Source organism: Pseudomonas sp. FSL R10-0399, assembly GCF_009600165.1.
GTDB classification, from domain to species: Bacteria; Pseudomonadota; Gammaproteobacteria; order Pseudomonadales; family Pseudomonadaceae; genus Aquipseudomonas; species Aquipseudomonas helleri.
In genome coordinates this window covers 1-57,671 of the sequence record NZ_WIWK01000017.1, presented here as the reverse complement: position 1 = coordinate 57,671, position 57,671 = coordinate 1, and the positions used below count along the sequence as shown (strand labels likewise).

Genomic DNA, 57,671 nt, shown 5'->3' with positions numbered 1-57,671 from the left:
TCGGGCAAGGCCGTGCTGGTGGTCAATACCGCCAGTAAATGCGGCTTCACCCCACAGTACAAAGGGTTGGAAGCGTTGTGGCAGCAATACAAGGATCAGGGTCTGGTGATTCTTGGCTTCCCCTGCAACCAGTTTGGCCAGCAAGAACCGGGGGATGAAGCAGAGATTTCAGAGTTCTGCGAAGTGAACTTTGGTGTGACCTTCCCGCTGTTCAAAAAGGTCGAGGTCAATGGCAACAACGCGCACCCGCTGTTCGTCGAGCTGAAAAAGCGGGCGCCGGGGGTATTGGGTTCGGAAGCGATCAAATGGAACTTCACCAAGTTTTTGATCGGCCCGGACGGCAAAGTCGAGCGCTACGCCCCGGCCACCAAGCCCAGCGCCCTCAAGGCCGATATTGAGAAGCTCCTGAAATAACCTTTGTAGGAGCGAGCTTGTCTCGCGATCTTTTAAAGATCAAGAGATCGCGAGGCAAGCTCGCTCCTACAAATTGAACTGCCCGTAGCAGTTGACGAGCCTTGCGAGGCTACGTCCGGCTTGTAGCCGCTGCCGAGGTACGAAGGCTGCGATGGGTAGCGAAGCTGACCCAACCAAGATCAAGAGATCGCGAGGCAAGCTCGCTCTTATTAAACATAAAATAAGTAATTGATTCCTAAGGCCTTGTAGGAGCGAGCTTGCTCGCGAGCTGTTGATCTTGATCTGGCTTGTGATCTTGATCTAAGAGGCCCCGTTAAACCACGCTGGCCGAACGCAGGTGTTGCGCAGAGGGTAACCCGGCAGGACGCCGGGTTAGCCGCGACACGGCCAGGGATGGCCGATCGCGGCGGGCCCACGGAGCAAGGCCTGTGGTGAGGGCATGCCGAGCCTAAGCGAGGCACCGAGGGGTTGGGGCAAAAAGCGTTTGGCCACTTTGCGCTTTTCAAAGTGGCACGGCGTAAGGCCGGAACCCTAAGTGGCCGTTGCCGCAGCAACGGATATGTACTCAAGTCAAGAGCCCCCTCACCACGCCTCTCCCGAAGGAGAGGGAACCGATTGGGGGATGCTGAAGATATTTGCTGTCCTGTTTGCTGCGCGACAGCGCGGCGTCGAAGGCGGGGCGGCCGCTCCTACAGATCTTTTACAGGCACCCAGCTTTCCAGCAGCGCCGCGAGTTCTTCGCGGCGAAACGGTTTTGCCAGGTAGTCGTTCATCCCCGCCGCACGGCAGCGTTCGCGCTCTTCGGGCATTGCATTGGCGGTGAGCGCCACAATCGGCAGGTCTGGCCAGCGGCCACTCTGGCGAATCCGTCGGCTGGTCTCGTAGCCATCCATCACTGGCATGTTGCAGTCCATCAGCACCAGGTCAAAGTGGCTGTGCTCCAGTTGCCCCAAGGCTTCGCCGCCATGTGCCGCAATCACGACCTCGCATCCCAGTTTGCTCAGCATGCCCTTGGCCACCAATTGGTTGACCGGGTTGTCCTCGACCAGAAGTATCCGCGCGCGGTGCAGCACCGGGTCGCTGCTGACCGGGAGGCTGGGGCTTTCGTCACCTTCTTTTTGCAACAAATGCTGCACCGACTGGTACAGCGCCAGGCGCGACAGGGGGCGGGCTTTTTGTTGCAGCGGGGCGAGGGCGTTGACTTGGTCGCCGGGCATAAAGTTGCCATAGGCGGTGACCAGCAAAATAGGCGCGCTGATGGCCGGGCGCAGTTCGGACAAGCATTCCGAGCAATCGGTGATCAGTAACTCGGTGTCGACGCCCTCCAGGGATTGCCCGAGTGAGTAGCGTTCATACTCCAGCCCCCACAACGGCAGGTAGTTGCTGAGCAGTTCGCTGAGGCCGCTGCTTGACGCGCTCACCGCAATGACCCGCCCGTTGAGCGGTTTGAAGGGGATTGCCGGGGTGTGGCAGGGCAGGGGCAGTTCGGCGCAGAACTGGCTGCCAAAGCCGATCTCGGAACTGATGGTCAACCGCCCCTGCATGGCTTCGCACAGGCTGCGGGTCAGGGCCAGCCCCAAGCCTGTACCGCCAAACTGGCGTGTGATGCCGGCTCCCGCCTGGGTGAACGGGCGAAAAATACGCGCTTGGGCTTCTTGGGCGATACCGATACCGGTGTCGCATACCTCGATATGCACCAGGTCGTCGTGCCGGCTCAAGCGCACATCGACACGGCCAAAGCGGGTGAATTTGAGCGCGTTGGAGAGCAAGTTGCTGACGATTTGCCGCACGCGGGTCGGGTCACCCATGACCAGCACCGGGAAGGCCGGGTCGATCAGGCACGTCAGTTCTACGCTGGGCGCCGCGTTCTGCGAGAGCAGCTTGGCGGTGTCTTCAATCAGCGTGCTGAGGTCGAATGCAATGTGTTCCAGCTCTAATTGGCCGGCGTCGAATTTGGACAGGTCAAGGATGTCATTGAGCAGTTCGACCAGCACTTTGCCCGAGTCGTGGGCAATCGACAGTTGTTGATGCTGCTCGGCGTTCAGCGGGCCGTCCAGGCTCAGGGCGAGCATGCCCAGCAGGCCGTTCAAGGGGGTGCGAATTTCGTGGCTCATGTTGGCCAGAAACGCAGCCCGGGCCTGGGCCATTTCAAGGGCGGTGCTGCGGGCGGCTTCCAGCTCTTCGTTGGAGTGGCTCAGACGGATGTTGCTGGCCTCCAGCTCCTGGGTGCGCGCCGAAACAATATTCTCCAGTTGCGCGAGGTATTCGGTGAGGCGGTTTTCAGCCGCGCGGCGTTGCTCTATTTCACGGGTGACGGCATCAAACTGCTGATTGGTCGCATCGACCAAGACCCCGATCTCGTCATCTTTATGGCCCGGCGGGCATTGCACGCGCGAGGGGTTCGGGTGGCCCGGCTTGGTGTTGCTCAGTTCACCAATGACGCGCACCAGCGGGCGGGTCAGCATGACGTAAAACAGACCGAGCAGAATAAAGGTCAGCAGAAAGCTGCGGGCAAAACCGCTGAGCAAGGTGACTTCGGCGCGTTGCAAAAAGCGCGCACCAAAGGGGTAGGTGTCCACCTCAAGGTGCAACTCACCCACGCTTTGTTCGGGTAAATGATTGAAATACAGCCGGTCGTCGAAGTTTCGGGTGTCACCAAACAAAAAATCGCTCAGGGCACGATAACGCCCGCCATCAGGAGAGTCACGAACCTGCGCGAGGGTGTTTTTGTCGTTATCACTGATCTGCACGCCGGTGATGGCTGGCGAGCGCAGCAGCCCCATGGCCAGCTCTTGGGCGAGTTCTGTGTCCAGGTTGTAGGCAATGCGCGACGCCGGATTGTGACTGATGTCCAGCAGGGATTGGATTTCCCGGTTGATGGCAGCGTTTTCACTGGCATAATCGATACCGATTTGCACCAGGCTCAGCATTGTCCCCAGAGCAAACCCGACCAGCACTGTCAGCCTTGCTTGCTTGAAAGACAGACGATGGGTGAATTTTATGTCCATTGGGTGCTGCACCTGTTCCCATTCCCTTACCGGTCGCAAGAATAGTCGAAGTGTGGGGTAACTTGTTGGTGGGCGTGCGGTTTTTTCAATTACCCGAATCGTCCTACACGTCAAATAAACGTTCAGCGTCTGGCCTATCAATGCGCAATCACTGTGCAGCTGTTTGTGGAGATGAAATGGATCCTAAACTGAGTGCTTTTCTGGAGCGCCGAAGCCGTTCTGGCTCGCCTTGAGCCTTTGTTGCCAGCGACTCGCCAGGCGATTGAATGGGATAACTGCCTGGCTGCACGCTGGCAGCGTGATGGCCGTACGGGGTATTTGCTGGCGTTGGACGTCAGCCTGGAAATGCGCCTGACTGACTTGATCGGCGTCGACAAGCAACTCGATCAACTGGGGCGCAACACCAAACAGTTTCTTGATGGTTTACCGGCTAACCACGCCTTGCTGTGGGGCTCGCGCGGGACCGGCAAGTCCTCACTGATTCGCGCCTTGCTCGCTGAATATGCGGGCGCAGGGTTGCGGCTGATTGAAATCGAGCGTGATCACCTGGCGGACCTGCCGCGAGTGGTCGAGCAGTTACAAGGGTTGGCGCAGCGTTTTGTGCTGTTTTGCGATGACTTGTCTTTTGAATCGGGCGAGAGCGATTACCGAGTGCTGAAAAGCGTCCTCGATGGCTCGCTGGAACAGGCGCCGGACAACGTTCTGCTGTACGCCACTTCGAACCGTCGGCACTTGGTGCCCGAGAAAGAGAGCGACAACGAAAACTGGAAGAACGTCGACGGTGAACTTCACCCCAATGAAGCCGTGGAAGACAAGATTGCCCTGTCTGACCGTTTCGGGCTCTGGCTGTCGTTTTATCCGTTTACTCAAGAACATTACCTGAGCGTGGTTGAACACTGGATCAACGTGCTGGCCAGCAAGGCCGGGCTGCAGTGGCAACGCGATCAGGCGCTGGATATTTTGGCCGTGCGCTGGGCAACCGGGCGCGGCAATCGTAATGGCCGCTGTGCTTATCAGTTCGCGCGCTACTGGGTTGGTTTGAAATTGTTGGAGCAGACGAATGATTGATTTAAACGCCACCGGCGAGGGCCTGGACGGCTACGCACTGCTGAAAGCTCAACTGGAGTCTTTGCTGGCCGATGAGCGGGACTTTATTGCCAACGCTTCACAGTTTTCCGCGTTTTTGTTTAACCAGCTTGAAGACTTGAACTGGGCCGGGTTTTACCTCAACCGCAACGAAGAACTCGTGCTCGGGCCGTTCCAGGGGCAGATCGCCTGCGTGCGCATCCCGTTTGGCCGTGGTGTGTGTGGCACCGCCGCGGCCACCCGGCTGACCCAGCGCGTTGAAGATGTGCACGCATTCGCCGGGCATATCGCCTGTGACAGCGCTTCGAACAGCGAATTGGTCGTGCCGTTGATCAAGGATGGCCGCCTGATCGGTGTGCTGGACCTGGACAGCCCGAGCATTGGCCGCTTCACCGAGCAGGATCAACAGGGCATTGAAGCGCTGGCGGCGATTTTCTTGCGTTTGAGCGACTGCTGATCAACGCAACATCCGTCAGCTGACGCCCGCCTTGAGCAGCAGTTCGTCGACATTGACCGGGTCGATTTGCTGCGGCTCAAGGTAGCGGCGGGCGTACTGCATAAACACTTGCTCGCGCATAAAGAGCTCAAACAAGGGCGGATCTATGTGCCCGTCCAGGCACATGCCCGCCATGATCTTCAATGCCTCACTCAAGGTTTTGCCCCGCTTGTAAGGCCGGTCCGAGGCTGTCAAGGCCTCGAAAATATCCGCAATCGCCATCATCCGCGCCGCCAGGCTCATCTCGTCCCGGTTCAAGCGTTTTGGGTAACCCTTGCCATCCATCCGTTCATGGTGCCCACCGGCAATTTCGGCAATGTCGCCCAGATAGCTGGGGAAGGGCAGACGGCTGAGCATGAGGATGGTTTGCACAATGTGATTGTTAATGATGTAGCGCTCTTCAGCGGTCAGCGTGCCCCGGGTGATGCTCAGGTTGTAAAGCTCGCCGCGATTGAACTTGTGCTGCGGCACCTCCAGCTTGAACCCCCATGGGTTATCGCTGGCAATCAGTTCTGATTCATTGCGCGCAAACACATGCTCAGGCTTGTCGGCCAGCAGCCTTTCAGTCACCGGCAAGCTCTGCTCTTCGCGGGTCGCCTGGCGCTTGTTTTCTTCCCAGGATACGCCCAGCCGGTCATCCAGAGTGCGGGTCCAGGTTTGTCGGGCAATGCTGTCCAAACGCTGTAAATCGGCCTCGGCCATGGCTTCACCGCCGACATTGCTGCGGGCGACAAAAGCAAAATCATCATCCAGCTCGGCCATACGGGCGTCACGCTGTTGCGCCAAAGACGGTTCGTCACCGCCGTTGGCCAGTGCTTGCCAGTAGTGGATCCACGCGTCGCGCTTGAGCACCTCAAATCGGGTACGAATTTCGTGTATGCGGTCGTACAGGGTTTCAAGTTTGGTGGCTTTGTCGACCACGTATTCTGGGGTCGTGACTTTGCCGCAATCGTGCAGCCAGGCGGCAATGTGCAGGGCTTCCCACTCTTCATCGGTAGGGTTGTAGTGGGCAAACTGCGGGCTTTGGTCCTGTTCAGCGGCCTTGGCCAACATAAAGGTCAATTCCGGAACCCGCTGGCAATGGCCGCCGGTGTACGGGCTCTTGGCATCGATGGCCCCGGCCACCAATTGAATAAAGGCATTGAGCAACTGTTTTTGGCGCTCTTGCAGGCGCTGGCTCTCAATCGATACCGCCGCTGCCCCGGACACCGCTTTGATAAAGGCAATGCGTTCTGCGCTGAGCGGTTCCTGTTCGGCATGGGGGTCGCTGTTGTTGAGGATCAAGGCCAGCACCCCCACGGTTTCACGGTGACGGTTATGCAGCCGAATACCGATAACATGGATGTTTTGGCTGTCGAGCTCGCGCATCACCGGTGCCAGTTCGCCCGCGTGTTCGAGGTCGAGGGTGCACACCACGCTGTCTTGACCTTGGCTCAGGGTGCGCAGCCATTGCGGGGCTTGATCGCTTTGCGGGTTGATCACGGCATGGGCCAGGGTGCCGAGATCGTACGGTTGGTCATTGATGATCAGGCCTTTAAGTTCCAGGTCGGCACTGTCGTTTTCAGTCAGGTAGATCAAACCTGCCTGAGCCTGGCCAATCTTGATCATTTCAACCATCACCGATTGCAGGAGTGGCTCAAAGCGGGTGTGCGCCGAGAGGCTGGCAGTGATCTCAAAGAAACTGGCGAGGGTTTCTTTCATGCGCCGCATCGACACGGCCAATTGATGGATCTCCAGCACGGGGGACTGCTGCTGCAGCGGGTAATTGAAATCGAAGCTGCGAATCGCGTTGGCTTCCTGCACCAGGCCTTTCAGCGGTTTGACCAACAAGCGCGAAGTCATCCAGCCCAATGGCAGGCACAGCAGCAACATCGCCAACGCCACCAGCGTGCCTTGCCAGCGCAGCCGATAGGCGTCGGCCAGCAACTCGTCCTCCGGCACCATGAGCGCTAATTGCAACCCGTTGGAACCGCCATCCTGCACCTTGGCCAATGACACGATCCATTGGCGCTGGCCGTCATCAAGGTGGTGATTGACGTCTGCGCCCTGGTTGATCAAACGCTCCAGGGCCGGATTGAGGGACGTGACCTTGGCCAATTGCGTGGGGCTTTCTTCGCTTAACAGCTTGGCGGTGTCCGGGTACGCCACCGCCTGACCGCTCTCATCGAACAGGACGATTTGCGTGCTGGGGGTGATCAAGTGTTTGGCGAGGGTACTGGACAGCTCAGACAGTGTCAGGTCGGCGGCGATCACCGTCTTGGCCGAGCTGCGCTTGGACAGGGTGGTACCGATTTCGCCGGTGGAGAAAAACAAGTACGGGCTGGTGGTGGATTGATCAATGCTGGCATGGCTTGGGATATACCAACTGCGCTTGCGCGGGTCGTAGCTGTCATTAATGGCGGTGCGCTGTGCCAGCAACGTCAACGACTCGTCATAAAAAAGCTTGGTTGATTCGGTACCCAAGGGTTTGCCCGAACGCTGCACGGACCACACCTCATAAGCGGCTTGGGCGGGGGCTTTTTGCCGACTTTTGATCGCCTCTGTGCGCAAAGGGCGGACCTGAAAAAAATTGCCCTGGCTGTCGCCCATGTACAGCGCTGACAACGCCGGGTTGTCATCCAGTGCCTGGACGAAGGTGGGGAGCAGTTCCATTCGCGCGTCGAATTGATCGGTCTGCACCGCCGGGTTGCGCGCCAGCAAGTTCAAGGTGTTGCGCAGCGGCTGATAGGTGTTCAGCAGATCCAGCTGCACGTCTTGCTCGATCTGGTCGAACAGCTTCTGGCTGCTGTCGAGGATGATGCGGGTATTTTGCAGGTAGTTGAAAACACCCAGTGCGACGCCCATCAGGAGCAGCAATAGGGTGAACACCACGCTGATATGAATATGCAGCGGAAACTGCCGCTGATGGGCGGGCACGGTAAAAGGCATGACATGTCTCCGCAGGCATCAGGGCGCTGATGCCTGTAAGCATAGTAAGCCGTGGCCAATCTGCCTGTGGATTGGCCGTTTTGTGCAAACAAATAGTCAGGTGGCTGCGGCGCGCTGGGCCAGCTCGCGCAGCAATGTCAGCTCAAGCGTCCTCATGGCGTGTTGTACGCCCAGACTGCAATCCTGGAGAGTGGCCTGGCTGGCGTGTTCGAGACGTTCACACTGGTTGATCAGTTGCACGGCCCCGACGATACGTGCTGCGCCTTTGATCCGGTGCGCAATGGCGGCAAACGGTTCCAGACCGTCCTCAACAGTCAGTTTGCTCAGGGTGCTGAGGTCCTGCTGGTTGGTGCGCAACAGCTCTTCGAGCAGCAGCTTTATCCGCTTGTCATCCTGGCCGGACAGCGCGTAGAGATTATCAATGTTGAAGACGTCCGTTGCGCAGGTCAGTGGCTCAAGGGCGGTTAATCGCTGGCTCAGCAAGGTCAGGCTGATGGGTTTGAACAGGCAGTCATTCATGCCCGCTTCAAGGCAGCGCAGGCGTTCTTCGGGTTGCGCGTTGGCGGTAAAACCGAGGATGGTGCAAGGCACGTGCTGTGCGGCGTGTTCGTGTCGGCGAATGGCACGTGTGAGGTCGTAGCCGTTCATGACGGGCATGTTGCAGTCGGCAATCACCAGGTCGAAAGCGCCGCCTGTCCACAGTTCCAGCCCGGCTGCGCCATTGTGCGCGGTGGTGAACTGGTGCCCCAGATAATTCAGTTGCTGGCACATCAGTAAGCGATTGGCCGGATGGTCATCCACCACCAGCACATTCAATTGCCGAACGGCGGGTGCAATGGCCGGTTCTTGCACCTCGGTTTTGGCGCAGGGTGCGAGGGTCTTGACGGTGAGCTTGATGTGGATCTGCGTACCGATGTCGGGCTGGCTGTTCAAGTTCAGAGTGCCACCCATCATCTGGCACAGGCTGCGGCAAATCACCAGGCCCAGCCCTGCACCGCTGAGCGCCAGTTGCCCGCAGTTTTCTGCCTGGGCAAAGGGTTCAAACAAGCGGGCCTGATCGAAGGTGCTGATGCCAATCCCGGTGTCGCTGACGTTCAGCAGCAGCTCCACCTCGTCGTCAACGCTGGTCGCCAGCATCTTCAGCTCAAGCGTGACCTGGCCGCGCTCGGTGAACTTGATCGCATTACTGACCAGATTGGTCATTATTTGTTTGAAGCGCAGGGGATCGATCAGCACATCAGGGGCATTGTCTTCGGGGGTAAAGATCAGCACCAGGCTGAGGTTCTTTTGCCGGGCCAGGCCATCAAACACCCGTACCACCGAGTTGGCCAGCTCACGCAGGTTCACCCGCTCCGTGCTCAGGTTGAGCCGCCCGGACTCGATGCGGGCGATGTCGAGGATGTCGCCGATCAACTCCAGCAAGTCTTTGGCCGAGTTGTAGGCCACCTCAATGGAGGGGCGCTCCAGATAGCCTTGGTCAGCACGCTTCAAGGTGAGTTCAAGCATGCCGATGACGGCGTTCATCGGTGTGCGGATTTCATGGCTCATGGTCGCCAGAAAGGTGCTTTTGGCGCGGTTGGCGTCATCTGCCTGTTCTTTGGCAGCGCGCAGTTCATCCATCAATTGGCGTCGGTCGCTGATATCAATCCAGCCGCCGATAATGCCCTGAACTTCGCCCAATGAGTCCCGATACGGCAGGATCCAGTGGTAAATGGTTTGCGTCTTGCCACCGATATGCAGCGGTCGGTCAACGATCATCGGCGTGCCTTCGCGCATCACGCGCTGGTAATCGGCCTCATAGTCATGGGCTTCATGCTGATTGTTAAGCAGGCTTTGGGTCTGCATCACGTTTTTGCCGATCACGTCTTCGCGACGGGCCGAGAAGGCCTGCAAATAGCTGTCGTTGCAGGTTTGCAGAATACCGGCGCGGTCGCGCACATAAATGGGGTGCGGGGTGCCATTGACCAGCGCACTCATGAATTCAAACTGGTCGCTGAGCGCGCGCTCGGCTTTTTTGCGCTGATTGATCTGGCGGCGCATGTAGGCATTCCAGACCAATGACAGCACCAGCAGCAGGCTGGTGCCAATAATGATCTGGTAAATCAGGCGATGGTAATTGCGCCAGTAACTGTCGGACGCCGGCACGTAACCGCGCCAGCGGCTGTTGATCACGCCAAGCTCGCAGGGTCTAGTGGTTTCTAATAATTGTGATCTAGGTCGCCAAAGGTGCGGGGGATGGCATTGGTGAGCATTAGATGCCGCCAAACAGGTGTGAGCTTTGCACTTGTTTGGCGAGAAAAATAATTTTTCTATGCTTTTGGAAGATTTAGTTGGCTGATTGTTTGTTTCTATATTGTCGTCTGCTTAGCTCTCTAAGTCCGCCAGATATTAAGGCTGTGCAAAGTGCAACAAAAGTAGTAAGTAATAAATTTTGTTTGATTTTTCCTGAGTACGGAAGTTCTGTTGTTATAATTTCGGACGGCTGAGTGGTCGAGGATTTAGATGCGGTTTCTACAATGTCCAATAATTTAGAATTCGCAGTGTCTGTAATCTTCAAAAACTCTATATATTTAATGAGGTTTTTTTCTTGTGTTTGATATATTTTTTTTTGGTTAGAAATTATTTCCTCTACTGTTAGTTTTACGTTTTTTATGGATTGTTCACGGTCTTCATTGGTTGATGAAATATTAATTATATCGGTATTTTTTATTGCGGTTATAGTAGCGTTATTTGAATATTTATAGGCTATTTCTTCTGGGCGTTCTAGCAGGGCTACAGTGTTGGAGTTTAGACTTACGCTTTTGCCGATAGTTACGTTTGAAGTGCTCTTGTATAATGTAGGTCTCGTTGTCGAATATGTAATACCTACTACAAAGACTATAAGGAAAACAATTGAAATTAATTTGAGTTGTCGGATAAAAAAAGCATAGACATCAAAAAGAGAGATTTCTTCATTTAAAATTTCATTTGCTCTCATTTTTAATATCCTACAGTTACATGTAAGAGAGCAGCGATGCTTGCTGTTAGAGCCAAGATTAAAAATAATATGAAAATTTTTGCCCCTATAGTATATTTTACCTTATGGTGCTGGGTGCTGGGTGCTGGGTGCTGGGTGCTGGGTGCTGGGTGCTGGGTGCTGGGTGCTGGGTGCTGGGTGCTGGGCATTAGTATATCCTTATTTTAGTAGCTGTTTTGATTTTTAGTCGAAGTCGAAGTCGCTTAATATTCTACATTATTAGGCTTTAAATCGCAATGTAGAAAATCGACGTTGATTATCCTTGCGAGGTTGGCCGTTTCAATATGTAAAAAATGCAAATCTGCTCAGTGTTTTTTGTTTGACTATTTCATGGTGCCTTACGTTGTTGTGTTAATAACAAAATTCCAAATGGTATGGTTGATTAATGAGGAAGTCAATGGCCAGCGACATTATGATAAATAGAGAAAGGAGCATTTCAAAAAGTGTAAAGCTCGTTTGATTTTTTTAGAATTTGCGTCATGATTTTTATTTATGTTGTTATATTTAATATAACCTAAAACAAAAACAATAAAAGAGTGGTTGTAGTGTGGTGTGATAGATAATGGTTCGGAGGTATATCCTTGAACCTATGGCTGCTTAGCTCAACGAAAAGATAGGCGGTATTTTCTACTCTATGGGAGTAGGATATATGTCCGTGAAGGTCATTATTTGGTTTAAAGATACAAGTATGTATCGTGGCAGGACACATAGTGGTTGTAAATTCCTACGGTGTAGGAATGTGTATATCCGCAAAGCGAAAAATAGCTTCACGGGTATAAGTATGTAAAGTGGGGCTTTACATGTATTTATAGTTTAATGTCCAGCTTTTCGATAATGGATTGCTTGTATTCGTCGGCTTCAATGTCTATTTTTATTTTTGCTTCTTTCCACTGTTCTTCATAAAGGTCTTGCCATCGTGCTACTAAGGAATGGATAATCATATCAAGGTTTTGTTGTTTTACACTGTTCCCGCTTCTTGCAAACTCCTTGATTAGAACATCATTGGATATTGATTTGCAGCCTGAAAATGCTGCTATTAGCTTTTTAGCGAGGCTTGAGGTCATTCGTATCTCATGAAGCTCATCCATTTCTATTATTTTTACGAACATAATTAAAAATTTTTGACGCTCACGTCTTTTAAATCCACCAACCATACCGCCTATTTTTCCTGCATATTCCATCCTGTTCATAATTAGAGCTCCTATGTTGTTATAATACCAATACCATAGGGTTTTGATATGTCAATGCTTAGGGGATATATCTCCGAACCTATAACATTACTTCGGGGATATACGTTGTAGGAAATTGGATATTCTGATTTTTAAATTTCTAACGTGACCGATACCCCACCTTTTTGTGTGAAATTCATTTGAGAGCGATTTTTGAGTTTTGGCAGTGTCATTTTTTGATCTGCTTCGTGGCAAAAGTCAACTAAGTGATTTAAGTAGGGTTGAACCCTATTTGATGATTAAGGTTGGATGTTATATTTATTTTCATTTTGCTATTGACAAGGTATTTTGCTGTAAGTAAGCCATAATTCAATGGTTATGAAAAATTAAATATCTAAAAAATTCGATAAAAACGTTAAATTTCACGACAGTTTTTTCAAGAAAATAACTTTTTGAAAAAGTCGATTTTTGGTTACTGCCCCAAATCGCTTTCGGGATATTTAGGCTCATCAGCCCAGTGAGTGATATTCACCCATTTTGATGAATTTTTATGAATTTTGAAAAGTGCGAAATTTTCATCAGGAGAGAAATTTGATATGTATGTATACATACATATAGGTTAGGGGATATATCTCCGAACCTATGGAAGTATTGGGTTGAGTGGTTAACGCTGTTTTGGACTGTTTTTGATATAGACTTTTTACACTAACCATAATGCTGCGAGGTGTAACGCATTTGGCTATTTTAGGAGTGGAGTGGTGTGGCTTGGTGTCGTTGTATCAAAGGAGTGGAAGAAGGCCGATTTTGACCAACTCCGTGTGTTATATCGCTATCGGTGGTGCGGTGTATGTATATGTGGGGGATACGGGGAGGAAAGGGAAGGGGTGGGCGGGGAGGGAGAAGAAACACCCTCACCGGGTGCTATTATCTGATATAGGCTATTTGCACTAATTATAATGCTATGTTCATTGCTTCCAGTAGAACACGGTTCTACGGCTTACATTTAATTTCTTCATGACTTGCTGAATAGACGTCCCTGCTTCAAGTAAAATAATCCCTTGCTCTCTTTTAGTTTTGCCTTTTGCAGTACCGCCTTTCTTACCTCTTATGGCCTGTATTCTGCTTGTGTGGGTTCTGGCGACATAATCATCAAAGGTTCCACGGTTAAAGTTTCTATGCGTCCATTTGGCTACGCTCTTTGCCGTATGTTTAACCTCGGATGTGTCCAAGGGTGTGGAGAAATTGACGTTGTAGCCTGTGGCACGGTCTAGGCAAGCGTTTAGCCATTGGTTGTAGTCGGGCCAGCCTTGGCGGATGGCTTTGTATGCCCACGCCCTTAACTCATCGAAAAGCATACAGTTGCGACCCAAGCCGTAATCCTCTACGGGCTTCTGTTTGGCCTTTTCCGGGGTTAGGTCGATGTAGTCGGCCAAGTCGTCCAATGTGTATGGATCGGCCTGCCATTGGGTCACTATCCAGTGGGAATTGATCGGGTTCTTACAGATCAACCCGGAATAGCCTCTGTCTGCTCCTAAACGGTTACGCAATCCTGCCTCGATAGCCGCAGCGTAGCGTAAAGGGGCGGTTTTGCCGTCCATAGCCGTTCGGACAGGGGTTTGTAGCAGGTAGAGTAGGTGAGCGTGCCCATTGGCTGGATTTCGAGCTATTAGGTTCGGAGTTGGTGCCCCTACGTTGTCCCAGTGCATACCGGCATCGGTTCGGTCTAAGTCAAACACCATCCAATATCTATGCGTAGGCCCATTGGGCTGAACAAGTCGTGCAAGTTTTGCTTTTTCTTTTTTATTGATTTTTAAGCCACTGACTAAATCGTCTGTGTGATAAGGTCTCTTTGGTAAGTAGTCCTCAAATAGTTTTACGCATCCCATTGTTATCCTCTTCTAATAGTTATTTAGAAAAAGAAAACCTTGGGAGATGACTTGACAATAATTTTTATGATGATTAAATGGTTGTGTTGATTGGAGTTTTTAAAATTTTATTGTAGTATCATTCGCCACCTTCCCCAAGGTGGTTTTCTTTTTCTGCTCCTTTCAAGTTGCCACACTTTCGAGCTTTGTCAAACTTGAATACTAAAAAGCCCGTATTGCTGCGGGGTTTTTATTGAATGGGTTTTGTTATTGATAAGGGTCTTGAAATGGGCTTGGGGGCTTAGGTTTTAGAAACCTTCTTTTTCTTGCTTGCTTCGCCTGCTCCGCTTCTTCCTTTTCAAATTCTACTATTTGCTTGCTGGTGAATGTGTCAGATGCCCAAAGTTTTACTTTGTCGGTAAATCCTAATGCGGCTTGCGTATCGTCCAAGCCTTGTTCTTTGAGTTGTTCGGCAACGTTGAATAGATAGTCCTTTCGTTTCTCTTTGCCCAAGCGACTAGCCATTTCATACGTGTTTTCTCTTAATCTCTTATAGTATTGCTCTGGGTTCTCGTCGAGCCTACGGGCTTCAAGTAGTCGATCCACCAAAATATCAAAACGTTTCATCAAAGGCTCAAGCTCTTCCTCGTATGCCTTGATTGCTTTTTCCAAGATGGTTTTTCTGCTGGTGTCCTCTTTAATTTTCTTGCGTAGTTCCTTCAATTCTTTTGTCATTCTGGATTTCATGGTTTTGAAATTAGATGACAGCTCTGCAGTCTTTGTGGTTTTTACCGTTATTTCGTCGTCTAATTTCTGCTTTTGACTATCTAGCTCGGCATTTTCTTTTCTCTGCTCGCTGGCCTGTATTTCTAAGCTCTGTATGGTTGCTTTGTAGTTGCTAGCCGTTCCTTGTAGGTCTTTTATCGTGGTGTTAAGTGTGACGACAGTAGCCCTTTGCTCGATAAGTTTGACCTCCTTACTGGTTAGTTCTTGCTGCAGCTTTTCTAGCTGTCTGGTGTAATAGTTGTGGCTTCGCTCACTTTTCGGTTTTTTGGCTTCCTTTTCAATAGGGCTTAAATATTCGGTGTTTTCCTTTGTTTTAGGTAGGAATTTGGCTTGCAAGCCATATGCAGCGGCTAATCCGTTAAAGTGTTCGTAAAAGGCCGCCTGCATTACTTTTGACTTCCATGATTCGCGTTCTCGGATAAACCTATGGTTTTGCTTTTCTTCGCTACGGTTGGGCAGTTTGAAGTCTTCTAGTGTTGGCGGCTCAGATATTTTTTCAAGGTGAGCTTTATTCCTCGCGTAGTATTGTGATGCGAATTCAAATTCTTGAGCGGAAAAATCATATTTCCCCGTCTTCTCATTTTGAAGGTCAAGAAACGCATGAACGTGGTTTGTTGTTTCGTCCAGATGACTGAATGAGAAAAGCATCTTGTTGTTCGGGAAATTTTTTTGATAAAACTGATGCATGGCTTTCTGCAAAAGGTCTGTGTAAGCCTTAGTTATTGCCAGTTTATTAGGTTCAGGGATTACAAGGATGATTTCTTTAACCCTATTGACCGTCCTTGATACGGCTCGATCTGGTGCGTTTTGTTCGATCTCTCGCTTCTTGGTGGTGTAGTTCTCTAAAAGGTCGATACGTTGGGATATACGGCTGATTTTGTGCTGGTTGAGTAGGGCGGCGTAGTCTCCGACTACCAGCGGCCTTTCTCCTTCTATTACCGATGTGACGTATTCTTTTATCTCAGTCGGTTCGGTTGCGTTGATGAATTTGACCAGCTTCGATTTTAGTTTTCGGAGCTTTTCTTTTTCTGCTGCTATCTCGTCAGTCGCTTCTGTTGCTTTGAGTTTGGTTTGTAGTTGGTCGTTGAAGTCAGCCAGTAATTGCTCTGCCAATTCTCTTGTTAATATCTGTTCAATACCACCTACAATGGCGACATTTGGGTGGTCTGGATTGGGGTTGAATTCAAAGTCGTCATACTCGTTTTGGTCCAGTCTAAGCGAGTGCCTCAACGAACTGTCCAACCCCTTCAGGTTGGAGTAGTTTCGATCTCTTTTAGTCAGTGTGATTGTCTGCAGATTGGTGTCATTCATTTTATCCTCAGTAGTGGGTTGGTCTTTGCTCTTGGCTTTTGCTTCTGTCATGCCGACTAGGCACCTGTGTTAACCGTAACATCTTTTGCGTAGCAAAAGTGGGATGGTTAATATAGCAGGTATGCTCTAAATGGCTTCTTTTGAAAATTGAACCATATATATATTGAACCACATAAAAAATGTATATCAAGCATGATGGTGTAGGTGGTTTTGTATGGGGGTGTTGGTTGGGTGTGTGCGTGCGGTATAGTAATCTATATTATAGTTATCTGGTTTGTATGATATCTATATATAGAAAACTAAAGACGTGTGTGGGTGCGTGCGTATATATGAGGCGTATGCAGGGGAGTGCATTATGCGAGAGGTTTTTTTAAAAATCCTCTTTTGGAGAAAGTAAAAAGCTATTCTGGTAATTTAAAGCATGATACCTTTTGTTTTTGCTCTGGATTTTAACGTGTAACGCCTTGGTGTATTAATGTGTAACCCCTCCAATTTTTGGTTTATTAGAGGGGCTTACGTTTATTTTATGATGTGGGAGAGGTCTGGTATTCCAAATGGCGTTAGTGGAGCTTTTTGTTTGAAAAATTGATGGGTATAAAGATTAAAGTCTTTTTCACCTTTTATACGAATGTCCATGCCGACGAGATTTGTTTCTTTGTCAATTTTAACGTCGAAGGTGATTCCTCTGGTGATGAAAAATGTGTTGAGCTTCAATCGGCCTTCTTCTGTTTCGTATAGGGCTATTATGTCTTCGTAGGTGGTGATTTCGAGCGTTTCCGCTTCGATTGCTAACGTACCTTCAAGGTTTTGGATCTCGTTTTCCAACGCTGTGATACGTGCTTCGCTGTCAGCCACACGCCTGATAAATGTATTTGGAATTATTCCGTCAAACTGAGCTAGCGAAGCCTCTAACATTTCCAATGTGGTTATTTCGGTTGTTAGCTTGGCTTTCTTGGCTCGTATTTCTTCTTTTGGTGCCGATTTATCACGAACGGAAAAGAAGCGGCTAAATGCGTCGTTTACGGTGTCCATTTGCTTGTATTGGTCTTGGCTGAACCAAGTGAAGTCTTTTCGCTTCTTGTCTGTCCGCTCGTCAATGTAACGATTTTCCGATAACTGCCTAACGAAAGCGAGGAATGTGCCGAAAACAAGCTCAAATCTAATTCTGTTACTACATTCGCATACTCGTTCGGCTCTGTTAGAGCAAACAAGGTAGGCGTAGCGTTTTTTCTCGGCTCCTAATATTTGTAGGTTGAAAGTCATTCCGCATTTATGTTCTCCACATTGGATACAGTGCCGGAAAATATTATAGTGATGAGGTGTTCTACGTCCGTATTTTCGCCCGGTTAATCTGGTTTTCATCGCTGCAACGGCTGCACTGAATTCTATTTCATCAATGATTTTTGGAAAATAATTAGGGACATAACGGTCAAACGCTTTAGTGCCGTTCTCGTTTCGTCGTTGCAAACGTAGCACGCCGATTGGGCTTTTACTGTTGATAAGATGTAGAACTGATGTTCTCGTCCAACGTCGTTTTGAATATTTATTTACCTGCTTAACACTCTCCAATACTCCAACGTGTTTGAGTAGTTCGAAAATCTGGCGAATTTCTTGAGCTTCTTCTTCTACGATGATAAAGGATTGGCTTTGTTCATCGAAACGCAGGCCGTAGGGGCATCGTTTACCTATAACGTTGGTTTCTGCTGTGTCTCGCTTCTTTGCCCACACGGATTTCAAGCGTTTGCTCTTGGTGTCGCTTTCCTCGTGTGCTCGTTTGGCAATTACACCTACAAGGATCAGCGTTTCGAGGTCGCGGCTTGGATCGTCGTAGGAATATGTCTTGTTGTCGAAAACGGTGTGTAGTCGGACGCCTTTTTTGAGAATTGACTGGATTAGATCAACGGAGTCGGTGAGTTTCTGGCGGGTTAGTCGGTCGATTGATTCGACAATGATGTAGTCGCCATGCTCAATTTCTCCACTCTCTATCCTGTCCAATAACCCTTTTAACTGGCCGATCCGGGCGTTTGCACCACGGAATGCACTGATCCCCTTGTCGATAACGGTTTCGACCACGGGAACGCCTGTTGCTTCTGTAAATGCTTGGAGTGGGGTGGTCTGGCGGTCATGGCTGTCTCGGCCTTCTTCGCCTTGCGAGGCGGTTGACCATCTGACGTATGCGTATGCCTTGGGCATTGAATCGGCTCCGAGTAGGTTCTAGCTCATTTTATTAGAAAATAGCTTACCGTGGTCGTCAGGGCCAATGCTTAGCAGGGCTTTATTGAGTATGGAGCCGAGTTCGGTGGCATCCCGGGCTGTGGCGAGGGAGAACATGGCCGGTTGAGTGCCCAGGGTTGTGCTGATCTGCAAGCGGTCCTGGAACAGTTGCGAGGCGAGCAGGTAGTTGGCAATGACCAGCGTGTTGACGGCGCCATCAGCTTTGCCTTCGGCCAGTAATTCAGTGGCCTGGTAGATATCGTCGGTCTCGACCAGGGTGATCTGTGGGTACTCGGCAAGCAGGTAGTCGGTCAACGGGTTGCCGTGGGTCAAGGCCAGGCGCTTGCCGGCCAGTTGGTCGAGGCTGGTGGGTTGCTCCGCACCTTTGCGGCTGAGCAACACAAATGAATTCTCAAGATAGGGACGGCTGAAGGCCAGTGCGCTTTCTCGCGAAGCGGAGGGGCTGATGGCCGAAATGATGTCGGTGTCGTGTTGCTGAACCATGCGCATCATGGTGCTGAGGCTGCGCTCGCGCTGGATTTCGAAGCGCAACCCGGTGCGCAGGCGAATCACTTCCAGGAGATCAGCGGTAATGCCGCGGAAATTGCCGTCGGCATCAAAAAAAGTCAGGGGTGCCAAGGTTTCATTGACCGCCACTTTGACCACCGGGTGCTTGACCAGCCAGCGTTCTTCGCGCTCGGTGAGTTGCAGTTTTTGATCGGTGAGCAGCAGGTCGCTGCCGGCGCTCCAGCGTTTGGCAATGCTTTCGCGTTCACTATTGGGCACGGCAAGCAGAGTGGTGTTGATAATGTCGAGTAATTGCGAGTTGTCGCGGCGTACGGCAAAGCTGAAGCCGTGAGCTTCATGCTTGCCAAAATTGGCCATTTTGATGTTCTTCAAATAGCCCTTGTTGATCATGTAATGGGTGGAGATCGTGTCACCCAGAAAGACGTCGGCCTGATCGAACGCCACCGAGTTAATGGCATTTTGCGTAGAAGGGTAAGACTGGATGATGGCGTTGGGGTAAAGCGCCTTGACCTCATCCAGTGGCAAATAGTGGTAGACCATGCTCAGCCGCAGGCCCGCCAGGCCGTCAGAGAGAGAGCGGGTCTCTCCCTCACGGGTGACCAGTACCGGCTGGTCGATGGCATAGGGGGCTGACAGCAGCAGGTTTTGATTGGCCGCTTCAAAACCATTCGACGTGCCCAGTACGTCGATGCTGCCGTCTTCCAGTGCCTTGATGGCGGCATCGCGAGACGCGAAGCGTTTGACCTTGATTGATACATTCAGTGCTTTAGCGAGGATGCCTGCGTAATCAGCGGTCAGGCCTTCGAAATCCTGACCGCTGACGGTCATGTCAAACGGTGGGTAGTCGGGGGCGGAGGCCCCCAACTGTAATTCACGTTTCTCGTGTAGCCAGTAACGCTGTTGTTTATCCAGCGGGACTTCCATGTGATAGGTGCCCGAGCGGCTGAGCAGGGGAAAGCTTTCGGGTCTAGGTAACTCGGCAAACACGGGGGCGCACAGGAGCAGTCCTGCGAGCAGATAAAAGTAATACGTTAACCGCATGGGCATCCTGTTTCTCACACTAGGGCGTTGCGTTTAGCCAATTCGATGAGGTCGACCAAAGAATTGGCTTTAAGTTTTTGCATGAGCCGTTTTTTATAAGTGCTCACGGTTTTATTGCTAAGAAACATGCCGGTGGCGATTTCCTTGTTTGTTTTGCCTTGGGCGAAGAGCTTGAGAACCATCAGCTCCCGGTCGTTGACTAATTTGAACAGCTCAAGCTCCGAAGAGTTGTGCCCTTCAATATTTTCAGGAGTCAATGCTTGGCTGGGAAAGTAATTGTAGCCAGAGAATACAGCCTTAATTGCACTGACAAGTTCACTGAGTTCTTCTTGTTTACACACATATCCTGCTGCCCCCGACTGCATGCAGCGCATGGCAAACAACGCCGGTGACTGGGCCGTCAAGACAAGGGTTTTGAGGGTTGAGTTCATGGCGTTAAAGCGCGCCAGTACTTCCAGTCCGTCGAGTTTTGGGATGCTGATATCGAGAATGATCAGGTCAGGGACACATTCGCGAATCATTTGCATAGCATCTACGCCATTGTCGGTTTCACCGACTATTTCATAACCTTCATGTTCTAACAACATACGAATGGCCAAGCGGATAACTGGATGATCGTCGACAATAAAAATCGTGTTCATATTGAATTCCCATAAAGAGCTGCATAGAAAGCGCGCACCTTAGCTCAGATATATGGATGTAGACACGAAGCTATCAGCCTACAAACGTAGTATGGGAATATTCCTACATTAAATAAGGCGTGAACTCACGAATTGTTCGGGGGGTGACGGCGGTTTAATATCGTGCTGAATCGTTTGATGGCTGTTTTGTCGTTAGTGTGTTTATAGAATCTTATTAAGATTAGGATTATTCCTACATATGCTTCTGTTTTTGTATGGTGAATTTTTTGCCCGGATTTAAATGCTCGATAACGTCATTTTTCTGGGTGTTGAACTGCAGAGTGTTTAAAAAATAAAAACGGTTACAACTTATGTGTTCATTACCTTGTGGTCGTTCCTTCAGCAACGACCACAAGGTAATGCCCTACTCAGACAGGGCTGGATCGGCCGGTCATCTCCTTGGCCATTTCCGTGGCATAGCTGTCAGTCATGCCGGCAATAAAGTCGATGATGCGCATAAACGAGCGATGCAAGGACCAGCTTGGGTCCGGGGCGTTGTGACCGAGCAAATCGAGGATGCGGCGGTTTTTGAACGATAAGGTTTTGTGCCCGTGTTGTTCCAGTGCCGCCCCACAAAAAGCATTTAACAAGATTTCCAGCGTGGTGTAAGCGCCGATTTCATGCAGGGTTTTGCGCTTGTCCTGGAAGATCTTTTTACGCGCCATGTTCTTGGCGTCCAGCACGCAGCGCTTGGCCGTGCCGTGCATGTGCTCCACCAGATCGCCGGCCAGCGTACCCGCGAGCAAGGCGTCCTGCTGTTCGACAAAGGCGCGGGCGGCGGCATTGGTCAGGTGCTCAATAGCCTTGCCACGCAAAATCGCCAGCTTGCGGCGTTCAGAGTCTTGTGGGCCGAGCTGGCGATAGGTCTCGGGCAAATCATCGCCCACCAGATTCAATAACAGGGACTCGACCTCGGCGTATTGCAGCAGGTCCATCTCCAGGCCGTCTTCAAGGTCAATCAAGGCGTAGCAGATGTCGTCAGCGGCCTCCATCAGGTACACCAGCGGATGGCGCGCCCAACGTTGCTCTTCGATTTGCGGCAGGCCCAACTTGTGGGCAATCCCTTCGAGCAAATGCAGCTCGCTTTGATAGCAACCGAACTTGTGCTTTTTGTACCCCAGAGAGTCGGCATGCCGGGCGGTCCACGGGTACTTGAGGAACGTACCGAGGGTGGCATGGGTTAGCCGTGTGCCACCGTCGAACTGATGGTATTCAAGCTGTGTCAGCACCCTGAACCCCTGGGCGTTGCCTTCAAAGTTCAAGAAGTCATTGCGCTCGGCTTCGCTCATGTCGTCCAGCCAGCCCTTGGCCGCAGCCTGCTGGAACCAATGGCGGATGGCATCTTCACCGGAGTGGCCGAAGGGCGGGTTGCCGATGTCGTGAGCCAGGCAGGCCGATTGCACCACCATGCCCAGGTCGGCGGGGTCGCACCATTCGGGCAGGGCGCTGCGAATGGTTTCGCCCACGCGCATGCCCAGCGAGCGGCCGACGCAACTGACCTCCAGCGAATGGGTAAGGCGGGTGTGAATGTGGTCGTTGCTGCTGACCGGGTGCACTTGGGTTTTGCGCCCAAGCCTGCGAAAGGCGCCGGAAAAAATAATCCGGTCGTGATCCTTGTGAAAGGGACTGCGCCCGAGCTCTTCGGCGCTGTAATGAGGTTTTCCGAGACGTTCGCGGTTAAGCAGGGTTTGCCAATCCAAGGCGCAGCGCTCCATCAAATGACTGATGACGCAGCTTCTCGCTTCAGGCGGGTTGGTGCAAGGCTTGGCGCATAAGTTAGGCAGCAAGCATGCCCGCGATCTTTTGATCATGAAAATCAAAAGATCGCGAGCTGTGCGTCAGGGCTTGCGCGAAGAACCCTGAATCACCAGTTTGATCAGCGGCAACAGCCCGGTGGTCAGCCCGATTAAACGGGACACGCCACCGGAGCCTTTGCTTTTAGTGCCTTTGCCGGTCAAAAAGCCCAGCAGAGTCACCACCGCCACACCCCACAGCGGGGCGTGCTTGATACCCAGGTGTTCTTTCCAGTTGCTGGTGACACCGCGCATTTTGTTCAACGGCTCCAGCAATTGTTGCGATTCATGACGAATCTCTTGGCGGTGCATTTCCATGCGCAGACGAATCAGCATTTTGCGCATGTCACGGCGCGAAGCGTTTGGCGGCATTTCAGGCAGGCTCATGGCAACAAACGCTCCCGGTCTTTGGCCAGCTCTTCGAGCGTGGCGTTGAAAGGAGAGGACTCATCAAACACGGCCGCTTTAAGGCGCAAACCACAGAACGCCGCTGCCAGGGTGTAAAAGACGCAGAGCCCGATAATGCCGGGCAGTCGATAACTGTCCCATAGCACGATCAGCACCAGCGCCGACAGGCCGAGCAGCAATAACAACCCGAACACCAGTGCCAGCCCGGCGAACAGCAACAGGCTGACGGTCCGTGCCTTCTGTTCTTGCAGCTCGATGCCCAGCAACTCGACGTGGCTGTGCAGCAGACCCAGAAACGCGGCACCCAGGCGCCGCGGTGAGGAACGAGGGGAGCCGGATTCTTCGTTTGTCATATCAGCGCCGGGTGGCCAGCAGGCCAATCAAAAAGCCGACCCCGGCAGCAATGCCGACCGATTGCCACGGGTTGCTCTGTACATAGTCTTCGGCAGCCGTCACCGCGGCTTCACCGCGCTCGTGCAAGGACTCTTTGGTGTCTTCCAGCGAGGCACGCGCCTTGTCCAGGCTCAGCTTGATCTTGTCGCGCAGCTCATCGGCCTGATCACCTGCCAGCGCAGCGCTGTGTTCCAGCAGGCGTTCTGCGTCGTTGACCAGCGTCTGGAGATCGGCTTTGAGGATTTCTTGAGCATTCTTTGCTGTTATGCGGGCCATGATTAACTCCGTGTGTGGCTTCTTGATGGTTCGAGTGTAGGCATTCGCTGAAGGTTCACTACTTTTCTTCACATCAGATCAATGCGCTGACCTGCTGGTGCCCTGGAACACTCAGACTAGACGGCTTAACCCCGAGCGGAAGCAAACCTTACCTTAAATCATTCGTCGTCGCGGGGAAAACCCGGCGTGTCCAGTGGCTCGCTGCTCTCAAAACAACCTTCCAACAAGTGATAGCGGTTATGCCGCACTTCATCGACGCGGTGGCGTACGGTTCTTTCAGGCAGCCCCAGCAATATCAGGGCGTGTGATGCCAGCATCAAGCTGGACTCGAGCAATTCGGGCACCACTTCGGTGGCGCCGGCGGCCTTGAGCTCGGTAAGCCGACTGTCGTCGCGGGTTCTGACCAGAATCGGCACTGCAATGGTGATGAGACGGGCCTCTTTCAGCACGCTCATGGCGATTTCGGTGTTGTCCACGGCAATCACCAGCAAGCGGGCACGATCAAGGCCCACCGCCCGCAACAAATCGCCACGGCGGGCGTCGCCGTAATGCACAGTGCTTTCAGTTTTGTTGGCCTTCTGGATCTGATCCGGGTCGTAGTCCAGGGCGATAAAGTCCTGATTTTCACGGTGCAGGAAGCGCCCGATGGACTGGCCGACCCGGCCAAAGCCGCAGATCACCACATGCCCTTGCAGCTCGGCACTTTGCTCGGTGATTTTTTCCAGCTCGGCTTCTTCGTTCGAGGTGTGATGCAAGCTGGCGGCGATGCGAGGGGCGGCGCGCAGCAATAGAGGCGTGAGCAACATGGAACAGAACGTAGCGGCCAACAAGTAAGGGGCGTATTGCGACGGGATCAGCGCGTTGAGCTGCATTTGTGCCATTAGCGCGAAACAGAACTCACCGCCTTGGGCCAATGCCAGGCCGCTGCGCCAAGCGGTCTCGCCGTCGCTGCCGCGCAACTTGACCAGCGTCGCCACAACTGCGCCTTTGATCAGCATCAGCGCCAAGGTGAGGCCGACAATCAAAAAGCCGTGGTGCAGGAACAATTGCAGGTCGATGAGCATGCCGATACTGACGAAAAACAGCCCCAGCAGAATGTCGCGAAAAGGCCGGATGTCGGCCTCGATCTGATGCCGGTAATGGCTTTCACCCAGCAACATGCCCGCCAGGAACGCGCCGAGCGCCGGGGACAACCCCAGCAGGTGGGTCAACCAGGCCGTGACCAGCACGATCACCAGGGCCAGCAATACAAACAGTTCGGCAGAACGTGAGGCCGCCACTTCATGAAACAGGCGCGGCAGTACGAAGCGGCTGGTGATGAGCAGGCCGACAAACAGGATGATGGTCTTGCCCAAGGTGATCGGCAGCGCCCAATACCAAGCTTGATCGCTGCTGCCGGCAAACACCGGTACCAGCGTCAGCAGCAATACGGCCACCACATCCTGGAACAGCAACACGCCAATCGCGTTCTGGCCGTGGGGGCTGAAAATTTCCCCCAGGCTGGTCAGCTCTTTGCTGACGATGGCCGTGGAAGACAGGGCCAGGCCTGCGCCCAGCAAAAAGGCGCTGCTGGCTGACATGCCAAAGGCAAGCAGCAAACCGCCCAGGACCACGGCGGTGCAGATGACTTGCAGGCTGCCGAGCCCAAAGACCACGCGGCGCAGCTTGAGCATTTTGGGCAGTGAGAACTCCAGCCCTAGCGAGAACAGCAAAAACACCACCCCCAACTCGGCGAGGTCCGGCAGGTCCGGGCTGTTATTGACCCAGTTCAGCGCCGTTGGGCCGATGAACAGGCCGACGCACAAATAACCCAGCACCGGTGGCAGTTTCAGGCGACGAAACAGGGCAATGACCACCAATGACGAGGCGAGGATGATTAACAAATTGGCAAACACTAAGCGCTTCCTTAACTCATTTTTCTAGCTGAGCACTCTGTATGGGCCACAAGAGCACGCCAGTACGTAGCGTAGTCGTAAGCAGCGGTGTAAAGCGATTGCTCTGATCAGCTTTGCTGCACAAGCGCTGCCGACAGGCGGGTCGACGTGCCCGGACAAGGCTCCTAAACTAAATGCCCACCCCACACAGGTTAATGATCATGCTTCCCGAATGTCAGTTGCTCGGCACCGTGGGTTGCCATCTGTGCGAAGTGGCTGAAGGCGTCTTGATGCCGTTGGTGTATGAAGACTGCTGGCTGGTTGAGCTGGTTGATATTGCCAGCAGTGAAGAAACGGTTGAGGCCTACGGCTTGCGCATCCCCGTGTTGCGTCGGGTCGACACTGGCGCTGAACTGGACTGGCCGTTTGACATTGACCAGGTGGTCCACTTTCTGCTGTAGCTTGTGGCGCACTGTGCGCGATAATCGCGGGCTGCTTTTCTTGCTCAGAGTTTTTTATGTCGACCCAGCTTTTCAACGCCGCCGAGCATCAAGCCAGCACCTTGTACTTGCCACCGGGGCAATGGCCGACGGTACTCGACTGTTTGTGCGAGCACTTTCGAGCCATCAGCCGTGAGCAATGGCTGGATCGAATCGCCCGTGGCCGGGTCCTGGACGCCTACGGCGTGCCGATCAGCCCGCAGTTGGCGTACAAAGAAGGCCTGCGCATTCATTATTTTCGCGAAGTACCTAACGAAACGCCGATTCCGGTGCAAGAAACCATTTTGTATGCCGACGAGCATTTGGTGGTGGCAGACAAGCCGCACTTTCTGCCCGTGACCCCGGCAGGCGAATACGTCGAGCAAACCTTGCTGCGCCGTTTGATCCGCACGCTGGACAACCCCAATCTGGTGCCGTTGCACCGGATCGACCGGCACACGGCGGGCTTGGTGTTGTTTTCTGCGAACCCGGCCAGTCGTTCGGCATATCAGTCGTTATTCCCTACACGCAACATTGAAAAACGCTACGAAGCCATTGCCCGGGCCTTGCCAGATCTGGAATTGCCGCGCGTGCACAAAAGCCGTCTGGTGGAGGGAGAACCGTTCTTCCGCATGCAAGAAGGGCCGGGCGCCAGTAATACCGAAACCCGTGTCGAAGTGTGTGAGAAAAACGGCGATCTGTGGCGTTATGCGCTGTACCCGGTCACGGGCAAAAAACACCAGTTGCGCGTGCACATGGCAGCGCTGGGGGCAGGGATCTGCAACGATCCGTTTTATCCCGAGGTCATCAAGGACGCTGTGGATGACTACGCCAAGCCCCTGAAGCTGCTGGCGCAGGGCTTGCGTTTTGCCGACCCGCTGACCGGCGAAGAGCGTTTTTTCGAGAGCCGTATCCAACTCGACTGGTAATTGAACGTCGCGAAAAACCAGACAAAACCGGGCAGTCAGATTAGGGCTCAAGGGTCTTGATGAGGGCCGAAAAACTAGCCAAAGTCGCTGAAAATGCCCGGATTGTCGGACAAAAACAAACATGAAAAACTCTTCATAAACTGCCTCCTCGAAGATTGGTAGCTTCCTCAGCGCTGTCCACTCATTCGAGTTCTAATAATGAATAAAAAAATGCTCAAAAGCGCTTTGGCGCTCTCTGTTGCTGTTGCCTCGACTCAACTGCTCGCCGGTGGTTTTGCCCTCAACGAACAAAGTGTCAGCGGGATGGGAACCGGTTTTGCCGGGCGCTCCTCTTCTGCCGACGATGCCAGCACCGTGTATGGCAACCCCGCCGGGATGTCCCGCCTCAAGCAAAACGAAGTCAGCGTTGGCGCCACCTACCTTGATGCAAAATCCACCATCAAGGACGCCAGCTCTACGCAGTTTGGCGCCGATAACCCGGGCACCAACAAAGGCGACATGGTACCCGGCATTGGCGTGCCGTTCGGCTACCTGGTCACCCCGATTGACGAGCACTGGGCCTTTGGTCTGGGCGTTTATGCCCCGTTCGGCCTGGTGACTGACTATGAGAGCAGCTTCCAGGGCAACGGCTTTGGCAGCAAAAGCAAAGTGCAAGTCATCACTACCCAGCCGACGGTCAGCTATGCCTTTAACGATAAAGTCTCGGTAGGTTTCGGGCCGACGTTCAACCGTCTCACTGGCGAGCTGGACTCCAAAGTGCCGGCGTTTGGCCTGGGCAATGAAACCGTCAAGATCAAGGGCGACGACAACGCCATCGGTTTTAACGCCGGGCTGTTGGTACAGGCGCTGGACAGCACCCGCTTCGGTGTGACCTATCACTCGCAGGTGGTTTACCACCTGAGCGGCCACACCAACGCCTCGGGCCTGCTCTCTGATCTGGTGGACGGAGGGCCGCAGCGTTACGGCGCCAAGCTGAACATCACCACGCCGTCGTCGGTGGACTTCTCGGTCACTCATCAACTCAACGATGACTGGACCCTTTATGCGGGCAGTACCTACACCCGCTGGAGCCAGTTGAAGAAAATCACTGTCAACAACTCCGGCGTGTCCGACGGAAGCAGCGAACTGGCCTCCATCACCGAGGTGCAGAACTGGCATGACACGTGGTCGCATGCCATCGGTGCGGCGTATCGGGTCAATAAGCAGTTGGTATTGCGCACCGGTTTAACGCTGGACCAGACCCCCACCAACAACACCGATCGCTCGGTACGGATTCCTACGGGAGACCGGACTGTATTCAGCATCGGTGCCGGTTGGACACCCGTGGATAACCTGACTTTCGACGTTGCCTATTCCTACCTCAAGGAACAGCCGATCAAGGTTCATGACAGCCAGCCCGCGCTGGGCCTGACCTACGACGCCAAGTATGAGAACAGCGCCAATGGCTTTGGTGGCTCGGTGACGTATCGCTTCTGATCGCGCAGTCTCAGCAACAGCCAAGTTTTTTACAGATGCGTCAAAAAACAAAACCCGCACTTGGCGGGTTTTGTTTTTCAGCGCATAAACCCGAAGGCTTACAGTTCTTTAACGGTACGAACCTGGTCTTTGTTGATGCGGGTTTCTTTACCGTCCAATTGTTTGAACTGGTAAAAGCCCGACGACGAGTCGTACTTAGGGGCGTCGACTGTCTGGATTTCACGGCCATCATTGAGTGTGATCACGCTTGGCGAGGAGCAACCAGCAAGGGCGGCCAGGCCTGCAGTGAGCATAAGAGCGGCCAGAGTCCGATGAGTCATGTCTATCTCCAACAAATAGGGGTGCTGTTATTAATCACTGTCCTTGAGACGTATACATCGCTCTCAAGTTCCGTGGTTAGCCACAAGAACAGCGCGTTAGCTTATATCAGTAAGTCAGCAGTGTTGAAGTTGCTTAACCGTGAATCATTTTCGGGGCATTGTACGGGCTGTGCATTGAGCTGGAGCATGATTTTTCGCGGGCTGCGTTCGCCCGTGTGCCAGGCTGCTTCGAATGCCGGTGCCAATGCCGTCGGGATCACACAAAACAACGGCTCCCAGTATTCACCCTGACGCACCATGTGCGGTGTGTCCGGCGCACGGGCGGCGGCCGCAAGCAGCGTGCCGAGCAGCTCGCCATTGACCCTGGGCACATCGCACGGCAGCACCAGCAGGTGTGAATGCCGAGCCGCCGCCAGGCCCGCCCGAATGCCCGCCAGCGGCCCGTCGAAGTCATCATTGCCATCGCTCACCAACTGGTCGGCATAGGCGGCGTAGCGGTCGTGGTTGCGATTGCAGGAAATGATCAAGTCATCGGTCAGCGCGCGCGCCGCTTGCTGCACATAAGCAATCAGCGGCTGCCCGCGCCACAAAACCAGGCCTTTGTCCTGGCCACCCATACGCTGGCCCCGGCCTCCGGCCAGAAGCAAAATCGAACTCTGAAACGGCTGCATGAATGGGCTACGCTCCGTCTGGCGAATAAGGGCGTGATATAACACCCACCTGTTTTTCCTACAACCGGACCCCGTCTATGAAAGCCAAAGTTGATGCTCCTTTCGTTCCTTTGAACATTGCGGTGTTAACCGTCAGCGATACCCGGACCCTCGAAACTGACACGTCCGGGCAAGTCTTTGTCGATCGTCTGAGCGAGGCCGGGCACCATTTGGCGGCGCGGGTATTGCTCAAGGACGACCTGTATAAAATTCGTGCCCAAGTGGCGACCTGGATTGCCGATGATGAAGTGCAAGTGGTGTTGATCACCGGCGGCACCGGCTTTACCGCCCGTGACAGCACGCCAGAGGCGGTGAGCTGCTTGCTGGACAAGCAGGTCGATGGTTTTGGCGAATTGTTCCGCCAGATCTCCGTGGCCGACATCGGTACCTCGACCGTGCAATCACGCGCCTTGGCCGGTTTGGCCAACGGCACGCTGGTGTGCTGCCTGCCGGGTTCGACCAATGCGGTGCGTACCGGTTGGGACGGCATATTGGCCGAGCAGCTCGATGCCCGTCACCGGCCTTGCAACTTTGTCGCGCACTTGAAGCAGGCACCGGCCTGTGAAACCCGTGGGTAAGCCGGGGCGCACGGGCGAGTTAATGCCCGTTGAAGTCGCGCTGGCGCAAATGCTGGCGCTGGCCGAGGCGGCGCCGATTCGTGACAGCGAGTCAGTGCTGCTGGCCGACAGTGACGGGCGGGTGCTGGCCGATGACCTGGTGGCAAGCCTTGATTTGCCGCCGTGGCCCAACAGTGCCATGGACGGTTACGCACTCAACCTGGCTGACTGGTCGGGCGAACCGCTGCCTGTCAGTCAGCGGATTTTTGCCGGGCAAGCGCCTGAGCCGTTGACGCCGGGCACCTGCGCACGGATCTTCACCGGCGCGCCGGTTCCACAGGGCGCCGATTGCGTCGAAATGCAGGAAAACGCTCAGGTCCAGGCCGATGAACGGGTGTTGTTCACTGAGGCGCTGACCGTGGGGCAGAACATTCGTCCTCAAGGGCAGGAAACCACCGTGGGCGAAACCGTACTGCTTGCCGGTACCCGGCTGGGGCCGATCGAGCAGGGCTTGGCGGCGTCTCTGGGCTGCGCCACGCTCAAGGTAATCCGCCGGGTCAAAGTGGCGGTGCTGTCGACCGGTGACGAACTGATCGAGCCGGGCCAGCCGTTGGGGCCGGGGCAGATCTACAACAGCAACCGCGTGGTGCTGTGCAGTTGGTTAAAGCGCATGGGGTGTGAGGTGGTCGACGCCGGGATCTTGCCTGACGAACTGCCTGCCACCCGAAAACGTTTGGCGGAGCTGGGCGCGGTTGACCTGATCTTGTCCACGGGTGGGGTCTCGGTGGGCGAGGCGGACTTTCTCGGGATAGCCCTGCGTGAAGAAGGCGAACTGGCCCTGTGGAAACTGGCGATCAAACCCGGAAAGCCCCTGACCTTTGGGCATTTTCGCGGTGTGCCCGTGATTGGCTTGCCGGGTAACCCGGCCTCGACCCTGGTGACCTTTGCATTGCTGGCCCGGCCTTACTTATTGCGCCGTCAAGGCGTACAAGACGTTGCGCCGTTGAAGTTTCAAGTGCCAGCCGGGTTTGTCTGGGCCAAGCCGGGTAATCGTCGCGAATACCTGCGTGGCCGGCTGGATCAAGGCCGGGCAATCATTTACAAAAATCAGAGCTCAGGCGTTTTACGCAGCGCTGCCTGGGCCGATGGGCTGGTGGAAGTGCTTGAAGGCAGCACACTGGCCGAAGGCGACGGGGTCGGCTTTATCCCGCTCAGCGAAGTGTTGGGCTAACCCGCAAACCTGGAGCTGCCGCAGCCTGCGGCAGCTCCTATCAAAAATAAAATAAGTGATTGATTCTAAAGGCCCTGTAGGAGCGAGCTTGCTCGCGATCTTTTGATCTTGGTCTAAGAGCCCCTCACCCTAGCCCTCTCCCGAAGGAGAGGGAGCCGATTGGGGGATGCTGAAGATACTTGGTGGCCTGTTTACTGCGCGACAGCGCGGCGTCGAAGACGTGGTGGCCCCTCTTATCAAACATAAAATAAGTGATTGATTCTAAAGGCTCTGTAGGAGCGAGCTTGCCTCGCGATCTTTTGATCTTGATCTGGCTTTTGATCTGAGAGGCCCCGTTAAACCACGCTGGCCGAACGCAGGTTTTGCGCAGTGGGTAACCCGGCAGGACGCCGGGTTAGCCGCGACACGGCCAGGGATGGCCGATCGCGGCGGGCCCACGGAGCAAGGCCTGTGGTGAGGGCATGCTGAGCCTCAGCGAGGCACCGAGGGGTTGGGGCAAAAAGCGTTTGGTTACTTTGCGCTTTCAAAGTGACGCGCCGTAAGGGCGGAACCCTAAGTGGCCGTTGCAGCAGCAATGGATATGTACCCAAGAATCCCGAAGTGGATGGTTTTACGGCTGCACGCAGCCGATCGCAGCCTTCGTACCTCGTCAGCGACTACAGTGTTCTGTTTGATGCGCGACAGCGCGGCGTCGAAGACGGGGCGGCCCCTCCTATCAAACATAAAATAAGTGATTGATTCTACAGGCCCTGTAGGAGCGAGCTTGCTCGCGATCTTTTGATCTTGGTCTAAGAGCCCCTCACCCTAGCCCACTCCCGAAGGAGAGGGAACCGATTGGGGGATGCTGAAGATACTCGGAGGCCTGTTTGCTGCGCGACAGCGCGGCGTCGAAGACGTGGTGGCCCCTCTTATCAAACATAAAATAAGTGATTGATTCTAAAGGCTCTGTAGGAGCGAGCTTGCCTCGCGATCTTTTGATCTTGATCTGGCTTTTGATCTGAGAGGCCCCGTTAAACCACGCTGGCCGAACGCAGGTGTTGCGTAGTGGCTAACCCGGCAGGACGCCGGGTTAGCCGCGACACGGCCAGGGATGGCCGATCGCGGCGGGCCCACGGCGTAAGGCCGGAACCCTAAGTGGCCGTTGCCGCAGCAATGGATATGTACCCAAGAATCCCGAATTGGATGGTTTTACGGCTGCACGCAGCCGATCGCAGCCTTCGTACCTCGTCAGCGACTACAGTGGCCTGTTTTACGCGCCTCAGCGCGGCGTCAAAGATCGGGCGGCAGCTCCGCGTTTACGGCGTTTCTGTGCGCCCATACACGTCATTGAAACGCACGATGTCGTCTTCCCCTACGTAGTCCCCGCATTGCACTTCGATCATCACCAACTCAACGTCGGTTGGATTCACCAGACGGTGCGCGCGGCCGGCTTTGATGTACGTCGACTCATTGCTGCCCAGCACAAACTGCTGGTCGCCATTGGTCACCTGCGCGGTGCCGCTGACGACGATCCAGTGTTCGCTGCGATGGCGGTGCATCTGCAATGACAAGGCGCCTTGCGGGTTGACCACGATGCGTTTGAGTTTGAACCCGGGGCCTTCTTCCAGCACGGTGTAGCTGCCCCAGGGCCGTGTCACGCTGCGGTGCAGGCGATACGTATCGTGACCTTGTTGCTTGAGCGCCTGGGCGATGTATTTAACGTCCTGGCTGCGGGTCGCATCGGCCACCAGCAGCGCATCGGCGGTGTCGATGATGATCAAATCCTTGAGGCCCACCCCGCCGACCAAACGCCTAGGCGAGTCGATGTAACAACCTTGTACATCGTGCAGCACGGTTTGCCCGGTGCACTGGTTGCCATCGGCATCGGCGGGGCTCAATTCACGTACTGCCTGCCAACTGCCGATGTCACTCCAGCCGAGTTGGCAGGGCACCACGGCGACTTTTTTCGAGTGTTCCATCAGCGCGTAGTCGATGGAAATATCGGCCGCCTGGGCGAAGGTCTGGCTGTCGAGTTCGCGCTGACATTGCTGCGGGCCTGCAAATACCGGGCTGTGCTCAAGGCACAGGCTTACTGCCTGGAGGATCTGCGGGGCATGTTGCGCAAGCTCTTGCAGCAGACTGTCGACGCGCATGCAGAACATTCCGCTGTTCCACAGGTGCTGGCCGCCCTCCAGGTACTGCTGGGCGGTGGCCGCATCCGGTTTTTCGACAAAGCGCGCCACGGCGCACCCGTCGCCTTTTTCGATGTAGCCAAACCCTGTCTCGGCCCTGGTGGGCTGAATGCCGAACGTCACCAGCCAGCCTTGATCGGCCAACTGCCGGGCACTGTCGACGGCCTGCTGGAAGGCCGCGATGTCGCTGATCAAGTGATCGGCCGGCAGCACCAGCAGATGCGCATCTGCGCCGTATCGTTGGGCAACGTGCAGCGCGGCAGCGGCGATGGCGGGTGCGGTGTTGCGGCCCAAAGGCTCAAGGATGAAGTCCAGCGCAACGTCGTCCGCCGGGTGCTGGCGATACTCGTCAAGCGTACGGAAATACACGTCGCGGTTGGTCACGGTCAGCAATTGGTGCACGTCCGGCAGGCCGGTGGCGCGTTGAAAGGTCTTTTGCAGCAGGCTCTGGCCATCGGGCAGGCGCATAAAGGGCTTGGGCATGGCTTCACGCGACACCGGCCACAGTCGGGTGCCCGCGCCACCGGCGATGATGCAGGGAATGAGTGGGCTCATTCAGAACGCCTCCAGAGGCAATGGGCTGCGGTTGGGGGGTGAAGTCTGACGGGTTCTGGCGGTTTGATCGACCCGTTGACGGCCCTGAAAGGTTTTTTTGCAAATAAACCGCTTGCGTTGGGCCTTTCTTGATCGGTTGTTGTCCAACCCTACGGACTGACCAGGAGATGCGGCATGAGTGCAGGAAAGGCATTTTTGATTTTGCACGGCAAGCAAGCCATGAACGAAGACGTTCGGGCCGCTGTCGAGCAGCAACGTGCAGGCGGGCGCGAGCTGACGGTGCGCCTCACGTGGGAAGCAGGGGACGCGCAGCGCTTGGTGGGCGAAGCGCTTGAGGCCGGTTACGACCAGTTGATTGCAGGTGGCGGTGACGGCACGTTGCGTGATGTGGCCGAAGCGATGGCGCAGGCGCAGACCACCGCCAGCCTGGTGCTGTTGCCGTTGGGCACGGCCAATGACTTTGCCCGTGCGGCGGGGGTGCCGCTGGAACCCGGCCCGGCCTTGGGGCTGCTGGACGTACCGGCCCGGCAGATCGATTTGGGTGAAGTCGGCGGGCAGTATTTTTTGAACATGGCCACGGGCGGCTTTGGTAGCCAGGTCACCGCCAATACCTCAGAAGACTTGAAAAAAGTCATCGGCGGAGCGGCTTACCTGTTTACCGGGCTTTCGCGTTTCAGTGAGTTGCAGGCGGCCTACGCCGAGCTGCAAGGCCCTGATTTTCAGTGGCAAGGCCAATTGTTGGCGTTGGGCATTGGCAATGGCCGCCAAGCGGGCGGTGGGCACGAGTTGTGCCCGCAGGCATTGGCCGATGATGGCCTGCTGGACGTGAGTATCCTGCCCGCGCCACAAGAGGTGGTGGGTACGGTGAAAAACCTCATGGCGGGTGGCTGGGGGCTGGATAACCTGTTTGTCCGGGCGCGCCTGCCATGGGTAGAGATCAAGGCCGCGCAAGGGCTGGCGCTTAACCTGGATGGCGAGCCGCTAACCGGCGAGAGCTTGCGCTTCAGCGCACACAAAGGCGCGTTGCGCGTGCATTTGCCGCAAAACTCACCGCTGTTGAGTTCTTAAAAGCGAAAGATGTCATCTGGCGATTATTTTTAGGGTGTGAGGGTAGGGAAGGGTCAAGAATCGACGTGTCGTGTCGATAGCCTAGGACCTTTCGCACACACGCCCAGGAAATATCAATGGCCGGCATTCTCGACACGGTAGACCAGCGCACACAGTTGGTCGGTGAAAACCGACTGGAACTTCTGATGTTTCGTCTTGCAGGGCGGCAGTTGTTCGCAATCAACGTGTTCAAGGTGCAAGAAGTGTTGCAGCTGCCCAAGTTGACCCTGATGCCCCATCGCCATCGGCATGTGTGCGGGGTCATCAACTTGCGCGGCAAGACCCTGCCCGTCATCGACCTCTCCCAGGCCATCGGCATGCGTCCGGTGGTTCCGGGGCCCGACAGCACGATCATCGTCACCGAGTACAACCGCTCGATTCAGGCCTTTCTGGTGGGCAGTGTGGACCGGATCGTCAACATGAACTGGGAAGCCATCCTGCCGCCGCCCGCCAGCGCCGGACGCCACCATTATTTGACCGCCATCAGCAAGGTTGACGAGCAACTGGTGGAAATCATCGACGTGGAAAAGGTCTTGGCCGAGATCGTGCCGTACAACGCCAAAGTCTCCCCCGACAAGCTGGCCGACCCGGTGCTGGAGCGGGCGCGGGGCCGTGAAGTGCTGCTGGTCGATGATTCCAGCGTGGCCCTGGCGCAGTTGCGTGAAACGTTGTCGCAGTTGGGAATCAAAATGCATGTCGCCAGCGACGGCCTCAAAGCCTTCAACATGCTCAAGGCCTGGGCTGACTCCGGGCAGGTCATGACCGACAAGCTGCTGATGGTGTTCACCGACGCGGAAATGCCAGAAATGGATGGTTACCGTTTAACCACTGAAATTCGTAACGATCCTCGTCTGCGCAGTTTGTATGTGGTACTTCACACGTCATTGTCCGGCAGCTTCAACGAGTCGATGGTGAAGAAGGTGGGGTGTGACAACTTTCTCTCCAAATTCCAGCCGGACAAATTGGTGGATGTCGTCCGTCAGCGCCTGATGCTGGACGAAGTGCCTGCCTGATCCTGTCCCAATGGGGGATCTTTGCAGGCCCGAAGGCTTCTATACTGTGGCTTTTTTACCTTGCAGGGATCTGACCCATGCTTCGTCTGAGTGCGCTGTATCGCTTCCCACTGAAATCCGGCAAAGGCGAAAGCCTGCCGCAAGCCCGACTGGACAAGCTGGGGCTGGTCGGTGATCGACGCTGGATGCTTGTGGACGAAGCGAGCGGACGATTCCTGACGCAGCGCACAGAGCCAAAAATGAGCCAGCTGTCGGCCCTGTGGAGTGGCGCGGGCGGCCTGACCTTGAGTGCTCAGGGCTTTGCGCCTCTGGAGGTGGCGTTGCCTGACCCGGACGACAATCTGCGCGGTGTGACCATTTGGCGCGACACCTTGCGCGTGCCGGATGCCGGAGATGAAGCGGCGCAGTGGTTAAGCGGCTTTATCGATAAGCCGGTGCGCCTGGTGCATGTGCCGCTTGAGCGCGCGCGCATGACTGAGTCGGGCTACGGGCAGGATGATGACAAAGTGGCATTCGCCGATGGCTACCCCTTGCTGTTGATCGGTCAGGCCTCGCTGGATGATCTTTCGCAGAAAGTAGGGCGGTCGCTGGAGATGCTGCGCTTTCGCCCCAACCTGGTGATTGAAGGCAGCGAAGCGTTTGCTGAAGACGGTTGGAAGCGCATCCGCATTGGCGATGTTGAGTTTCGAGTGGTCAAGCCGTGCTCGCGTTGCATCCTCACCACGATCGACCCGCAGACCGGCGAGCGGGACGCCAATCGTGAGCCGTTCGCGACCTTGAACAACTATCGCAAACAGGAAGGTGGCGCGATGTTTGGGCAAAACCTGGTGAATGACAGCGAAGGCGTGCTGGAAGTCGGCATGCCGGTCACCATTCTGGAATAACTGCAGGAGCGAGCTTGCCTCGCGATCTTTTGACCTTAAAAAGATCGCGAGACGAGCTCGCTGCTACAGGAGTTTCGTCAGTTATTGATCATCAAAATACCGCTCATGCCAGTCCACCAGCGGCTGTGGCACGTTGAGCTTTTGTCCGTAGATCACCGAATAAGACAACACGTTCTGCACATATTGGCGGGTTTCGTCGAACGGGATGCTTTCGATCCACACGTCAAAGCCCAAATGATTCGCGCCCTTCAACCACTGACGTACCCGGCCCGGGCCTGCGTTGTAGGCCGCTGAAGCGAGTACGCGGTTGCCATTGAACTGGCCGTGTACCTGGCTCAAGTAGGCGGCGCCCAACTGGATGTTTTTGTCCGGGTCCAGCACTTGCTGTGGCGAGGCCAGCGGGATGCTGAATTTGCGGGCAGTCTCTTTGGCGGTGGCGGGCATCAATTGCATCAAGCCGCTGGCGCCCACGCCGGAGCGGGCGTCATCCATAAAGGCGCTTTCCTGACGGGTAATGGCGAATACCCAGCTTGAATGCAGGCCGCGGACTTTAGCTTCGCGTACCAGGGTGTCGCGGTGCGCCATCGGGAAGCGAATATCCAGATCGTCCCAATACTGCGCCTGACTGATGGTACGAATGGCCGGGAAGTACCACTTCAGGTCGTAAGCCAGTTTGGCCTGGGCGACCATCTCGTCACGGTTGAAGTGACGGCTTACGTAGTACCACTCACGACGACCATCAACTACCTGGCCTCGTGCGTGGAACTCCAGGGCACGCTGAATACCCGGTGTGTTGCGTACTTTGTTGACCAGTTGCGGGCTGAGCACCAGCGGCTTGTTGTTGAGCTTGTAAGGCGTTTGCGCCCGATCGGCAGCCAGGAAGCCGTAGAAGTCACGCTCTTTGGCGACATTTTTGAGCAGCACCAACGCTTGCGGATTTTTCGGCTCGGCCAGCTCCAGACTGCGGGCCTGCCAGTAACGCCAGCGGTTAGTGGTCGCGAGGTCTTGCGGCAGTTTTTTGGTCAACTGATACGCGTCTTCCCAGCGTGCCAGGCGCAACAGCAGGCGCAGACGCCATTCGGTGACGGTGTTGTCACGCAGCTCCGGGTCGTACTGGGTCATGATGGCCAGGCCGCGGCTGTCGTAACGACGGGCGAATGTCAGGCCAATTTCCCGGGCGATTGACACTTTTTCGTCACGGGAAAAGTGCATGTTGTTGGAATAGGTGTCGAGCAGCGACGCGGCTTTTTCCGGATCCTGGCGGGCGAGGCGACGCAAGCCCAGGCCGACTGCATCCGACATGGCTTCGCTGGCTGGCAGGAACACCGAAGGCTGGCTGAGCATGTCGGGCTTTTGCGCCACGGCGATCATCAGCTTGGCTTGCGGGCCCAGTGTGGTCAGCCCGCTGGCCAACGAGGTGGCCAGCGCATAGTTGCGTGCTTCGGCGGCGAGTTTGACCCGCTGCCAGCGCTTTTGCTCGGTCAACTGGCCTTCGGCGGCCCATTGCCCGAACAGGGCGTCGCACGCGGTAGGTTGGGCTTTGCCTACCAGCCAGAGTTTTTCGGCGCTGGCATAGCCCTCAGCCTTGAGGTTGTGGCTGATCTGGTATTGACCATTGAGGCAGTCCAGTTCGGTGAAATTCAGCTTGGGATCGTAATACTTGACGAAGGTTGCCCAGTCGCCACGCTCGGCCAGCCAGCGCAACCAGCGCAATCTCATCCAGTTGGACTGTGGCAGGTCGCCATGCTCGGCCAAAAATTGTTCGATTTCGGCGTTACTGGCAGATTTGAGACGTGCGGTCAGCTCGTCGTAGGCCAGGTAAGGGGTCAGCGGGTACGTGCGCAGGGCGGCGGCATTTTGAAAATAAGGGCCGGAGTCACCTTTGGCCAAGGCGCGCTTGGCGTCATCGTACAGTTGCCGTTGTTGGGTCAGGTCTGCAGCCAGCGTGGATTGCACGGCGCAGGTAGAGAGCAGCAGACAGGATAAAAAGTTGAAAAGACGACTGCGCATGAGGCTTCCGTACAGATTGAAAACACGACACGTGCAGCGCTCGGCTGCACAGACTGTGTCGTAGCTTAGCCTTTTGCCGGCAACCCGTGAAAGCCTTGGCGGCTAACCGGTGCATCTTGTTCAGAAATGAACGGTAGACGCGCCCGTACACGAAATACCCGGCCGCCTGCGGGCTCAAATCAGGTAGAATGCGCGCCCAGTTTTTGGAGAAGCTCATGACCCTGCTCAAATTCAGCGATGTGTCCCTTGCTTTCGGCTCTACGCCGTTGTTGGACAAGGTGTCCTGGCAGATCGCCCGTGGAGAGCGGGTGTGCATCATCGGCCGCAACGGCACCGGCAAGTCCAGCATGATGAAGCTGGTTAAAGGTGATCAAAAGCCTGACGACGGCTCTGTCTGGCGCGCACCCGGGCTCAAGATTGGCGAATTGCCGCAAGAGTTGCCGGTAGCCGACGGACGGACAGTGTTCGACGTAGTGGCCGAAGGTCTGGACGGTGTCGGCGAATTGCTGGCCCAGTACCATCACCTCAGCCAGAACATCGTGACCGATGCCGACCTGGACAAACTGATGCACGTCCAGCAAGACCTTGAAGCCCGTGATGGCTGGCGCTTGCAGCAATTGGTCGACAGCACCCTGAGCCGCCTGCAGTTGCCGGCTGACAAAACCCTCGCCGAGTTGTCGGGTGGCTGGCGTCGTCGCGTCCTGCTGGCGCAAGCACTGGTTTCCGAGCCGGACTTGCTGCTGCTCGACGAACCGACCAACCACTTGGACATCGGCGCGATTGCGTGGCTGGAAGAGGCTTTGAAAGACTTCCAGGGCGCTGTGCTGTTCATCACTCACGACCGTTCCTTCTTGCAGAACCTGGCAACCCGGATTCTGGAGCTGGACCGTGGTGGCCTGATCGACTGGAATGGCGACTACGCCAGCTTCCTGGTGCACAAAGAAGCCACCCTGGCCGCAGAAGAAACCGCTAACGCGCTGTTCGACAAGCGTCTGGCTCAGGAAGAAGTGTGGATCCGTCAGGGCATCAAGGCCCGTCGCACCCGTAACGAAGGCCGTGTTCGCGCCTTGAAAGCCTTGCGTGTAGAGCGCAGCGAGCGTCGTGAGCGCACCGGCAAGGCCAACATCCAGCTTGATACCGCTGACAAGTCCGGCAAGCAAGTGATGGTGCTGGAAAACGTCAGCTTCGCTCACCCGGGCGGCCCGTTCCTGGTCAAAGACTTCTCGATGGTCCTGCAGCGCGGCGACCGCATTGGTCTGCTGGGCGCTAACGGTACCGGCAAGACCACGCTGCTCAAGCTGATGCTGGGCGGCCTGCAACCCACCGACGGCAAAGTGGAAGAGGGCACGCGCATCGACGTGGCGTACTTCGACCAATTGCGCCACCAGTTGGACCTGGAAAAAACCGTGATCGACAACGTGGCTGAAGGCCGCGATTTTATTGACATCGACGGTCAAAGCCGCCACGTCCTTAGCTATCTGGGTGACTTCCTGTTCAGCCCGCAGCGTGCCCGCACGCCGGTCAAGGCGCTGTCGGGTGGTGAGCGCGCGCGTCTGCTGCTGGCCAAGTTGTTCAGCAAGCCCGCCAACCTGCTGGTACTCGATGAACCGACCAACGACCTGGACGTAGAAACCCTCGAGTTGCTCGAAGAAGTGTTGTTGACCTTCCAGGGCACCGTACTGATGGTCAGCCACGACCGGGCATTCCTCGACAACGTGGTCACCAGCACGCTGGTCTTCGAAGGTGAAGGCAAAGTACGTGAATACGTGGGCGGTTATCAGGACTGGCTGCGTCAGGGCGGTTCGCCGCGTCTGCTGGGCGTCACCGAAAGCAAGTCGGGCAAGGCTGACTTGAATTCGGCGGTGGTCACCGCGGCACCGGCACCGGCTGCTGCACAGCCTGCGCCTGCGGCGAAAAAGAAGCTCAGCTACAAGCTTCAGCGCGAGCTGGAAGCGTTGCCGGGCGACATTGACGCCAAAGAACAGGCCATTGTGGCTATCGAGGCTGAAATGGCTGACTCGGGCTTTTACCAGCGTCCTGCCGCCGAAACCGCTGCTGTGATTGCCAAGCTGGAGAAGCTGCAAGACGAGCTTGATCAATTGGTTGAGCGTTGGGCCGAGCTGGATGCCTGAGTGACGGTGCGTTGAAACAAAAAGCCCGGCCCTTTAATCAGGGGCCGGGCTTTTTGTTGGGCGCAAGGCGGGCCTTACTCGGGTTTCTTCAGGCTCACGGCCAGTACGTCGCACGGTGCGCCGTGCAGTACGTCGTTGGCCGTAGAGCCCAGCAACAGCGCCAGGCCGTGGCGGCCATGGCTGCCGACGACGATCAGTTCGCAGCCGTGCTCTTTGGCAAAGCCGTGGATTTCCTGGCGTGGCTGGCCGTATTTGAGGTGGCAGTTGTCTTTGGACAGTTGCGGATAGATGTCGATCAGGCGCTCAAGGCGCGCCTTGGCCTGGTCGAACTGCTGTTGCTGAAGCTGTGACAGGTCCATGGGCACGTCACCACCAAAGGCCATCGCCATGGGCTCGACGATATGGATGAGCGACAGTTTTGCATTGTTCGCTTCAGCGCTGGCGCTGGCGCGATAGATTACGGGGTCGCATTCTTCGGTCAGGTCGACGGCAACTAAAATATGTTTGTAGGGCATCGGCGAGGTCATGTGAAGCGTTCCTGTAAGGGAGATTAATGATGAGTATGGCCCGTTTATTGAAGCGTGTTATGGATCGGGATCAACTCGTTTATAAAGTGATGAGAGTAGAAATATGACGGTATGGATAGTGGTGTCAATCCTGGCGCTGGTTCTGAGCCCTTTGGCCTGGCTGCGACCTTCGCGGCGCCAGAGTGGTCGCATGGCACTGCGCCTGGAGGCCAGGCGCATGGGGATGGCAATGCAACTGGCGAGCCAGGAATGGCCATACTGGCTTGAGCCCGAGCCGCCGGGCTCGTGTGCGCAGTTTCATCGTCCGCGTCGCGGTACTAAGCCAGAAGTCTGGTGCTATTGGCAATCAGCGCCGGGAATATGGGTCAATCAGTGGCGTGAAGTCTGCACGGATGAGCGCTTGCTGACCCAGTTCAATAAATTGCCGGCCAACGTGTACAAAGTTGAAGCCGGGCCACAGATGATTGCCTTGTACTGGGGCGAAAAAGGCGAGCCAGACGTCCTGCAAGCCATTGATCAAGTGCTTAAAGCCCTGGCGTAAACCGCTATTTTGTAGTCGCTGACGAGGCACGAGGCTGCGATGGGTTGCGAAGCGATCCCCTCAGCGACGGTCCTGCGGCCCGTATCTCAGCCTCGTGCCTCGTCAGCGACTACGGTGTGCTGTCCTGCCGTAAACCCTGTCTATCCTTGTCCGCTCTTGCGCGGGTTTTAAATCTGACCGGTGAGTCGTTTTGTCATCCTTGTTTTGGACAATTGACAATCGTTAGCTTTTCCGTGAAGGTGTCGACACCCAAATCAAACGGGCGTATGAATCGGGTGTTTGTCTTGTCAGACGATGCTCGCAGAATCCCGACTATCGCGTTGGCGGGTGTGCCTGGCGGATTGGCATCAGCATTGACACAACGGTCAATGACAGCCAAACGCTAGCGTCCGACGTGTACTGTTCAGCTTCCATATCGTGGAGATCAGTTGATGATTTACGAAGGTAAAGCCATCACGGTTACGGCTCTTGAAAGTGGCATCGTCGAACTCAAGTTCGATCTCAAGGGTGAGTCCGTCAACAAGTTCAACCGTCTAACCCTGAACGAATTGCGTCAGGCAGTGGATGCGATCAAGGCAGATGCTTCGGTCAAGGGTGTCATCGTTTCCAGTGGCAAAGACGTCTTCATCGTCGGCGCTGACATCACCGAATTCGTCGAAAACTTCAAGTTGCCGGATGCCGAGCTGATCGCGGGCAACCTCGAAGCCAACAAAATCTTCAGTGATTTCGAAGACCTCAACGTCCCGACTGTTGCCGTGATCAATGGCATCGCGTTGGGTGGCGGTCTGGAAATGTGCCTGGCTGCGGACTTCCGCGTCATGGCCGACAGCGCCAAAATCGGCCTGCCAGAAGTCAAGCTGGGCATCTACCCGGGCTTCGGCGGCACCGTCCGTCTGCCACGTCTGATCGGCGTTGATAACGCGGTTGAGTGGATCGCCTCGGGCAAAGAAAACCGTGCAGAAGACGCGCTGAAAGTCGGCGCAGTTGATGTCGTGGTGCCGGTTGCCAAGCTGGCAGACGCTGCACTGGACGTGATCAAGCGCGCCATCAGCGGCGAGCTGGACTACAAGGCCAAGCGCCAGCCAAAGCTTGAAAAACTCAAGCTGAACGCGATTGAACAAATGATGGCTTTCGAAACCGCCAAAGGTTTCGTTGCAGGCCAGGCTGGCCCGAACTACCCGGCGCCGGTTGAAGCGATCAAGACCATCCAGAAAGCCGCGAACTTCGGTCGCGACAAAGCGCTGGAAGTTGAAGCGGCAGGCTTTGCCAAACTGGCCAAGACCTCGGCTTCGAGTGCCTTGATCGGCTTGTTCCTGAACGATCAGGAACTGAAGAAAAAAGCCAAGATCTACGACAAGATCGCCAAAGACGTGAAGCAGGCTGCCGTTCTCGGTGCCGGCATCATGGGTGGCGGTATTGCCTATCAGTCGGCCTCCAAAGGGACGCCGATCCTGATGAAGGACATCAACGAGCACGGCATCGAGCAAGGTCTGGCAGAAGCCGCCAAGCTGCTGGTGGGCCGCGTTGATAAAGGTCGCATGACCCCGGCCAAAATGGCTGAAATCCTTAACGGTATTCGTCCTACCTTGTCTTACGGTGATTTCGGCAACGTTGACCTGGTGGTCGAAGCCGTTGTTGAAAACCCGAAGGTCAAGCAAGCGGTACTGGCCGAAGTGGAAAACCACGTGCGTGAAGACGCCATTCTGGCGTCCAACACCTCGACCATTTCCATCAGCCTGCTGGCCAAGGCGCTCAAGCGTCCTGAAAACTTTGTCGGCATGCACTTCTTTAACCCGGTGCACATGATGCCGCTGGTTGAAGTGATCCGTGGCGAGAAGTCCAGTGATCTGGCGGTTGCCACCACGGTTGCCTACGCCAAGAAAATGGGCAAGAACCCGATCGTGGTCAACGACTGCCCGGGCTTTTTGGTCAACCGCGTCCTGTTCCCGTACTTCGGCGGTTTCGCCAAGCTGGTCAGCGCCGGTGTCGACTTTGTGCGTATCGACAAAGTGATGGAAAAATTCGGCTGGCCGATGGGCCCTGCCTACCTGATGGACGTGGTCGGTATCGACACCGGTCACCACGGCCGTGACGTGATGGCTGAAGGCTTCCCGGATCGCATGAAAGACGACCGTCGTTCGGCAGTCGATGCGCTGTACGAAGCCAACCGCCTGGGTCAGAAAAACGGCAAAGGTTTCTACGCCTACGAGGCGGACAAGAAAGGCAAGCAGAAGAAAGTCGTGGATTCGAGCGTGCTTGAAGTGCTCAAGCCGATTGTCTACGAGCAGCGCGACGTCACCGACGAAGACATCATCAACTGGATGATGATCCCGCTGTGCCTGGAAACCGTGCGTTGCCTGGAAGACGGCATCGTTGAAACGCCAGCCGAGGCCGACATGGGCCTGGTCTATGGCATTGGCTTCCCGCTGTTCCGTGGCGGCGCGCTGCGCTACATCGACTCGATCGGTGTGGCAGAGTTCGTAGCCCTGGCTGATCAGTACGCTGAACTGGGCGCGCTGTACCACCCGACTGCGAAGCTGCGTGAAATGGCCAAAAACGGTCAGAGCTTCTTCGGTTAAGCGCCCCATTAGAGTGAGAGTGAAATTATGAGCTTGAATCCTAGAGACGTGGTGATTGTCGACTTCGGTCGCACCCCGATGGGCCGCTCCAAGGGTGGCATGCACCGCAATACCCGCGCCGAAGACATGTCGGCGCACCTGATCAGCAAAGTGCTGGAGCGCAACAGCAAGGTTGACCCGGCTGAAGTCGAAGACGTGATCTGGGGCTGTGTTAACCAGACCCTGGAGCAAGGCTGGAACATCGCGCGCATGGCGTCGCTGATGACCCAGATCCCGCACACGTCGGCGGCACAAACCGTGAGCCGTCTGTGCGGTTCGTCCATGAGCGCACTGCACACTGCCGCGCAAGCCATCATGACCGGCAACGGTGACGTGTTTGTCGTGGGCGGCGTCGAGCACATGGGCCACGTGAGCATGATGCACGGCGTTGACCCTAACCCGCACATGTCGCTGTACGCGGCAAAAGCGTCGGGCATGATGGGTCTGACCGCTGAAATGCTCGGCAAGATGCACGGCATCACCCGTGAGCAACAGGATGCCTTTGGCGTGCGTTCGCATCAGTTGGCCCACAAGGCAACGATTGAAGGCAAGTTCAAGGACGAAATCATCCCGATGCAGGGGTATGACGAAAACGGCTTCCTGAAAGTTTTCGACTACGATGAAACTATCCGTCCGGAAACGACCCTGGAAAGCCTGGCCGCCTTGAAGCCAGCCTTCAACCCTAAAGGCGGGACCGTGACTGCGGGCACTTCGTCGCAGATCACCGACGGTGCTTCATGCATGATCGTCATGTCCGCCCAGCGCGCCAAAGATCTGGGTCTGGAGCCGTTGGCCGTGATCCGCTCGATGGCACTGGCAGGTGTGGACCCGGCAATCATGGGCTATGGTCCAGTACCGGCAACACAAAAAGCATTGAAGCGCGCAGGCTTGAATATGGCCGATATCGACTTCATTGAGCTTAACGAAGCTTTCGCTGCACAGGCCCTGCCAGTGCTGAAAGATTTGAAAGTGCTCGACAAGATGAATGAGAAGGTTAACCTGCACGGCGGTGCAATCGCTCTGGGCCATCCATTTGGATGCTCGGGTGCTCGCATCTCCGGCACTTTGCTCAATGTGATGAAGCAAAATGGCGGCACTTTCGGGTTGTCCACCATGTGCATTGGTCTTGGCCAGGGCATTGCCACTGTCTTCGAACGCGTTTAAAGCGTTGCGTTGATGGAAGCCGGGGCCATGTGCCCCGGTTTTTGTTTTTAGGCTTTTTTTTATTTTTTCTTGCAGGGGGCCGCAACATGCCGCTACAACCTGGGCTCTATCAGCATTACAAAGGGCCGCAATATCGGGTATTCAATGTGGCTCGCCACTCTGAAACCGAAGAGGAAGTGGTGTTTTACCAAGCCCTGTATGGCGATTTCGGCTTTTGGGTTCGCCCGCTGAGCATGTTCCTTGAGACGGTCATCGTTGACGGTGAGCAAGTCCCGCGTTTTGCCTTGATTGAGGCTGAACCGAGCATTTTTTCCCGGCCATGAGGCCTGGTCGCGCAGAACCCTGTGCTTGACCTCACCTTGTAGCCACTATATATAGCGGTGCCGCGTCAGGCGCTCACCGCCTTTCACTTCTAGAACTCAGGAATTTTCTGATCCATGGGCAAATCGCTGGTCATTGTGGAATCCCCGGCTAAGGCCAAGACCATCAACAAGTACTTGGGCAACGAGTACGTGGTGAAGTCGAGTATCGGCCATATCCGAGACCTGCCCACCAGCGGTTCGGCTAGCGCCAGTAAAGAACCTGCTGCCAAGCGTGGCAAGGCAGCGGCGGGCGAAGCGCCGGCCCTGTCGCCTAAAGAGAAAGCTCAAAAGCAGCTGATCTCGCGCATGGGGGTCGATCCCGAGCATGGCTGGAAAGCCAAGTACGAGATCCTGCCCGGCAAGGAAAAGGTCATCGAAGAGCTGCGCCGGCTCGCCAAAGATGCTGACACCATCTATCTCGCAACCGACTTGGATCGCGAGGGGGAAGCCATTGCCTGGCACCTGCGCGAAGCCATCGGGGGTGACGACAGCCGCTACAAGCGCGTGGTGTTCAACGAGATCACCAAGAAGGCGATTCAAGAAGCCTTCTCCAAGCCGGGCGAGCTGGATATCAACCGTGTGAATGCACAGCAGGCGCGTCGCTTCCTCGACCGCGTGGTGGGCTACATGGTCTCGCCACTGCTGTGGGCCAAAATTGCCCGTGGCCTGTCGGCTGGTCGTGTGCAGTCGGTTGCGGTGAAGCTGGTAGTTGAGCGTGAGCGCGAGATTCGTGCGTTCAACCCCGAAGAATACTGGGAAGTTCACGCAGACCTGGGCACTGCCAAGGGTGCGAAAGTGCGCTTTGATGTGGCTCGCGAAAACGGCGAAGCCTTCAAGCCGCTGAACGAAGCCCAGGCCATGGCCGCGCTGGAGAAGCTCAAGGCTTCCAGCTACACCATCGCCAAGCGCGAAGACAAACCGACCAGCAGCAAGCCGTCGGCACCGTTTATTACCTCCACCCTGCAACAGGCCGCGAGTAACCGCCTGGGCTTCGGTGTGAAGAAAACCATGATGATGGCTCAGCGCTTGTATGAAGCGGGCTACATCACGTACATGCGTACCGACTCCACCAACCTCTCGGCCGATGCGGTCGCGATGGCGCGCACTTACATCGAAAGCGAGTTCGGCGAGTCGTACCTGCCGCCGACGCCTAACGTGTACAGCAGCAAGGAAGGCGCACAAGAGGCTCACGAAGCGATTCGTCCTTCAGACGTAAATATGCACCCGAGCAAGCTGTCGGGCATGGAGCGCGACGCTGAGCGGCTCTACGAGCTCATCTGGCGCCAGTTCGTGGCGTGCCAGATGCTGCCGGCCAAATACCTGTCGACCACCGTCAGCGTGGCCGCAGGCGACTTCGAGCTGCGTGCCAAAGGCCGTATCCTCAAGTTCGACGGTTACACCCGTGTAATGCCGCAAATCACCAAGCCTGGCGATGACGATGTACTGCCGGACATGGCCCAGGGCGACGTGCTCAAGCTGATCCAGCTGGACCCGAGCCAGCACTTCACCAAGCCGCCTGCGCGTTATTCGGAAGCGAGCCTGGTGAAAGAGATGGAAAAACGCGGTATTGGTCGTCCGTCGACCTACGCAGCGATTATCGGAACCATCCAGGACCGCGGTTACGTGGCGCTACACAACCGCCGCTTCTACTCCGAGAAAATGGGCGACATCGTTACCGAGCGCCTGTCTGAGAGCTTCTCTGACCTCATGGACTACGGCTTCACCGCCGGCATGGAAGAGAACCTCGATGACGTCGCACAAGGCGAGCGCGACTGGAAAAACGTGCTGGACGAGTTCTACGGCGACTTCAAGAAAAAGCTTGAAGTAGCAGCAGCACCGGACGGCGGCATGCGTGCCAACGAACCGGTCATGACCGATATTCCGTGCAAGGAATGCGGTCGTCCAATGCAAATTCGTACGGCTTCTACTGGCGTGTTCCTGGGTTGCTCGGGTTACAGCCTGCCGCCTAAAGAGCGTTGCAAGGCCACCGTCAATTTGGTGCCGGGCGATGAAATCGCTGCGGATGACGAGGGCGAGTCCGAGTCGCTGGTGCTGTTGGGCAAACACCGCTGCCCAATCTGCAGCACGGCGATGGATGCTTACCTGCTGGATGAAAAACACAAGCTGCACATCTGCGGTAACAACCCGGATTGCGTGGGTTACGAGATCGAAGAAGGCAACTACCGCATCAAGGGCTACGAAGGGCCGAGCCTGGAGTGCGACAAGTGCGGCAGTGAGATGCAGCTCAAGACCGGGCGTTTCGGCAAGTTCTTTGGTTGCACCAATTCGGAGTGCAAGAACACTCGCAAGCTGCTGAAAAGCGGTGAAGCAGCTCCACCGAAAATGGATCCGGTGAAAATGCCGGAGCTCAAGTGCGAGAAGGTCGACGACACCTACATCCTGCGTGATGGTGCTTCGGGGTTGTTCCTGGCGGCGAGCCAGTTCCCGAAAAACCGTGAGACCCGCGCACCGTTGGTGATCGAAATCATCCCGCACAAGGACGAGATTGATCCTAAGTATCACTTCTTGTGTGAAGCGCCAAAGAAAGACCCGGAAGGTCGCCCGGCCGTGATTCGTTATAGCCGCAAGACCAAAGAGCAATACGTACAGACCGAAGTAGACGGCAAGCCGACCGGCTGGCGTGCGTTCTACGACGGTGGTAGCTGGAAAGTAGAAGACAAGCGCAAAGATAAAGACGCTTGAAACTGAACTGACCGCACCACAAAAAACCGCGCAAGGGCTGCATGCCTTGCGCGGTTTTTGATTTTGGGTGGGGTAGTTCCGTGCCTCGTCAGCGACTACAAATCGTAGGTACGGGCGTAACAAATTTGTAGGAGCGAGCTTGCCTCGCGATCTTTTGATCTTTGGTGGGGCAGCTTCGCTACCCATCGCAGCCTTCGTGCCTCGGCAGCGACTACAAATCGTAGGTACGGGCGTAACGAATTTGTAGGAGCGAGCTTGCTCGCGATCTTTTGATCTTTGGTGGGGTGGCTTCGCTACCCATCGCAGCCTTCGTGCCTCGGCAGCGACTACGGGGATGTTTTGACCCTGGGGTGAAAATCCTCTCATCATGGCCTTGCGCCCTTATCCCCTATACCTGAGACTGCTGTCAGCCCTTACCCATTCGCTGTGGAGCGCCTCAACATGGCTCACGAACTCTATACCCGTACCAATCAGAAAATATATTTCGCCGGTTTGGCCCTTGAGGCCATGAACAAGGCCGGGGAGGGGCGGGCCATGAATGCTCAGGCGCTGGTTCAGGCTGAACGCGAATCGGCCATTTTTCATTTGTATGGCGCTTTACTCGGCTTATGCCATGAAATCGCCGGCTTTTATCGCTTGCCTCAAGCAAATGCTCCGCGGGTCGAGTTGCTGCTGACTCAGGAAGTTTTGGACGCCATAGCCATTCCGGAGCTGGCAGAAATGGTCGAACTGGCCAGAGCGCCGCACACTTGGCTGGCGCAACTGGTTGCCACTCACGCAGCGTTGTACCAGCCGTTGCAGGCGCCGAAGAAGGTTAAGGCAGACGTTTTTCAGCCCCTGATTGAGGCGGTCAATCTGGAGGATGAAGCACCCGAGGAATTAAGCCGCGATACGCTGGAGGAGTGGCGCCAAAACCTAAAAAGTTTGGCCATCAGGTTTCGTGACGGACTAAATGAGTGTTGAAGGTCGCGGATAAAACTGTACAGTCATTCATCAGTCGGTAATGAAACAGGCTCATATCCTGGAAAAATTACAATGGATGACTGATATAATCCCGCGCTTTCGTGGAGAACAAACCTTTATGCCAACGTCCTTTCTAGAAATTGTCGAATTACCAGACGGCCGTATCGAGTTGCGCCGGGCTGAAGACGAGGGGTCTTTGGTGACGCTTAACTTTTCTGAAGATGCCAAGGCCTTTCTTCAAGGCCAGCACGTTGAGGTGGCCAAAGCCATGCTCAGCGTCGGTGTTCAGATGGCAGGCCGATTGGCCGAAGGCGAGCTTGAAAAAGATGAAGGCCCGCGCATCCTGCACTAAGTGTTCAGGCTGGCAGGCATCACTGGCAGGCTTGTGCAGGGCGCACAAGCACTGTGGCAGTTAGCGACAACCGCTTAACCCAAACGAATATTCAGGCTTTGCCCGTGGCCGGTACGTGCTGCGCTGACCAGTTGTTGGCGAGCACCGGCAGTCAGCGGGTTGATCCAGCTGACCACAGTATGGCTACGGCCCAGGCGCAGTGCTTCGCAAGTCAGTTGCAAAGCACTTTTGTTGCCGTTGGGTTGCAGGAGCAGAATGCGTTCGCGGTTCAGCCCGGCCTCGCGCAACCAGCTTTGTGTCAGGCTGGCAGGCGGGGCAATCAGGGTCAGCCAGCGGTCGTCTTGTTGCTCGCTGAGTTCGCGAAGCATGGGCGCCAGCAGGTTCAGGCAGTTTCCGGCAGCACCGCGCAGCGACAACTCACTGAAAACTTCAGGTTCGGCGCTCCAGGGTGCATCGAGCACTTCTTTGATCGCAGGGGCCATGGGTTGTGCCATGAACACTTCGAACAAGGGGAGTTGTGCTGGCAGCGGTGTGTGTGGGAACTGCATGACGTCTCCTATTAGCGGCGTATGACGCCGACGCTCAGGCCTTCGATAACCAGTTCCTGCTCTTTGAGATTGACCTCAATGGGCTGGAAATCCGGGTTTTCAGCGATTAGCCAGACCTTGTTGCCTTCGCGCTTGAAGCGCTTGACGGTCACTTCGTCGTCGATACGGGCCACCACAATCTGGCCGTTGCGGGCTTCGCGGCAGGTATGCACAGCCAGAAGGTCGCCATCAAAGATGCCGACGTCCTTCATGCTCATGCCCTGGACCCGCAGCAGGTAGTCGGCGCGCGGATGGAAGAACGTCGGGTTGATGTTGCAGGACTCTTCGACGTGCTCTTGCGCCAGGATCGGCGCACCGGCAGCGACCCGGCCGATGATGGGCAAGGTGGATTCGTCGGCCTTGGCTTCAAAGCCAGGGATACGAATACCGCGTGAGGCGCCCGGGGTCATTTCGATGGCACCCTTGCGAGCAAGGGCCTTGAGGTGTTCTTCAGCGGCGTTCGGAGACTTGAAGCCCAGTTCCTGTGCGATCTCGGCACGGGTGGGCGGGTATCCGTTGTCATCCAGGCATCGCTTGATGAAGGCCAGGATCTCAGCTTGGCGTGGCGTCAGTTTTAACATGGTGATCGCTCTGTCTTTTTATACAGTGACTGGAATTATATACAGTGAAGGCTTATTGGCAATCCTCCATTTTCCGCCGTCCGCTGGACGGTCATCAATGCTTTGCAGGGTTCGCCTAATAGAAGGCAAAGCCTTGCTGGCGGCGGCTGTGGTTAAATGCGAGACCGCCCGGTCGCAAACCGAACACGCCGCCTTGACTTTTTACAAGTCGAAACGTATGTTTCAAACAGATGTTTTAATGTTTTGTCAGGCGGAGTAGCCATGGCCCAGTCGGAAACCGTTGAACGTATCCTTGATGCTGCTGAGCAGCTGTTCGCGGAAAAAGGTTTTGCTGAAACTTCATTGCGGCTGATTACCAGCAAAGCCTCGGTCAACCTGGCGGCGGTCAATTACCATTTTGGTTCCAAAAAGGCCTTGATCCAGGCTGTTTTCTCGCGTTTTCTGGGGCCGTTCTGCGCCAATCTGGACCGCGAGCTGGAGCGCCGTCAGGCCAAGCCTGAGCAGCGCCCCAGCCTTGAAGAACTGCTGGAGATGCTGGTCGAGCAGGCGCTGGTAATCCAGCCACGCAGTGGTAATGACCTGTCTATATTCATGCGCCTGCTCGGGTTGGCCTTCAGTCAGAGTCAAGGGCACTTGCGGCGTTATCTCGAAGACATGTACGGCAAGGTGTTTCGCCGCTATATGTTGCTGGTTAACGAAGCCGCCCCGCAGATCCCGCCAATTGAGCTGTTCTGGCGTGTGCACTTTATGCTCGGTGCGGCGGCGTTCAGCATGTCTGGGATCAAGGCCTTGCGGGCCATCGCCGAAACCGATTTTGGGGTGAACACCTCGATCGAGCAGGTGATGCGCCTGATGGTGCCTTTCCTTGCGGCCGGCATGCGTGCCGACAGTGGTGTAACCGACCCCGCCATGGCCAGCGCGCAGCTTCGCCCCCGGACCAAAACCCCACCGGTCGCCGCCAAGGTTTGACCGCGTGCGGGTGGGCGCGGCAGCTTTGTTCCGCTAAGCTAGCCGCCATGCCCAACCCAGACTTATTCCCGTCTCGCTCTTCGCCGCTGCCGCTCTGGTACGCGGCGCGCCTTGCTGTGCCTAGCGTGAAGAGCCGGTTGATAAGCGCTTTCTCTCTTTAAGGATTTCCCATGAGTTCTGCCTTGCAAGGTTCCTTGATGGTGGACGTCGCCGGTACCTGGTTGACGGCTGAAGACCGGCAATTGCTGCGCCAGCCTGAAGTGGGCGGCCTGATCATCTTTGCCCGCAATATTGAGCACCCGCGCCAGGTGCGTGAGTTGAGTGCATCGATTCGCGCCATTCGCCCGGATTTGCTGTTGGCCGTCGACCAGGAGGGCGGCCGCGTACAGCGTCTGCGCCAAGGTTTTGTCCGCCTGCCGGCGATGCGCGCAATCGCCGACACCCCCAACGCCGAGTACTTGGCCGAGCAGTGTGGCTGGATCATGGGCACCGAAGTATTGGCGGTCGGTCTGGACCTGAGTTTTGCTCCGGTACTGGACCTCGATTACCAGCGCAGTGCGGTGGTGGGGACTCGCTCGTTTGAAGGAGACCCAGAGCGCGCCGCGCAATTGGCAGGCGCCTTTATTCGCGGGATGAACGCGGCGGGCATGGCCGCGACCGGTAAGCATTTTCCGGGGCATGGGTGGGCAGAGGCTGATTCTCATGTCGCCATCCCGACTGATGAACGCAGCCTGGAGCAGATTCGCAGCCATGATCTGGTGCCGTTTGCCCGTCTGAGCAAGCACTTGGCAGGCGTGATGCCTGCGCACGTGATCTACCCGCAAGTCGACAGCCAGCCTGCCGGGTTCTCCCGTCGCTGGTTGCAGGACATTTTGCGGGGCGAGCTGCAATTTGACGGGGTGATTTTCAGTGACGACCTGTCGATGGCCGGTGCCCATGTGGTCGGCGATGCGGCGAGCCGCATTGAGGCCGCCTTGTCTGCCGGGTGTGACATGGGCCTGGTGTGCAACGACCGTGCGGCTGCCGAGTTGGCCCTCAGTGCTGCTCAGCGCCTTAAAGTCACGCCTTCTGCGCGTATTGCGCGGATGCGTGCGCAAGCCTGGGCCAGCACCGACTACCGTCAGGACCCGCGCTGGTTGGTGGCCACGGGCGCCCTTAAAGATGCTCAATTGATTGATTAATGCACGTGCTCAAGAGGCAGATTCAATGACGGTTTACGCAATTATTGGTGGCACGGGGCTGACCCAACTCGACGGCTTGACCATCAGCCGTTCGCTGGCGTTGGACACGCCTTACGGCCCGACTTCAGCCGATATCCAGATCGGTGAATTTGGCGGCCGTGAAGTGCTGTTTTTAGCACGCCACGGCCATCCGCACCGGGTGCCGCCGCATCAGGTCAACTACCGCGCCAACCTGTGGGCCTTGAAGCAGGCAGGTGCCGAGGCGATTTTGGCGGTGAATGCCGTGGGCGGGATTCACATGGCGATGGGCACCGGGCATTTCTGCGTGCCGCACCAGTTGATTGACTACACCAGCGGCCGCGAGCACACCTATTTCGCTGGTGATCTGGAGCACGTAACCCACATCGACTTCAGCTTTCCCTACACCGAAGCCCTGCGTGAAAAACTGATCAGCGCACTGGCGGCCGAAGGCTGCTCCTACAGCACCCACGGTGTCTATGCCGCAACCCAAGGCCCGCGCCTTGAAACCGTGGCTGAAATCGCCCGTCTTGAGCGTGATGGCTGCGACATTGTGGGCATGACCGGCATGCCTGAAGCGGCGTTGGCCCGCGAACTGGACCTGGACTACGCGTGTCTGGCGCTGGTGGTAAATCCGGCAGCGGGCAAGACCACAGCGGTGATTACCATGGCTGAAATCGAGCAGGCGCTGCACGACGGCATGGGCAAAGTTAAAGCGACCCTGGCGCGGGTGTTGACCGACCACCATTGATAGTTAATCAGGCAGTGCAGTGAATGCTCTCTATAGAAAACCTGTTGCACAGTGGCGACTGGGCTATTGGCTTTAGCAAGGGCGCCCTTGAACGTGGACGCAAGTACTTTCGAGAAGATCGTGTCGAGTTGCTCAGTAGTGATGACGTCTGCATACATGCCACGTGCGTGGGTGGAGAAGGTTATGCCTACGAACAACTGATCGGTATCGAGTCTGATCTTGCAGGTGAACAGTTTCTGAACTGTTCATGTACTTGTCCGGTCGCCTTTGATTGCAAGCACTGCGCTGCTGTTTTGTATTATGTGCTCAGCACACAGTCTCAAGAACGGCTGCAAAGGCTTGGTGAGAACATGGGCACTGGCCTGGAACGTTGGCTTGATGCCCTTTCAGGCAGCAAGAGTGCCGCGGGTCCTGCTAAAAAAGACAACGACACATGCCTTTTATATCGGCTTGTGTCAAACCGCCAAAAGGGGAGTTGGCAGGTAGAGTTCTTCACGGGCCGACGTCTGCAAGACGGCAGCCTTAGAGATTTGCAGCGCTGCACGTTTACCCACGAGACCGTGCACAATTCGCCCAATTACGTGCTTGAGTCGGACCTTAAGTTTATTCGTCTGTTTTTAGCCAGCCATAGCAACGCGAGCTATGTGTCAGGCGTAGAGCTCAAAGGGCGTATCGGCAGTGAACTGCTTGAGTTACTCCTTGAAACGTCACGGCTGTTTCTCGATGTTGACTCGCAGCAACCATTGGTTGCTTCGCCGCCGCGCCCTGCAATCTTCAATTGGGTTGAACAAGCGAACGGTCATTACCGCGGTCAATGGTTTGCCTCTGACCAGCCGCTGGATGTTGTTCTGGCGCTTGAACCGCTGCACTACATTGACGTCGAACGGATGCACGTTGGGCCGCTGCAGTATGACTTGAGCGACAAACTGGCTTGTCACTTGCTTGTGGCTCCGGACATTCCGGCGCAGCATGCCCTGGAGTTCAGTCATCGCATGCGTGCCATAGTCGATACGGTAGCTGCACCGGTCACACTGACTGAGCGGGTTGTCGACGATATTACTCCCCTAGCGCATTTGACCTTGGGAAGCGTTGTGCAGACCTCGTGGCGCGCCCCCCGTCCCTTTGAACACCGTGCCGTGTTGGGTTTCAGCTACGCGGGTCACTCTGTAGCAGATAAAAAGTCCAGCGAAATACGTGTGTTGTCGGGCAGTGAAACCCAGCGTATCCAGCGCCAGCCAGCGGCTGAAAAAGCGCTTCGTCAGGCACTGCTCAAGGTCGGCTTCAAAAGAGTGATAGGTCAAAGTGCCCCATTGCCCGGCGTGACCGGTGAGCTATTTGAACAAGTGAGTGATGCGGGCTGGATCAATTTTGTCCAATCTGATCTGGAGCGCTTGCGTGGCTTGGGCTGGCAGATCGTAATCAATCAAGGCTTTCACTTTGTACTCCACGAAGTCGGGCAATGGTACGCCGATATCGAGGAAGGGCCAGAGCATGCCTGGTTTGATCTGGAGTTGGGCATTGAGGTCAATGGCCAACGTTATAGCCTGTTACCGATTTTGCTTAACGTGTTGAGACGCAACCCTGAACTGTTAGACCCGCAATCCATGGCTCTGCGCAAGGATGACGAGCCGATGTTGGTCAATCTTCATTATTCGACTTATCAATATGGGCTGCAAAAGCCAGCCTTGAACGTGGTCTTGCCCTATGGCCGGATCAAGCCGCTGATGACAACCCTCAGCGAGTTGTATTTAAACGAGCATCGAGGCAATTCATTGCGCCTGAGTGCTCTGGATGCCGCACGCCTCAGTGCGTTGGACGATATACCGCTGGTATGGCAAGGGGGCGAGCGTCAGCGTGACTTTGCCAAGCGCCTCAAGCAGTCAGACTATGTCGCGGTGCCTGCGCCAGAGGGATTAAACGCCACGCTGCGTCCTTACCAACTGGAAGGCGTCAACTGGATGCAAGCGCTGCGTGAGCTTGAGGTAGGAGGCATCCTGGGTGACGACATGGGCTTGGGCAAGACATTGCAAGCCCTGACTCATTTACTGCAACTCAAGCAGAACGGTCAGCTTGACTCGCCTGCTCTGGCGATCATGCCCACCAGTCTGATACCTAACTGGCTCGACGAAGCGGCGCGTTTTACCCCGCAACTCAAAGTGCTGGCCTTGCATGGAAACAATCGCCAAAAAGATTTCGATCAGTTGGCAAACTACGATTTGGTCTTGAGCACCTACGCCTTATTGCCACGTGACCTGGAAACACTTGAACCTCTCGTCTGGAGTGTTGTGATTCTGGATGAGGCACAGAACATTAAAAATCCGACGAGCAAGGCCGCCCAAGCCGCACGGCAGTTGCAGGCAAAACAACGTGTGTGTCTGTCTGGTACGCCTTTGGAAAACCACTTGGGTGAGCTGTGGTCCTTGTTTCACTTTTTGTTGCCGGGTTGGTTGGGTGATAACAAAGCGTTCAATCGTGATTACCGTACGCCCATCGAAAAGCATGGCAACAGTGAGCGCATGCACAGCCTGACGGCGCGTATCAAACCGTTTTTGTTACGCCGAACCAAAGAGCAGGTTGCCGCTGAATTACCCGCGAAAACTGAAATCGTGCATTGGGTTGACTTGAGCGATACCCAGCGTGATGTCTATGAAACCGTTCGCGTTGCAATGGACAAAAAGGTGCGTGATGAAATCAAGCGCAGCGGGATAGGCGGCAGTCAGATCATCATCCTCGAAGCGTTGCTCAAACTGCGTCAGGTGTGCTGCGATTTGCGCTTGGTCAAGAGCGCATCAGCCGTGACTACCAAGTGGACGTTGACTGGAAAGCTGGGCAGCTTGATGGAAATCATTGAAGAGTTGCTGGGTGAAGGCCGAAAGATTTTGCTGTTCTCACAATTCACTTCAATGCTGGCATTGATAGAGCAAGAGCTGGCGCAGCGCAACGTTGCCTATTCGCTGCTGACCGGTGATACCAAGGATCGGCGCACGCCGGTTAAAAACTTCCAGGACGGCAAAGTTCCACTCTTTTTAATCAGCTTGAAGGCCGGAGGTACGGGTCTTAATTTGACAGCGGCTGACACAGTGATTCATTACGATCCATGGTGGAATCCGGCGGCTGAAAACCAGGCCACTGATCGTGCACACCGAATTGGTCAGGATAAGCCCGTATTCGTTTACAAGATGATTGCCCGCGGCACCGTGGAAGAAAAAATCCAGGCGTTGCAACAGAAGAAAGCGCATTTGGCTGCAGGTGTTTTAGAAGGCAGCTTGAACAGTGGCTGGAAGCTTGAGCAGAGTGACATTGACGCGTTGTTCGCCCCACTGAAGGGGTAATGTACGCGGGTTATGTAGGAGCCAACTCCTATCAAACATAAAATAAGTGATTGATTCTAAAGGCTCTGTAGGAGCGAGCTTGTCTCGCGATCTTTTGATCTTGATCTGGCTTTTGATCTGAGAGGCCCCGTTAAACCACGCTGGCCGAACGCAGGTGTTGCG

At 55.4% G+C, this 57,671-nt stretch carries 42 protein-coding genes and 3 pseudogenes (1 of these 45 running past the window's edge); 23 read left to right on the top strand and 22 right to left on the bottom strand.

The genetic code is table 11. The features are described 5' to 3' along the window. A protein-coding gene (locus GHO41_RS07630) for a glutathione peroxidase (protein WP_048368737.1) crosses the window boundary here: on the top strand, positions 1-414 show its 3' portion. 69 nt of this gene lie to the left of the window's left edge; 414 of the gene's 483 nt are visible here — the last part of the coding sequence; its start codon lies beyond the left edge, outside the window; it ends in the stop codon at positions 412-414. 689 nt (positions 415-1,103) lie between these two features. Here GHO41_RS07630 and GHO41_RS07625 read toward each other — a convergent pair. Continuing rightward, positions 1,104-3,422 (bottom strand): response regulator, encoded by a 2,319-nt coding sequence (locus GHO41_RS07625; protein ID WP_153433319.1) that lies wholly within the window; start codon positions 3,420-3,422, stop codon positions 1,104-1,106. Positions 3,423-3,598: 176 nt separating this feature from the next. On the opposite strand from GHO41_RS07625, the pseudogene GHO41_RS07620 reads away from it, so the two are divergent. Continuing rightward, positions 3,599-4,490 (top strand): annotated as a pseudogene (locus GHO41_RS07620) (ATP-binding protein). Further along, a complete protein-coding gene (locus tag GHO41_RS07615) occupies positions 4,483-4,965 on the top strand; it encodes a GAF domain-containing protein (protein ID WP_048368734.1) in 483 nt (160 codons plus the stop codon). The pseudogene GHO41_RS07620 and the gene GHO41_RS07615 overlap by 8 nt, the downstream one beginning before the upstream one ends. Before the next feature lie 15 nt (positions 4,966-4,980). Here the strand turns inward: GHO41_RS07615 and GHO41_RS07610 are convergent, their stop codons facing one another. The 14 genes and pseudogenes from GHO41_RS07610 to GHO41_RS07545 all read right to left on the bottom strand — a co-directional run bounded on the left by GHO41_RS07610 (position 4,981) and on the right by GHO41_RS07545 (position 25,307). Further along, the gene (locus GHO41_RS07610; protein WP_153433318.1) at positions 4,981-7,932 is read right to left on the bottom strand and encodes an HD domain-containing phosphohydrolase; all 2,952 of its coding nucleotides are present in this window, start codon (positions 7,930-7,932) and stop codon (positions 4,981-4,983) included. Between the two features lie 96 nt (positions 7,933-8,028). Then, a pseudogene (locus GHO41_RS07605) lies at positions 8,029-10,119 on the bottom strand (response regulator); the annotation flags it as partial. A 139-nt stretch (positions 10,120-10,258) separates the two neighbouring features. Further along, positions 10,259-10,909 (bottom strand): hypothetical protein, encoded by a 651-nt coding sequence (locus tag GHO41_RS07600; RefSeq protein ID WP_153433317.1) that lies wholly within the window; start codon positions 10,907-10,909, stop codon positions 10,259-10,261. A gap of 845 nt (positions 10,910-11,754) precedes the next feature. Further along, entirely contained in the window at positions 11,755-12,138 is a 384-nt protein-coding gene (locus GHO41_RS07595; RefSeq protein WP_048377442.1) for a hypothetical protein, read from the bottom strand. Positions 12,139-13,082: 944 nt separating this feature from the next. Next, entirely contained in the window at positions 13,083-14,003 is a 921-nt protein-coding gene (locus GHO41_RS07590; RefSeq protein ID WP_048377441.1) for a replication initiation protein, read from the bottom strand. Between the two features lie 246 nt (positions 14,004-14,249). Then, positions 14,250-16,130 (bottom strand): hypothetical protein, encoded by a 1,881-nt coding sequence (locus tag GHO41_RS07585; RefSeq protein WP_153433316.1) that lies wholly within the window; start codon positions 16,128-16,130, stop codon positions 14,250-14,252. Between the two features lie 468 nt (positions 16,131-16,598). After that, the gene (locus GHO41_RS07580) at positions 16,599-18,272 is read right to left on the bottom strand and encodes a recombinase family protein (RefSeq protein ID WP_153433315.1); all 1,674 of its coding nucleotides are present in this window, start codon (positions 18,270-18,272) and stop codon (positions 16,599-16,601) included. A 48-nt stretch (positions 18,273-18,320) separates the two neighbouring features. Further along, positions 18,321-19,868: pseudogene (locus GHO41_RS07575) on the bottom strand (transporter substrate-binding domain-containing protein); the annotation flags it as partial. A gap of 8 nt (positions 19,869-19,876) precedes the next feature. Then, complete coding sequence (locus GHO41_RS07570) at positions 19,877-20,503, bottom strand: response regulator transcription factor (protein WP_048368731.1); 627 nt, start codon at positions 20,501-20,503, stop codon at positions 19,877-19,879. Positions 20,504-20,910: 407 nt separating this feature from the next. Further along, entirely contained in the window at positions 20,911-22,242 is a 1,332-nt protein-coding gene (locus GHO41_RS07565) for a deoxyguanosinetriphosphate triphosphohydrolase (RefSeq protein ID WP_153330799.1), read from the bottom strand. A 138-nt stretch (positions 22,243-22,380) separates the two neighbouring features. Next, positions 22,381-22,722, bottom strand: a complete 342-nt coding sequence (locus GHO41_RS07560) for a hypothetical protein (RefSeq protein ID WP_048368730.1) — start codon at positions 22,720-22,722, stop codon at positions 22,381-22,383. Next, on the bottom strand, positions 22,719-23,096 hold the full coding sequence (locus GHO41_RS07555) for a phage holin family protein (RefSeq protein WP_048368729.1): 378 nt from the start codon (positions 23,094-23,096) through the stop codon (positions 22,719-22,721). Before GHO41_RS07555 ends, GHO41_RS07560 begins: the two co-directional genes overlap by 4 nt. A gap of 1 nt (position 23,097) precedes the next feature. Then, positions 23,098-23,412, bottom strand: a complete 315-nt coding sequence (locus GHO41_RS07550; protein ID WP_048368728.1) for a YqjD family protein — start codon at positions 23,410-23,412, stop codon at positions 23,098-23,100. Between the two features lie 158 nt (positions 23,413-23,570). Continuing rightward, positions 23,571-25,307: a monovalent cation:proton antiporter-2 (CPA2) family protein gene (locus GHO41_RS07545; protein WP_048368727.1), complete on the bottom strand. Its 1,737-nt coding sequence runs from the start codon at positions 25,305-25,307 to the stop codon at positions 23,571-23,573. 200 nt (positions 25,308-25,507) lie between these two features. On the opposite strand from GHO41_RS07545, the gene GHO41_RS07540 reads away from it, so the two are divergent. From GHO41_RS07540 to GHO41_RS07530, 3 genes are all read left to right on the top strand, one after another. Next, entirely contained in the window at positions 25,508-25,747 is a 240-nt protein-coding gene (locus GHO41_RS07540; protein ID WP_153433314.1) for a glutaredoxin family protein, read from the top strand. A gap of 56 nt (positions 25,748-25,803) precedes the next feature. After that, the gene (locus GHO41_RS07535; RefSeq protein WP_153433313.1) at positions 25,804-26,694 is read left to right on the top strand and encodes a pseudouridine synthase; all 891 of its coding nucleotides are present in this window, start codon (positions 25,804-25,806) and stop codon (positions 26,692-26,694) included. Positions 26,695-26,892: 198 nt separating this feature from the next. Then, positions 26,893-28,170, top strand: coding sequence for an OmpP1/FadL family transporter (locus GHO41_RS07530; protein WP_153433312.1), 1,278 nt, complete (start codon positions 26,893-26,895; stop codon positions 28,168-28,170). A 98-nt stretch (positions 28,171-28,268) separates the two neighbouring features. On the opposite strand, the gene GHO41_RS07525 is transcribed toward GHO41_RS07530, so the two are convergent. Together GHO41_RS07525 and mobA are read right to left on the bottom strand one after the other, a co-directional pair. Continuing rightward, positions 28,269-28,490 (bottom strand): YgdI/YgdR family lipoprotein, encoded by a 222-nt coding sequence (locus tag GHO41_RS07525; protein ID WP_048368724.1) that lies wholly within the window; start codon positions 28,488-28,490, stop codon positions 28,269-28,271. Positions 28,491-28,591: 101 nt separating this feature from the next. Continuing rightward, the gene (mobA, locus tag GHO41_RS07520) at positions 28,592-29,161 is read right to left on the bottom strand and encodes a molybdenum cofactor guanylyltransferase MobA (RefSeq protein ID WP_153433311.1); all 570 of its coding nucleotides are present in this window, start codon (positions 29,159-29,161) and stop codon (positions 28,592-28,594) included. A gap of 77 nt (positions 29,162-29,238) precedes the next feature. Between mobA and moaB the strand changes: the two genes are divergently transcribed. Both moaB and glp read left to right on the top strand, forming a co-directional pair. Continuing rightward, the gene (gene moaB / locus GHO41_RS07515; protein ID WP_048368722.1) at positions 29,239-29,778 is read left to right on the top strand and encodes a molybdenum cofactor biosynthesis protein B; all 540 of its coding nucleotides are present in this window, start codon (positions 29,239-29,241) and stop codon (positions 29,776-29,778) included. After that, positions 29,762-30,988 (top strand): gephyrin-like molybdotransferase Glp, encoded by a 1,227-nt coding sequence (gene glp, locus GHO41_RS07510; RefSeq protein WP_371928868.1) that lies wholly within the window; start codon positions 29,762-29,764, stop codon positions 30,986-30,988. Before moaB ends, glp begins: the two co-directional genes overlap by 17 nt. 1,295 nt (positions 30,989-32,283) lie before the next feature. Here the strand turns inward: glp and GHO41_RS07505 are convergent. After that, positions 32,284-33,714: a mannose-1-phosphate guanylyltransferase/mannose-6-phosphate isomerase gene (locus GHO41_RS07505; RefSeq protein ID WP_153433309.1), complete on the bottom strand. Its 1,431-nt coding sequence runs from the start codon at positions 33,712-33,714 to the stop codon at positions 32,284-32,286. A 174-nt stretch (positions 33,715-33,888) separates the two neighbouring features. Between GHO41_RS07505 and yegS the strand changes: the two genes are divergently transcribed. The 3 genes from yegS (at position 33,889) to GHO41_RS07490 (ending at position 36,718) form a co-directional block, all read left to right on the top strand. Beyond that, positions 33,889-34,782: a lipid kinase YegS gene (yegS, locus tag GHO41_RS07500; protein ID WP_153433308.1), complete on the top strand. Its 894-nt coding sequence runs from the start codon at positions 33,889-33,891 to the stop codon at positions 34,780-34,782. A gap of 116 nt (positions 34,783-34,898) precedes the next feature. Next, entirely contained in the window at positions 34,899-35,834 is a 936-nt protein-coding gene (locus GHO41_RS07495) for a chemotaxis protein CheV (protein WP_153355682.1), read from the top strand. A 77-nt stretch (positions 35,835-35,911) separates the two neighbouring features. After that, entirely contained in the window at positions 35,912-36,718 is an 807-nt protein-coding gene (locus GHO41_RS07490; RefSeq protein WP_153433307.1) for an MOSC domain-containing protein, read from the top strand. 81 nt (positions 36,719-36,799) lie between these two features. Here GHO41_RS07490 and GHO41_RS07485 read toward each other — a convergent pair whose 3' ends face one another. Then, positions 36,800-38,728: a transglycosylase SLT domain-containing protein gene (locus GHO41_RS07485; RefSeq protein ID WP_153433306.1), complete on the bottom strand. Its 1,929-nt coding sequence runs from the start codon at positions 38,726-38,728 to the stop codon at positions 36,800-36,802. 215 nt (positions 38,729-38,943) lie between these two features. Between GHO41_RS07485 and GHO41_RS07480 the strand changes: the two genes are divergently transcribed. After that, the gene (locus tag GHO41_RS07480; RefSeq protein ID WP_153433305.1) at positions 38,944-40,860 is read left to right on the top strand and encodes an ATP-binding cassette domain-containing protein; all 1,917 of its coding nucleotides are present in this window, start codon (positions 38,944-38,946) and stop codon (positions 40,858-40,860) included. A 74-nt stretch (positions 40,861-40,934) separates the two neighbouring features. Here GHO41_RS07480 and GHO41_RS07475 read toward each other — a convergent pair whose 3' ends face one another. Beyond that, positions 40,935-41,375: a universal stress protein gene (locus GHO41_RS07475; RefSeq protein WP_048368809.1), complete on the bottom strand. Its 441-nt coding sequence runs from the start codon at positions 41,373-41,375 to the stop codon at positions 40,935-40,937. A gap of 115 nt (positions 41,376-41,490) precedes the next feature. On the opposite strand from GHO41_RS07475, the gene GHO41_RS07470 reads away from it, so the two are divergent. The 7 genes from GHO41_RS07470 to GHO41_RS07440 all read left to right on the top strand — a co-directional run bounded on the left by GHO41_RS07470 (position 41,491) and on the right by GHO41_RS07440 (position 50,090). Next, positions 41,491-41,928, top strand: a complete 438-nt coding sequence (locus tag GHO41_RS07470) for a hypothetical protein (RefSeq protein ID WP_153433304.1) — start codon at positions 41,491-41,493, stop codon at positions 41,926-41,928. A 431-nt stretch (positions 41,929-42,359) separates the two neighbouring features. After that, complete coding sequence (gene fadB / locus GHO41_RS07465; protein ID WP_153433303.1) at positions 42,360-44,507, top strand: fatty acid oxidation complex subunit alpha FadB; 2,148 nt, start codon at positions 42,360-42,362, stop codon at positions 44,505-44,507. 27 nt (positions 44,508-44,534) lie between these two features. After that, complete coding sequence (gene fadA / locus GHO41_RS07460; RefSeq protein ID WP_048368713.1) at positions 44,535-45,710, top strand: acetyl-CoA C-acyltransferase FadA; 1,176 nt, start codon at positions 44,535-44,537, stop codon at positions 45,708-45,710. A gap of 86 nt (positions 45,711-45,796) precedes the next feature. Beyond that, entirely contained in the window at positions 45,797-46,033 is a 237-nt protein-coding gene (locus GHO41_RS07455; RefSeq protein WP_048368808.1) for a DUF1653 domain-containing protein, read from the top strand. A gap of 114 nt (positions 46,034-46,147) precedes the next feature. Beyond that, positions 46,148-48,775, top strand: coding sequence for a type I DNA topoisomerase (gene topA, locus GHO41_RS07450; RefSeq protein ID WP_153329633.1), 2,628 nt, complete (start codon positions 46,148-46,150; stop codon positions 48,773-48,775). Between the two features lie 441 nt (positions 48,776-49,216). After that, on the top strand, positions 49,217-49,738 hold the full coding sequence (locus GHO41_RS07445) for a DUF6586 family protein (protein WP_153433302.1): 522 nt from the start codon (positions 49,217-49,219) through the stop codon (positions 49,736-49,738). A 118-nt stretch (positions 49,739-49,856) separates the two neighbouring features. Further along, complete coding sequence (locus GHO41_RS07440; protein ID WP_019408701.1) at positions 49,857-50,090, top strand: hypothetical protein; 234 nt, start codon at positions 49,857-49,859, stop codon at positions 50,088-50,090. A 74-nt stretch (positions 50,091-50,164) separates the two neighbouring features. Here GHO41_RS07440 and sulA read toward each other — a convergent pair whose 3' ends face one another. Both sulA and lexA read right to left on the bottom strand, forming a co-directional pair. Beyond that, a complete protein-coding gene (sulA, locus tag GHO41_RS07435; RefSeq protein WP_048389319.1) occupies positions 50,165-50,638 on the bottom strand; it encodes an SOS-induced cell division inhibitor SulA in 474 nt (157 codons plus the stop codon). Between the two features lie 11 nt (positions 50,639-50,649). Next, positions 50,650-51,258 (bottom strand): transcriptional repressor LexA, encoded by a 609-nt coding sequence (lexA, locus tag GHO41_RS07430; protein WP_048368709.1) that lies wholly within the window; start codon positions 51,256-51,258, stop codon positions 50,650-50,652. A 261-nt stretch (positions 51,259-51,519) separates the two neighbouring features. On the opposite strand from lexA, the gene GHO41_RS07425 reads away from it, so the two are divergent. From GHO41_RS07425 to GHO41_RS07410, 4 genes are all read left to right on the top strand, one after another. After that, the gene (locus tag GHO41_RS07425) at positions 51,520-52,227 is read left to right on the top strand and encodes a TetR/AcrR family transcriptional regulator (RefSeq protein ID WP_048368707.1); all 708 of its coding nucleotides are present in this window, start codon (positions 51,520-51,522) and stop codon (positions 52,225-52,227) included. A gap of 170 nt (positions 52,228-52,397) precedes the next feature. Next, positions 52,398-53,408 (top strand): beta-N-acetylhexosaminidase, encoded by a 1,011-nt coding sequence (gene nagZ, locus GHO41_RS07420; RefSeq protein ID WP_153433301.1) that lies wholly within the window; start codon positions 52,398-52,400, stop codon positions 53,406-53,408. Positions 53,409-53,433: 25 nt separating this feature from the next. Then, on the top strand, positions 53,434-54,177 hold the full coding sequence (locus GHO41_RS07415; RefSeq protein WP_048368705.1) for an S-methyl-5'-thioinosine phosphorylase: 744 nt from the start codon (positions 53,434-53,436) through the stop codon (positions 54,175-54,177). A gap of 23 nt (positions 54,178-54,200) precedes the next feature. Then, positions 54,201-57,509: a DEAD/DEAH box helicase gene (locus GHO41_RS07410; RefSeq protein WP_153433300.1), complete on the top strand. Its 3,309-nt coding sequence runs from the start codon at positions 54,201-54,203 to the stop codon at positions 57,507-57,509. Positions 57,510-57,671: the final 162 nt, after the last annotated feature.

Coding starts and splice junctions, on each gene's coding strand:
- GHO41_RS07550 (WP_048368728.1), bottom strand. CDS start 23,412: ATGGCCCGCATAACAGCAAAGAATGCTCAAGAAATCCTCAAAGCCGAT.
- GHO41_RS07625 (WP_153433319.1), bottom strand. CDS start 3,422: ATGGACATAAAATTCACCCATCGTCTGTCTTTCAAGCAAGCAAGGCTG.
- GHO41_RS07490 (WP_153433307.1), top strand. CDS start 35,912: ATGCTTCGTCTGAGTGCGCTGTATCGCTTCCCACTGAAATCCGGCAAA.
- nagZ (WP_153433301.1), top strand. CDS start 52,398: ATGAGTTCTGCCTTGCAAGGTTCCTTGATGGTGGACGTCGCCGGTACC.
- lexA (WP_048368709.1), bottom strand. CDS start 51,258: ATGTTAAAACTGACGCCACGCCAAGCTGAGATCCTGGCCTTCATCAAG.
- GHO41_RS07595 (WP_048377442.1), bottom strand. CDS start 12,138: ATGAACAGGATGGAATATGCAGGAAAAATAGGCGGTATGGTTGGTGGA.
- GHO41_RS07470 (WP_153433304.1), top strand. CDS start 41,491: ATGACGGTATGGATAGTGGTGTCAATCCTGGCGCTGGTTCTGAGCCCT.
- mobA (WP_153433311.1), bottom strand. CDS start 29,161: ATGCAGCCGTTTCAGAGTTCGATTTTGCTTCTGGCCGGAGGCCGGGGC.
- moaB (WP_048368722.1), top strand. CDS start 29,239: ATGAAAGCCAAAGTTGATGCTCCTTTCGTTCCTTTGAACATTGCGGTG.
- GHO41_RS07585 (WP_153433316.1), bottom strand. CDS start 16,130: ATGACAGAAGCAAAAGCCAAGAGCAAAGACCAACCCACTACTGAGGAT.
- GHO41_RS07535 (WP_153433313.1), top strand. CDS start 25,804: ATGTCGACCCAGCTTTTCAACGCCGCCGAGCATCAAGCCAGCACCTTG.
- GHO41_RS07485 (WP_153433306.1), bottom strand. CDS start 38,728: ATGCGCAGTCGTCTTTTCAACTTTTTATCCTGTCTGCTGCTCTCTACC.
- GHO41_RS07590 (WP_048377441.1), bottom strand. CDS start 14,003: ATGGGATGCGTAAAACTATTTGAGGACTACTTACCAAAGAGACCTTAT.
- yegS (WP_153433308.1), top strand. CDS start 33,889: ATGAGTGCAGGAAAGGCATTTTTGATTTTGCACGGCAAGCAAGCCATG.
- sulA (WP_048389319.1), bottom strand. CDS start 50,638: ATGCAGTTCCCACACACACCGCTGCCAGCACAACTCCCCTTGTTCGAA.
- GHO41_RS07530 (WP_153433312.1), top strand. CDS start 26,893: ATGAATAAAAAAATGCTCAAAAGCGCTTTGGCGCTCTCTGTTGCTGTT.
- fadA (WP_048368713.1), top strand. CDS start 44,535: ATGAGCTTGAATCCTAGAGACGTGGTGATTGTCGACTTCGGTCGCACC.
- GHO41_RS07410 (WP_153433300.1), top strand. CDS start 54,201: ATGCTCTCTATAGAAAACCTGTTGCACAGTGGCGACTGGGCTATTGGC.
- GHO41_RS07610 (WP_153433318.1), bottom strand. CDS start 7,932: ATGCCTTTTACCGTGCCCGCCCATCAGCGGCAGTTTCCGCTGCATATT.
- GHO41_RS07495 (WP_153355682.1), top strand. CDS start 34,899: ATGGCCGGCATTCTCGACACGGTAGACCAGCGCACACAGTTGGTCGGT.
- GHO41_RS07445 (WP_153433302.1), top strand. CDS start 49,217: ATGGCTCACGAACTCTATACCCGTACCAATCAGAAAATATATTTCGCC.
- GHO41_RS07475 (WP_048368809.1), bottom strand. CDS start 41,375: ATGCCCTACAAACATATTTTAGTTGCCGTCGACCTGACCGAAGAATGC.
- GHO41_RS07570 (WP_048368731.1), bottom strand. CDS start 20,503: ATGAACACGATTTTTATTGTCGACGATCATCCAGTTATCCGCTTGGCC.
- GHO41_RS07440 (WP_019408701.1), top strand. CDS start 49,857: ATGCCAACGTCCTTTCTAGAAATTGTCGAATTACCAGACGGCCGTATC.
- GHO41_RS07455 (WP_048368808.1), top strand. CDS start 45,797: ATGCCGCTACAACCTGGGCTCTATCAGCATTACAAAGGGCCGCAATAT.
- topA (WP_153329633.1), top strand. CDS start 46,148: ATGGGCAAATCGCTGGTCATTGTGGAATCCCCGGCTAAGGCCAAGACC.
- GHO41_RS07555 (WP_048368729.1), bottom strand. CDS start 23,096: ATGACAAACGAAGAATCCGGCTCCCCTCGTTCCTCACCGCGGCGCCTG.
- GHO41_RS07480 (WP_153433305.1), top strand. CDS start 38,944: ATGACCCTGCTCAAATTCAGCGATGTGTCCCTTGCTTTCGGCTCTACG.
- GHO41_RS07600 (WP_153433317.1), bottom strand. CDS start 10,909: ATGAGAGCAAATGAAATTTTAAATGAAGAAATCTCTCTTTTTGATGTC.
- fadB (WP_153433303.1), top strand. CDS start 42,360: ATGATTTACGAAGGTAAAGCCATCACGGTTACGGCTCTTGAAAGTGGC.
- GHO41_RS07580 (WP_153433315.1), bottom strand. CDS start 18,272: ATGCCCAAGGCATACGCATACGTCAGATGGTCAACCGCCTCGCAAGGC.
- GHO41_RS07560 (WP_048368730.1), bottom strand. CDS start 22,722: ATGAGCCTGCCTGAAATGCCGCCAAACGCTTCGCGCCGTGACATGCGC.
- GHO41_RS07615 (WP_048368734.1), top strand. CDS start 4,483: ATGATTGATTTAAACGCCACCGGCGAGGGCCTGGACGGCTACGCACTG.
- GHO41_RS07505 (WP_153433309.1), bottom strand. CDS start 33,714: ATGAGCCCACTCATTCCCTGCATCATCGCCGGTGGCGCGGGCACCCGA.
- GHO41_RS07525 (WP_048368724.1), bottom strand. CDS start 28,490: ATGACTCATCGGACTCTGGCCGCTCTTATGCTCACTGCAGGCCTGGCC.
- GHO41_RS07540 (WP_153433314.1), top strand. CDS start 25,508: ATGCTTCCCGAATGTCAGTTGCTCGGCACCGTGGGTTGCCATCTGTGC.
- GHO41_RS07425 (WP_048368707.1), top strand. CDS start 51,520: ATGGCCCAGTCGGAAACCGTTGAACGTATCCTTGATGCTGCTGAGCAG.
- GHO41_RS07415 (WP_048368705.1), top strand. CDS start 53,434: ATGACGGTTTACGCAATTATTGGTGGCACGGGGCTGACCCAACTCGAC.